The sequence below is a fragment of the Mesorhizobium sp. M0968 genome (assembly GCF_040319065.1).
Classification (GTDB): Bacteria; Pseudomonadota; Alphaproteobacteria; order Rhizobiales; family Rhizobiaceae; genus Mesorhizobium.
This window is the reverse complement of sequence record NZ_JAMYNL010000021.1, coordinates 1-53,263: the sequence shown is the minus strand read 5'-3', so window position 1 is coordinate 53,263 and position 53,263 is coordinate 1. Positions and strand designations below refer to the sequence as shown.

Below are 53,263 nucleotides of genomic sequence, written 5' to 3'. Positions count from 1 at the left end.
GTATTTCTCGCCGATGCCGAGAAATCCACCAAAACCGATCACGGCAAACATGATTCCGTTCGACAGTTTGTCGAGCATGACGTCCTCGATGTCGCCGATATGCGTGCCTTCCGTATTGTAGACCGATGTGCCGATAACCCGCGAAGCGGCGATGGCTTCGGTGTGTCCCGTCTGGGTCGTCATGGTGTGCTCCTCGTCGTCGTTGACATTAGATTTTGACAATGATGGCCGCGGGCTAAGGTTCCAGGCAGGTTCGAAATTCTTCAAAGTTTTCCTGGCGGCGCTGCTGTGGCGCAACTGCTGGTTCAACCCACGCTTTTGGCAATGCGATCGAACGCCATCAGCCGTTCAAGCAATGCGGGAAGATCCTTTAGCGGCACCATGTTGGGACCGTCGGAAGGCGCGTTGTCGGGGTCCTGGTGCGTCTCGATGAAGACGCCGGCGACGCCAACCGCGACGGCCGCGCGCGCCAGCGTCTCGACAAAGCGCCGGTCGCCTCCAGACGAACCGCCCTGCCCACCCGGCTGCTGCACGGAATGGGTGGCATCGAAAATCACCGGCGCGCCGATCTCGGCCATGATCGGCAGCGCCCGCATGTCAGACACCAGGGTATTGTAACCAAAGGATGCGCCGCGCTCGGTGACCAAGACATTGGCATTGCCGGAGCCAATGATTTTGGCGACGACGTTCTTCATGTCCCACGGCGCGAGGAATTGCCCCTTCTTCACATTGACCACCTTGCCGGTTTTTGCCGCAGCAATCAGCAAATCGGTCTGGCGGCTGAGGAAGGCAGGAATCTGCAGGATATCGGCATGAAGCGCGACGATCGCGCATTGTTCCTCAGTGTGGACGTCGGTCAGGATCGGCAAGGCAAAATTCTTGCGCAAGTCGTCGAAGATCGGCATTGCCGCTTCAAGTCCCGCGCCGCGCGTGCCGCCAAGCGAGGTGCGATTGGCCTTGTCGTAGCTGGTCTTGTAGACGAGCCCAATGCCGAGCCTGTCGGTCAATTCCTTTAGCGCACCGGCCATGTCGAAAGCGTGCTGCCGCGATTCCAGCTGGCATGGACCAGTGATCAGCGATAGGGGCGCGCTGTTGCCGAAAATGACTTTGCCGACCGCAACGGAAGAGTTCGGCATCAGTGGATTGAGCTTGTTCATGCGATCTCCCGGAAAATGAAGGCTGCGCCCTGCCCTGGCGCCGGCGGCACGATGGTATCACCGCCGCGCATGTGGTGTTCCACAGAATTGGCTGCAAGCAGCTTGGCGACGGCATCGCCGTGCCTAATCGAAAAGACGATCCCAGCAAAGCGGAGTTCAGATGGTGCGCCGGCAGGAATGCCGAAGCGTGCCGAATAGGCTGCAGGATCCAGAACGGTCACGACGGCATTCGGCAGCTCATAGACAGTGCCGCCGCCCTGCGCCTCGATTCCGGCTGCGATCGAAATCAAACGGCCTTGTTCGAAAGGTTCGCCAGTGACTGCCACGACTTCGACAATGCCGGTTGCGCCATTAGCGTGGGCCTGCAACGCAGTGCGGTCGACGTTCGGCGCATTGATCCGCTCGCAGGCGAAGAGAAAAGCGTCCGCTGTCTTGCCTGTAGCCGCGAAGGCCAGTTTGAACGATGCGGTATCGCTCTTTCCCGCCGCATCGGTGAAGGCGCGCGAAAAGCTTAGCGCGTCTCCCGCCGACAGACCGGCTTCCATGTAGCGCGCGTGGTCCGCGGCGGCGCTTTCGGTGCCCAGCGCCACGGCAGAAAATCCTTCATCGCCGTTTTCTTCGCGATACGTGCGATCACGCACGACAAAGACATTGCGGTTCGCGATCGCCGTTGCCACGGCCTGCCGGTCAGCGACCGCGAGCGGCTCGACATAGGTGCCGTCGGTGAGAAAAACACAGCAGTTTTGCGTTCCGAAAGGGTGGATACCTGTCGGCGCAACGGTAAAGCCGAGCAGGGTCAAGCGCGCCCGCGCAACATCGAGGCTTGCTGTCGGCAGCACCAGGTGATCGAGCGGATGAGGCCTTGCGGGGGTGTTTTCGGTCATGTCCCGCGCGATGTGCCTCATTCCTGAAAATGGTTCAAGGGCTTAGCCGGTGCCTCAGCGGCGATCGCAGGCCTCGGCCGCGAGGAGCCGACTTGCCGCCCGCAAAAATCATCCTAGCTCATTGCCATGGGAAGAGACCTTTTCATCGCCCTAGCCGTTATTGCGATAGCAGTTATCGCCGTGCTGATCTGGAACGCTCCAAAGCGGCCGGGCGTCGATCTGACCGAAACCTCCGCGGCTCAGACGGAGTGAAGCGGGCTACGGCGCGGAGCTCCTCCGCGACGTCAAATCTGCCTTGAGGGCGGTCAACTTGCAACGATGTCGGCCGAATAACGCAATTCGCGTAGCGGTTTGACCCGGCTGGTCGTCTCTGCATAGAGCGGATGCGCCTTGTAGGCGGCGAGCGCCGCTTCGTCCTCGAACTCGGCGTAGACGACCACATCGATCTCATCCGAGAGCGGGTCGACCTTGGTGTTGAGCGTTACCTCGAAATGACGCGAATGAGGTATCTTGCCAAGCGCCAGGAGGCCCGTGCGCACTGCCTCGACATCCGCTTTATGCCGTGCGCTGAAGAAAACGATATGCCGGATCAACCCAGCCTCCTCGACCGTTGGACCGGCGTTCTTTTGTGTCAGCGGCAGCGTGCCGTCAATCGGCAGGTTTGTCGCGTCTGCGAACCATAGCTGCGAAGAGAAACTACACCATGCTCGTTACATAGTGCACGATGCGGGTCACCTCCCTGACCGTCCTGTCGAGGTAGCGGCCTTGGTTGTAAATGCCGTCCCAGATCAGGAAAAAGGTGACAGTCGTGATGACGATGACATAACGCATGACTAAAACTAGCGCATATGGACGGTTGCAACCATAGCGATTCCAACGCTGCTGGGGACCCTTCCCCGAATTTAATGGCCTTTGTGGTCTGTCTGCTGCGATGCTTGCTGGCCAGAATGGCGCTACCGCCACAGGGCGCCTTGGAAAGATAACCCCGCTCGGCTTCGACGACCGCTTCCCGCCTCGATCGACCGACTGCCACACCATTATTCCGGCGGGATTTCGACGGACGCGCTGGATCCGGTCATGCCGCCGTCAAGCGGCGTTTCGCACCACCTGCTTGAAGAGGCCCCCTGTCTCAAACGGATTGGCCGTATCGGGGCAGTATCTTAACGCTGAGACAGTTTCGAGCCGACGTTCAAATCCTCGCCTCAAAGAGTGATGCGGTATTTTGCAAAGCCCGCTTCGCCCTCGCCCGCCGGCTCGATCTTCAGCGACTTCACTTGCGCAATAAACTCCTTCGCCTTGGCGCCGGTCTCGAATACGACGCGGGTTCCCGGCAGTGGCGCAAACGACCAGTTGGCGTCCGCCGACGGGTTGATGGTGCCTTTGCTGACGATATAGCGCACGATCACATCGCGGTTGGTGTCGGGCGCTTCGTAGATGATCTTCGAGGCATTGATCTCCGGGAAATTGCCCCCGCCGCCGGCTCGGTAGTTGTTGGTGGCGACGACGAATTTCCGCTTGGGGTCAATCGGTTTGCCGTCGAACATCAAGTCAATGATGCGGGTCGAGCCAGCATTCACCAGCCCGCCCTTCGAATCATATTTCGGTGGCTGCGACAGATCGATCTTGTATGTGACGCCGTCGATCACGTCGAAATTATAGGATGGGAAGTCAGTGTTGATGAGCGCCTGGTCGGCTTTGCCCGGTTCGATCCGGTTGAAGATGCCGGCCGACATTTCCAGCCATTCTTTCACCTCTGCCCCGGTGATTTCAACGGCGCGCACCGTGTTTGGATAGAGGTAGAGGTCGGCGACGTTCTTGATGGCGATATCGCCCACCGCCACGTCGGTGTAATAGTCGGCGCCGTTGCGCCCGCCCGCCTTGAACGGTGCCGCCGCCGACAACAGCGGCATATCCTTCCACTCTGTGTTCTTCAGGATGTCCTTCAAGTACCAGGTCTGCGCCTGGCTGACGATCTGCACCGATGGATCATCGGCGACCAGCGCAAAATAGGAATAGAGCGGCGCCGAGGTTTTGCCGACCGGCCGGCGCACATAGGCAAGCGTCGCCTCGTGGTCCGGTTTGAGCGCGTCGATGATGCGCTGGTCGTCCGCGACGGTCGGCTTGTTCGTTTTGTCGACCCGCTCAAAGATCGGCCTGGCCTCAGAGGTCGCCGAGACGATTTTCCACGTCGATCCGTCGCGCTCCAGCAACAGATCGATCAGCCCCATGTGCGAGCCCCAGAAGCCGGCCATGACGGCGGGCTTGCCTTGCAACGTGCCTTTCGCCGTATCGACGGCTTCCAGCGACTGAAAGTCCTTCTTGCCGGGGAAGACCAGATGCTGGTGACCGGTGAACACCGCATCGATACCTTCGACACCGGCAACGAAGAAGGAGGCGTTCTCCATCATGTCACTTTGCTTCACGTCGATGCCGGAATGGGAGAGCGCAATGACGATGTCGGCGCCTTCTTCCTTCATTTGCGGCACCCACGCCTTGGCCGCCTCGACGATGTCGCGTGTTTTGACGCTGCCCTCGAGATTTTTCAAGTCCCAGACCATGATCTGCGGCGGCACGAAGCCGATGATGCCGATCCTGATCGGTTGCTCGGCCCCCCACCCGTCTTTGATCTTCCTGTCGAGGATGACGTAAGGCTTGAGATAAAGCCTGTCGTCGCGCGGGTTCGCGGCGAGCTCCGTGCCGCGGATCAAATTCGCGCAGACAAATGGGAAATTGGCACCGGCCAGCACCTTGTCCATGAACGACAGGCCGTAGTTGAACTCGTGGTTGCCGAGCGTCGAGCATTCGTAGCCGAGCAGGTTCATGCCCTTCATGACCGGATGCAGATCGCCATCCTTCATCCCCCTCTCGTAGGCGATGTAGTCGCCCATCGGGTTGCCTTGCAGAAGGTCGCCATTATCGATCAGCATCGCGTTGGTTGCTTCCTTGCGCACGGCTTCAATCAACGATGCCGTTCGCGACAGCCCCATCGTGTCGTTAGCTTTGTCGGCGTAGTAGTCGTAAGGCAGCACATTCACGTGGATGTCGGTCGTCTCCATAATCCTCAGATGCGCCTGATTGGCTTGAGCCCGGGCGGAGAACGGGTGCAGCATGATCAGCGCTCCGCTGGCGGCGACGCCGGCGAGGAAATCGCGGCGTGAGACGAGGTGGCGCAATTGGGACATTCGTTTTCTCTTTCTTCCACGACGTGACAAGTCCTGCCCGAAGCAAAGCTTCGCGCCGAAATCCAGTCGAGTCCAGAAGCCGATTCCATCAAGAGGAGGTGACGCGCCGATGAATGTCCGGCAGCGAACAATCAGCCCTTGTCGTCGTCGCCCTGCGTGATCAGCCGCGCGCTGCGCTGACCGGTGAAGTAGATCCATAGCCAACTCAGGGAAACCGCAAGCCGGTTACGAAAGCCGATCAGGAAGTAGATATGCGCCAAGCCCCATAGCCACCAGGCAAGCCGGCCGGTAAGCTTGATCCAGCCGAAATCGATGGCCGCGGCGCGCTTGCCGATCGTCGCCAGGTCGCCGTCATGCCTGTAGCTGAAAGGACGCGGTGTCGTGTCACCGGTAAGCCTTGCCTTGATCGTGGCGGCGACATGCCGTCCCTGCTGCTTGGCGGCGGGCGCGACGCCCGGCACCAGCCGGCCATCCGGCCGCAGGACGTGCGCTGCGTCACCGATGACGAAAATCTCCGGGTTTCCCGGCACACTCAAGTCGGGCTCGACAAGCACCCTGCCCGCGCGGTCCGCTGCCGCGCCGAGCCATTCGGCGGCCGGCGAAGCGGCGACGCCCGCCGCCCACAGGATTGTCCTGGCCGGCAAATGTGTGTCGCCGAAGACGACACCCTCGGCATCGCAGCGCGTAACCGCCCGGCCGAGTTCGACGGTCACGCCGAGCCGTTCGAGCGCCTTCGTTGCATAATCGGAGAGTTCGGGAGCGAAATTGGAGAGGATGCGGTCACCGGCCTCAATCAGCACCACACGCGTCTGCCGCGTGTCGATGTTGCGGAACTCGCCGCGCAGCGTGTCGTGCGCCAGCTCGGCAATGGTGCCGGCCAGTTCCACGCCGGTCGGCCCGCCGCCGACGATCGCCAGGGTCAGCAATGCCTGGCGCTGGGCGGGATCGGTTTCCCGCTCGGCCTGCTCGAAAGCCAAAAGAATACGCCGTCGAATGGTGGTGGCGTCCTCCAGCGTCTTCAGGCCAGGGGCGAACGGTTCCCATTCGTCATGGCCGAAATAGGCGTGCCGCGCGCCGGTGGCCAGCACCAGCGTGTCGTAAGCGACCGTGCCGCCGTCCTGCAGCAGCACGCGCTTGCCGGTGCGGTCGATGCCGGTAACGGTGGCGAGCAGCGTCGTCACGTCCTTGCGCCTGCGCAGAAGATGGCGGATCGGCCAGGCGACTTCGGAGGTGGCCAGCGCCGTCGTCGCCACCTGGTAGAGCAGCGGCTGAAAAAGGTGATGATTGCGCCTGTCGATCATCGTGATGCGCACCGGCGAACCGGCTAGTGCGCGGGTGAACTCGAGGCCGCCGAAACCGGCACCTACGACGACGACGTGATGGTTGGCTGTGTTCATCTCGCTCATCCCTCTCGCCAAGGCTGATGTAAGTATCGTTGTGCAGTGCAGCAATGCCTGCGCTGCAACTACCTGGGAGTCGTCGCTTGATGTCGTGAATACGCATGCCGCGGACTCGTTCCCGGATATAGCCTGCGTCCAGGATACTACTTGGTTGGAACTGTATATTGCAGGTGAAGCATGGCTAGCGATGAAGACGAAGGCTCAGCGCAGTACGCCTCGCCGCCTTGTTTTATGCACGAGCTCGATCCGGAGTTCCAAGCGCCGCTATCCGACTGGACCGACGTAAGGCGCTGGCGCAAGGCCGAGCGCGAGCGGTTGATCGCATCCCGCCTTGCCGTTTCAGCCGACACGCGCGCAGCTATGTCGCAGCGTATTGCCGAAGGGCTCGACGCGGTGATCGGCGACATCGCCGGCCGTTTGGTCAGCCTCTACTGGCCGTTTCGCGGCGAGCCGGACCTGCGTCCTTGGATGGAAACCGTTAACGCGCGAGGCGGGCGCACGGCGTTGCCCGTCGTCGTCGAGAAAGACCGGCCGCTTGTCTTTCGCGCCTATGCCCACGGAGACCGGCTGGAGAAGGGCGTCTGGAATATCCCGATACCGGCTGACGGTGATCCGGTGTTGCCCGACGTCGTCATTTCGCCGATCGTCGGCATCGATCCCGGGCAGTTCCGCTTGGGTTATGGCGGCGGCTTCTTCGATCGCACGCTTGCCGCGATGCCGTTCAAGCCGCTGGTCATCGGCGTCGGCTACGAGTTGCAGCGCATCACCACCATCTACCCGCAGCCGCACGATATTCCGATGGACCGTGTGGTGACTGAGGCATCCAAGGCCTAGGCGAGTTCGGGGCCTAGGCGAGTTCAGGCTTCATTCCCACGGCTGTGCGATCGACGATTTCGCGCAAGGCAAAGGACGAATTGATCTTCGTCACATGCGGCATTGCCGACAGCCACTCCTTGTGGATACGTTCGTAGTCGACGAGATCCTTTGCCGCTATGCGCAGGATGTAGTCATATTCGCCCGACATCAAATGGCAGGATAAGACGTTCGGGCAGCGCTTTATCGCTGCCTCGAAATCCGACAACGTCTTCTCGAATTGCCCGGACAGCGATATATGCACGATCGCCGTCATCTGGTGCCCAAGTGCAGCGTTGGACAGCCGGGCGTGATAGCCGCGGATGGTTCCGGATTTCTCCAGATTGTCCAGCCGCCGCGAGCAGGCCGACTGGGACAGGCCGACCTTCTCGGCGAGCGCTGCGTTGGGTATCCGCCCATCCTTCTGCAACGTCTCGAGAATGGCGATATCAATCCTGTCGAGCGGCATTTTTGCGGGTTCCTGCGACAATTCTAATGTTTCGCGCAACGATTATCGAACAGTGGCTTCTCAGGCAAGCGCATTCGCAAACACTTACCGAACGATTCGTGGTTCACTATCTCTAGACAGGGAACGAGCCCCAAAGGGCCGGATCAGGAGAAGAACGATGCGCATCGGCTGCCCCCGGGAAATCAAGAATCACGAATATCGCGTCGGCCTGACGCCGGGTTCGGTCCGCGAATATGTCGCGCATGGCCATGAAGTGCTGATCGAGACCGGCGCCGGCGCCGGCATCGGCGCCGACGACAACGCGTATCGTGCCGCCGGCGCCACGATCGCCAAGACGGCAGCCGACGTTTTTGCCAAGTCCGACATGATCGTGAAGGTCAAGGAGCCGCAGCCCAACGAATGGGTTCAGCTCCGCGACGGCCAGATCCTCTATACCTATCTGCATCTTGCCCCGGATCCGGAGCAGACCAAGGGCCTGCTGGCCTCCGGCGTGACCGCGATAGCCTACGAGACCGTCACCGACGAGCGCGGCGGTCTGCCGCTCTTGGCGCCGATGTCGGAAGTTGCCGGCCGCCTGTCGATCCAGGCGGGTGCAACGGCGCTGCAAAAGGCCAATGGCGGCCGCGGCGTGCTGCTTGGCGGCGTGCCCGGCGTGCTCCCCGGCAAGGTAACCGTGCTCGGCGGCGGCGTCGTCGGCCTGCATGCTGCACGGATGGCCGCCGGCCTTGGCGCCGACGTCACCATCATTGACCGCTCGATCCCGCGCCTGCGTCAGCTCGACGACATCTTTGGCGGCCGCGTCCACACCCGCTACTCGACCGTCGAGGCGCTGGAAGAAGAATGTTTTTCGGCTGACATCGTCGTCGGCGCCGTGCTGATCCCGGGGGCAGCAGCGCCCAAGCTGGTGACGCGCGAGATGCTGTCGGGCATGAAGAAAGGCGCCGTGCTGGTCGACGTCGCCATCGACCAGGGCGGCTGCTTCGAGACCTCGCACGCCACCACCCATGCCGAGCCGACCTATGAGGTCGACGGCGTCATCCACTATTGCGTCGCCAACATGCCGGGTGCGGTGCCGGTCACCTCGGCCCACGCGCTCAATAATGCGACGCTGCATTATGGCCTGCAGCTCGCCGACAAGGGCCTCAAGGCGCTGGTAGACGACCACCATCTGCGCAACGGGCTGAACGTCCACAAGGGCAAGATCACGAATCGTGCAGTGGCCGAAGCGCTCGGTTACGAGCTGGTCGAGCCGAAGGCCGTTCTCGCCGCCTGAGCTGTCCGAATCTGCCTCTCCAGTGCCCGTCGGATTCGTCCGACGGGTTTTTCTTATGTCGAAAAACTGAAAAGTGTCGGGCGCGCGGAATAACCGGACAACAAAAAAGCGGAGCCAAAGCCCCGCTTCCTCGGTTGTCGAAAATTCCCGCCGGTTCATCCGCGGTCGGCAAATCGATCGACAGTGTCTTTCTACCGCTTGTATGCGACGGGAGTACGACAGCCCCAAGCCGGTGCAGCCTGTCCGGTTACGCGCGGTCGATCCGGCACTGATAGCAATTGTTGCGCGCCGAGCGGATGTGGACGTAAGCGATGTCGTCGCGTTCGAACAACGTCTCTGCCCGTGCGGCAATGGCGTCGGTCGGAGTGACGCCGCCGCTGCCGTAAACGATGCGGTCGTCCTTGCCGTAGCCGCGCACGATGTAATCGCTGCTTTCGAGGATTTCGGGAGCCACTTCCACCTCGGCGGCGCGTTCGCATTCTACCGCATGCAGGAAGATCGGCCCGGTTTCAGCATAAGGCTGCAGCTCCGGAAAAGGCCGATAGGCCAGAACAAGATAGTCTTCTCCCGCAGCAACGTTCTTCAGGCAGTGACGGCAAGGCACTCCGTCGCCGTCCGAAACCTTCTGCTCTGGTTTCAGGCCATAAGCGTCCGCTCCGCCGCGCTGAAGTGCGCGGACCGCATCGGTCGGCAAGGCTTTGAATTTCACGGTCATGGCGAAATCTCCGGTTCTCCTTGACCGGAAATTATGCTCCCAAAGCCGAGCTTCCCACCCGATTCCTGCCGAAATGGATCAATCCATCAGCGCGTCGAGACCACGAACCAGACCTTTGATCTGCTGTACCCGTCTGATGGCGAGCAGCGTGCCCGCCACGTAAGGCGCTGCGGACGAGCCGGCGTCATGGCGTATGGTCAGCCGCTCGTCTGGCAAACCGAACAGCGCCTCGCAGGACAGGATGTAGGACGGGAGGCGAAGCGCGTGCACTTGCACCCCCTCGCCTGCGCCGACCGCACCACCGCGTGTGGCCGGCACGCCGGAGACCTCGGAGACCGGCTTTGCCGTTGAGGCCTTGCGGATGTCGGCCAGCGCTTCAGCAAGCTCTCGTGCGGTTCCGGAGGGCGCGTCGGGCTTCTTTGCACTAGCATAATCGATGACCTCGACATCCGGCACGTATTTTGCCGCCATAAGTGCAAACCGCTTCATCAGCGTGGCGGTGATGGAAAAGTTGCCAGCGGCAACAACGCCGACGCCATTGGCGCGCGCCGCGGCGTCGATCTCGGCATAGTCGGCAGCTCCCAGTCCCGACGTGCCGATCACCGTGTGCCGTCCGTTGTCGATGGCGAGCAGCACATGGTCTTTCACGACATGCGGCTTGGTGAAGTCGACCAGCACGTCCGACGGCGCCTCCAGCGCCTCGGCCAGCGAGGCCGAAACGGCAATACCATTAGCCGGCATACCAACCAGCAGACCGGAATCCTGCCCCGCGCCGCTGCGTGATACAGCCCCGGCCAGCGCCATGTCGCCCTGCGCCCCGATCGCCGGAACCAGCGCTTTGCCGACCCAGCCGGTCGCGCCGGCCATTACCACGCGTATTGCCATCGTGCGATCCTCCATCACCCATCGGGTTTTTAGACGATAGCGATATGGAAAGAGCCAAGCTCATTCAAGTCGAGCTCGCCTTTGAGTGTTGATCCAGAGACTCTGGGACATTGCAAAGACAAGCTGAAGCGCGGATGAACGGGCCTGAAAATCAGGGCCGCATGACGCTGGCCGCGCGCTCGGCAAAAGACATCGGATGTACGACCTCCTTTTTTTGCGCCACTGGCGTAAAGCCGAGTTTTTGATAGAGCGGCAGTGCTGCTGGGTGATCGAGGGTGCAGGTCTGCACCGTCACCCGCTTTGGCCCGTGCGACCATGCCGCGGCGATTGCCGCACCGAGGAACCAGCGGCCGATGCCTTGCCCGGTCGCGTGCTCCATCATTCCGAAATAAGCGAGTTCCACTTCCTCCGGCAAATGCGGCTTGAGGTCGAAGAAGCCGGCCGGCGCACCATCCAGATAAAGCACCCTGATGTCGCGGTCCTCGCGGTGGATGCCCGCCGCAAGCTCCTCGTCGCTCAGCCTCAGCACATTGACCCAGTGCCATTTGCGGCCCACCCGATCCATCAAATAGCGGTAGAAATGCAGCGGAATGTCTTTGGTCTTGAGCAGCGCGATCTGGCGGTTGTACGGCAGCGGCGGCGAATAGGCAGGTGGCACATGCATTTCGAGAAACGTCACGGTGACGTCGATGTCTTCCAGCGATCCGTCTTCCATCCCCGTCAGTCCTTGCCCGTCACGACGGGCGTGTCGGAAAGCCCGCCCCATTCGGTCCATGAACCGTCATAAAGCCTGTTGTCGGCATGGCCAAGCGTCTCCAAAGCCAGCGTGACAGCTGCCGCGGTGACGCCCGACCCGCAGGAGGTGACGACCGGCTTCGACAGGTCGATGCCGGCTCTTTCGATCACTTTGCGCAGCCTGTCCTTCGGCAACAATTCGCCGTTTTCCGAAAGCGCCGAAAATGGCACGTTGTGCGCGCCCGGCATATGGCCGGAGCGTATGCCGGGGCGCGGCTCCGGCTCGGTGCCGGCAAAACGGCCAGGCGAGCGCGCGTCGGCGATCTGGCTCTCCCCCGTCTCGACGATCCGGCGCATGTCGGCAAGGCTGGCGACGCGGGCGGCATCGAAGTTGGCATAAAACACGCAAGGCGCGATCTTCGTCGGCTCCGCCGTCACCGGCCGTCCGGCGGCTTTCCAACGATCGAACCCGCCGTCGAGTATATAGACCTGGAACACGCCCATGACGCGAAACAACCACCAGGCGCGCGGTGCAGAAAAGAACCCTGGCCCGTCATAGACAACAATCGTGTCATCGGCCGAAATACCCATCGCGCCGACATATTGCGCGAAATGCTGCGGCGACGGCAGCGTGTGCGGCAGAGCCGCGTCGGGGTCCGAAACCGCATCCTGGTCGAGGAAGCGGGCGCCTGGAATATGCGCTGCGTCGTACTCGGCGCGCGCGTCACGCTTTTGCGCCGGCAGATACCAGGACGCGTCGACAATCGTCAGGCCGGGTTCGCCGAGCCGCTTCTGTAACCAATCGGCATCGATGGTGAAAGGACTGTCGTCGGCCATCTTTTCTCTCCTGTCCCGCCCGTCGCAGTCCTATATCAGGCTGGCGGCATAGGACCAAAGCGAATGCGGAAGCGCCGGTTCTCGCGGCCCTTCTTCTCGATCTTGCCGATATGGATCTCGCCGATTTCGCTGGTGCTCTTTACATGGGTGCCGCCGCAAGGCTGGCTGTCGATCGAAGCGTTCTCGCCGATGCAGACCAATCGGATCCTTCCCGTGCCGGCCGGAGGCCGCACATTCTTGGATTTCACCAGGCCCGGATTGGATGCCAGTTCCTCGTCGGAAATGAGCCGGGTGAAGATCGGGTGGTCGGCTCGCACCAGTTCCATCAGTCTGGCCGTCACGCCTTCCTTGGTAAAGCCGGCATCCTGGATGTCGAAATCGATACGGCTGTCGTCCTCGGAAACCGCGGCGCCGGTGATCGGGAACGGACAGACGACGGTAAGCAGGTGGCAGGCAGAATGCATGCGCATCAGCAACTGCCGCCGCGGCCAGTCGATGGCAAGCCTCATGCGCTCGCCCACCTTTGGAACTGCCTGCTCCGGCGCCGGTACATGGATGATCTCGTCCTTGGTTTCGCCGGTGATCGTAGCGGCAATCGCTATGCCGGTGCCGTCGGCGCGTTCGAGGCTGCCGGTGTCGCCCGGCTGCCCGCCCGATGTGGCGTAAAACACCGTCCGGTCCAGAATGATGCCGCCGCGATCATTGACTGCGACGACGGTGGCGTCGGCCGTCCCCAGATAGGCGTCGTCACGAAACAGCGCTTCGGTCTTGTGCGCCATCACGCAACCCTTTCGAACGGTACTGAAATCGTGCTCTGTTGCTCCATCCACCCCGGCACCGGCAGCTTCTTTTCGCGCAGGAATTCAGGATTGAACAGCTTCGACTGGTAGCGCGTGCCGTAGTCGCAAAGCATGGTCACGATAGTGTGGCCGGGGCCTAGCTCGCGCGCCAGGCGAATGGCGCCGGCAATGTTGATGCCCGTCGAACCGCCAACGCAAAGCCCCTCCTCCTGGATCAGGTCGAATACGATCGGCAGCGCGTCCTCGTCGGGGATCTGGAAGGCAAAATCGGGTGTAAAGCCTTGGAGGTTGGCGGTGATCCGCCCCTGCCCGATGCCTTCGGTGATCGAACTGCCCTCGGATTTCAGCTCGCCGCTGGTGTAGAAGGAATAGAGCGCTGCCCCCAGCGGATCGGCCAGCGCGATCTTGACCTGGTTGTTTTTGGCCTTCAGCCCGAAACCGACGCCTGCCAGAGTGCCGCCGGAACCGACCGCCGACACGAAACCATCCACCTTGCCGTCGGTCTGGTTCCAGATTTCTTCGGCCGTGGTGCGGATATGGCCGTCACGGTTGGCGACATTGTCGAACTGGTTGGCCCAGATCGCGCCGTTCGGCTCGCTCTTGGCCATCTGCTCGGCCAGCCGGCCCGACAGCTTCACGTAGTTGTTCGGGTTCTTGTAAGGCACGGCGGGCACTTCGATCAACTCGGCGCCGAGCAGTTTGATGGTATCCTTCTTCTCCTGGCTCTGGGTGTCGGGAATGACGATCACCGTGCGGTAGCCGAGCGCCTTGGCAACCAGTGTCAATCCGATGCCGGTATTTCCGGCCGTCCCCTCGACGATGACTCCGCCGGGCCGCAGCAGCCTGCGCTGCTCCGCGTCGCGGATGATAAACAGGCCGGCGCGGTCCTTTACCGACTGCCCGGGATTCATGAATTCGGCCTTGCCCAGGATCTCGCAGCCGGTTGCTTCCGAGGCCTTGTTGAGGCGGATCAGGGGCGTGTTGCCGATCACGTCGATCACAGAACGGGGCATGGAGATTCCTTTGTGGGTGCGGCGAAACCCTAGAAACCCGAAGCTTCGGTTTCAAGGCAAGAATTTGCCTGGTCCAGTCGCATTTCGCACACTGCAATTGCTGCAGCCAGGAGCGCCCGATCGGTATTCATTTCAACCATGTACCGAAAAGCACTCTTTTCATTCGATTTCTTCACCGGTAGAGCACAGGCTAAGAAGAGCCGGCGGGGCGCAACATGACACTCTATCGGGCCAATCCGAAGCATGGCGTCGCCTGGATTACGGGCGGCAGCAGCGGTATCGGCCGTTCGCTGGCCAAGGATCTTGCCGCTCGGGGCTATGTCGTCGCGGTGACTGCGCCAGATGACCATCCGATCGATACGCTCATCGTCGAAACGGCGCAGATGGCGGGCCGTGTCGCAGCCTTTCCCTGCGACGTGACCGACGAAAAACGCATGGCAAAGACGGTTGCGGCGATCGAGAAAGATCTCGGTCCGATCGTGTTGGCAGTGTTCAACGCGGGAAGCTATATCGCAACGCCGGGCGAGGATCTTGTCGCGCGCAATTTTCGTCGGTCTTTCGAAGTCAATTATTTCGGCATCATCAACGGCCTGCTGCCGGTCATCGAACGCATGCGCGTGCGCTCGCGCGGCCACGTCGTGCTGATCGGTTCGGTCACCGCCTATTTCGGCTGGCCCACCACCGCCGCCTATGGTGGCACCAAGGCGGCGGTCAATATCCTGGCCGAGTCGCTGAAATACGATTTCGACAAGATGAACGTCCGCATCCAGGTGATTAATCCAGGCTTTGTCGACACGCGGCTGACCGAAAAGAACTTCCTGCCGATGCCGGGCTTGATGCCGGTCAATCTGGCCTCGCGCCGCATCGCGCAAGGCATCGAATACGGCGGCTTCGAAGTCACTTTCCCACGCCGCCTGAGTTGGACGCTGAAACTGCTCAGGATGCTGCCGAGGCCGTTCTGCCGATGGGTGATCAGCACGGTCACCCGCTGGAATGCGCGGCCGCTGAATTTCGACCGCAAGCCGCCAGTCGAGTAGGATCGGTGATGGGCGAGCGATCGTGTTTGCGGGTCGCTGGGGCGCCGCACATGAATTGGTACCGGTCGACGATACCGGCGACCCGGACAACCACGCCATTGCCGGCGACGCGCTGTCGCCATCGACCACGGTTTTCCTCGCGCAGCGGATCGTCGTGTGGATCGAGGCGGTGGTAAAGTGAACCAAAGGCCCCCAAAGCAAGAGAGCGACCGAAGCATCGCTCCGGTCGCTCTCTTCAATCGTGTGTGACCAAGCCAGGCTTGGCCGACCGCAACACGGTCAGATTATGCGGCCCGCGCTGCTGGCCGCTTGCCGCCGAAGCGGCGCTTGTTATTGCCCTTGAAGGGCTTGGCGCCTTCCGGCTTGCGCTCGCCCGCAAAGGCCGGCTTGTCGCCGAACCGCTTCTTGCCGAAGCCGTTGTTTGCGCCGCCGGGCCGCCTGCCGTCGCGACGGCCATTGTGGTCGTTGCGATCGTTGGCCGGTTCGAAGCTGCGCTCGTTCTTCTCGGCGGGATTGCGCTGCGGATCGGGGCTGCCGAGATGGTCGGCAACGATCGGCAGCTTGGTGCGGATGATGCGCTCGACCTGACGCAGCTTGCTGTTTTCAGACGGGTCGCAGAGTGTGATGGCGATGCCGTCCATGCCGTTGCGGCCGGTGCGGCCGATGCGGTGGACATAGCTCTCCGCCTCGTCCGGCAGGTCGAAATTCACCACATGGCTGATGCCGGGCACGTCGATGCCGCGTGCCGCAATGTCGGTCGCCACGAGAATGCGCACCGAACCCTCACGGAAATCGTTGAGTGCCTTCTGACGGGCATTCTGCGACTTGTTGCCGTGGATGACGGCGGCCTTGAAGCCGTCGCGCTCGAGATCCTTGGTCACCCTGTCGGCGCCATGCTTGGTGCGCGAGAAGATGATGACGGACTTCATCGCCTCATCGGCAAGCATGTTGGCCAGCACCTGGCGCTTCTGCTTGGTGCGGGCAAAGACGACGCCCTGCACGATCTCGGCGGCCGCGGTGCTGTGAGGAGCGACTTCGACGCGAATCGGGTTCTTCAGCAGGCCTTTCGCCAGTTCGGCGATTTCGGCCGGCATGGTCGCCGAGAACAGCACCGTCTGACGGTCCGGCGCCGTCGCCTTGGCGATGCGCTTCACGTCGTTGATGAAGCCCATGTCGAGCATGCGGTCGCCTTCGTCGAGCACCAGCCATTTGGTGTCGGCAAGCATCAGGTCGCCTTCACGCACAAGGTCGGTCAGCCGACCGGGCGTTGCGATCAGGATGTCGACGCCGGGCGCAACCTTCTTCACCTGGCTGAAGCGCGAGACGCCGCCCAGCACGAGCGCGGTCGAGACATGCGCGCCCTTGGCGAGCAGCTTGATCATCTCCTCGATCTGCACCGCGAGTTCACGTGTCGGCGCCAGGATCAGCGCTCGGGCCGTCTTCGGCCGGCGCTTGGTACCAAGTGCGATGATCTTCGACAGGATCGGCAGCGCGAACGCCGCCGTCTTGCCCGAGCCGGTCTGGGCGATGCCGAAAATGTCGCGGCCTTCGAGCTGCGGCGGGATCGCCTGGGCCTGGATCGGCTTCGGATCGGTAAAGCCGGCGGCATTGGTGGCCTTGAGCAGTGCGCCGGTGATTCCAAGTGCGGCGAAACCGTTCGGTTCCGCAGTGTCCTTACCGGTCAAAGTGTTTTCATTGGTCAAAATATTCTTCTTTCATGCGGCTCCTGGCCGCAAACATCGATGGCGGCAGGGCGCAACCTGCCGTCGAAAATTGTCATGAAACGACAAGGCGGGCGGACGTCATCGTCCGCACGGCTGCGCTGTCGTGCCCGCAGGCTTCATGCCACGGGGCTTTTTCGCCACCTTGCCGATATGTCGGGAAGAGGGAAAACAGACGCAACCAGTCTCATTCATCGAGAAGGCCGGAGTGTCCCGGCCCAAGCGCCTATGCCGCCGCATATGGCCCAGTTCGCATCGAAATGCAAGGGGCCTGATGTTGCAGCGCAGCAAAAGCCATGAGGAAGCGGCGCTTGCGCTCTCTCGCGGGCATGATTACCACAATGCAGCTTTCCGTTTCGGGGACCGGTCATGAAGGACGTGCTGAAGGAACTCGAGCGCCGCCGCGAGATCGCCCGCATGGGCGGCGGCCAGGCCCGCATCGACGCCCAGCACAAGAAGGGCAAGCTGACCGCCCGCGAACGCATAGACGTCTTTCTCGACGAGGGCTCGTTCGAGGAGTTCGACATGTATGTCGAGCACCGCTCGACCGATTTCGGCATGGAGAAAACCAAGATCGCCGGCGACGGCGTCGTTACCGGCTGGGGCACCGTCAACGGTCGCCCGGTCTATCTTTTCGCCAAGGATTTCACCGTGTTCGGCGGCTCGCTGTCCGAGGCCCATGCCGAAAAGGTGGTCAAGGTCCAGGAGATGGCGCTGCGCAATCGCGCGCCGATCATCGGCCTTTACGACGCCGGCGGCGCCCGCATCCAGGAAGGCGTGGCGGCGCTCGGCGGCTATGCCGAGATCTTCCAGCGCAATGTACTGGCCTCTGGCGTCATCCCGCAGATTTCACTGATCATGGGCCCCTGCGCCGGCGGCGATGTCTATTCGCCGGCGATGACTGACTTCATCTTCATGGTTCGCGAAACCTCCTACATGTTCGTCACCGGGCCGGATGTGGTGAAGACCGTAACCAACGAGACGGTCACCGCCGAAAGCCTCGGCGGCGCTTCTATCCACACGACGAAGTCCTCGATCGCCGACGGAGCCTACGACAATGACGTCGAGGCGCTGCTGCAGATGCGCCGGCTGGTCGATCTGCTGCCCGCTTCCAACACGGCGGAAATTCCCGAGATCGAATGCTACCAGTCGGTCACCGATCACGATCTGTCGCTCGACAGGCTGATCCCCGACAATGCCAACAAACCCTACGACATCAAAGAGTTGATCCTTAAAGTTGCCGACGAGGGTGACTTCTTCGAGATCCAGCAGAATTTTGCGAAAAACATCGTCACCGGCTTCGGCCGTATCGAAGGCCGCACCGTCGGCTTCGTCGCCAACCAGCCGATGGTGCTGGCCGGCGTGCTCGATTCGGATGCCAGCCGCAAGGCGGCTCGTTTCGTGCGCTTCTGCGACTGCTTCGCGATCCCGATCGTCACCTTCGTCGACGTGGCGGGGTTCCAGCCCCGCACCGCGCAGGAATATGGCGGGTTGATCAAGCACGGCGCCAAGCTTCTGTTCGCCTATGCCGAAGCGACCGTGCCAAAGATCACCGTCATCACCAGAAAGGCCTATGGCGGCGCCTATGACGTCATGGCGTCAAAGCATTTGCGCGGTGACATGAACTATGCGTGGCCAACGGCGCAGATTGCGGTGATGGGCGCCAGGGGCGCAGTCGAGATCATCTATCGCAAGGATATCGGCGACGCGGAGAAAATTGCAGCGCACACAAAAGCTTACGAGGATCGCTTCCTATCCCCCTTCGTTGCCGCCGAGCGTGGCTATGTCGACGAGGTGATCATGCCGCATTCGACCCGCCGCCGCATCGCCCGCGCGCTCAGGATGCTGCGCAATAAGGATATGCAAAACCCCTGGAAGAAGCACGACAACATTCCGCTGTGAGGCGTTGATGTCGCGCCTGGTCCTCGATGTAGGAGCGCGTTTCGGCAGGTTTGCCATCCTGCTCTTCGCCCTGCCGCTGTTTTGCCCAATACTCCTGTGGTTCTGGTTCCTCGATTGCTATCCGCTCGCTGTCATCGCGACTGGCGTTGTTGCAATCCCAGCCGCGATGCTGGCCATCGTTCTGTTGATCGGGACATTGTTCGCCGGTTTTCGACCCAGCAAGGTGGACGGGATTACTCGGGAATCAGCCGCGAAATTGTGGGCTGTCTGGGAGAGTATTGCCGGCAAACACCGCGCCAGCCGCACGAGCATCATCCTGAGCGACGATCTCAACGCTAGCATCGGTGAAGAGCGGCCGTTTCTGGGCCTGCTTGGTCGCAGGGCAATTCTCACCGTGGGCCTGCCGCTGCTCGCAGCGACCGACCAAAAGGGGTTTGCGGCGATCTTGGCCCATGAGGACGCCCATCTGAAAAATAAAGATACAAATGGCGGGCTCAACCTGGCCGAACTCGAAAAGAGCTTCGATCTAATCTTCGACTTCGCCCCACCGGGAAAAACCGTTTCGGGCAGCCTGTTCTACTGGATGCTTGGCCCGCTGTCGCGCACGCTGGAGCGCGAAGAAATACGGTTGTCGCGGCGGGCGGAAATTGACGCAGATCGTCATGCAGCGATGTCCGGCGATGCATATGAAACGGCGCGCGCCCTGCTGCTGATCGGTGCTGCCAGTGCGTTCTTCGATGACCAAGTGTATATTCCGCTTAAACGTGAACTGCTTGGCACCGTGGTACCGCCTCGTCCACCACTCGAAAGAATTCTGGCGGCCGCCAGTCACCTGTCGAGGCTTCCCATCCTGCAAGAATATGCGCAAAAGGCCTGGGACGCGCCAGATAACGAAAGCGCGGATCATCCGCCCTGGTCCGAACGCTTGACTGCTCTTGGATTTAGCTCGGCTCCAAAGATAGAACCAGTTCTGGTTTCCGCCTTGTCGAGCCTGCTGAGCGATGAGGTCGTCGCCGAACGCGTCCGGCATTTCGACGGTGAATGGACATCGAACATCGCCGACGACCTCGATCGATAGCTGTCCGCCTGGAGCTACTGCGGCCAATGTCAGAGTCGTCGGCCTATTCCGCTTCCGCTGCTCCGAACCCGGCTCCCATCGTCGCGCGGACGGCGCCCGACCACGGCGTGGCGTGATTGTCGATGCGCATCTGGAAGATGAAGTAGGTCGGCGAGCAGAAGCCGATGCCCTTCACTTTGCCGATACCGGGTGTATCCGGCGGCAGCGACTGACACATGTAATCCTCTCGGCAGAAATGGTCGGCCGAGCAGGCAGGACGATTGCCGCGATTGACGGCGCCGCCCAGGCACTGGTCGAAATTATTGGTCGCCACGCAGGTGTCGAATTTCTTGCCGCCAACCAGCCCGCAAATCTCGTTCGGCATCGGCTTGCCCGTCTTGAAGGCGGCAAAGCTGCGATCCCGGTCATCGCAGCCGCGATAGGCGATACCCGCCGGCACACCGATCTTCGGCGGTCGGCAGGTGTAGGCGGCGCGCGAAATGCCCGGCGCGAACGCGGCGAACTGACCGGTGATGGTATACCGGTCATTGAAAGGCTGTGCCGGGTTGCTGGCGATGGATCCCGTTAAACAAGGGTGGCCGGAAAACATATCTTCGCTGTCCTTGGGCAACAGGCATTGCGCCAGCTTGGTGCGCACGCCGGACGCGGTTGTCAACGGCGTGCAGACGGTGCCGCCACCGCATTGCCATGTCGCGCCGAAGCGGGCCGCATCCTGTGGCATCAGGCACGGCATCGCCATTTCGGCCGGCGAATAGGCAATTTCGCCGGCATCGGTCCATGTCGCCGGCGGCGCGAAGGACAGCGGGCGGAAGCGGTTCGGTTCCTTGCCGTCGGCAGTCGCGTGCAGCCAGGCGACGCGGCGCGGGATGTCGGCGTGGAGATGCGGCGAGATGCCGACCTCGATGCGGTTGAGCGGCGAGGTCGTCTTGTCGTCAAGTCCGATGAAATGGAAGCCGGCGGTCGAACCCGCCTGATGGCAGCCCTGGCAGGCGCCGTTGTCCAGCCGCTCGACCAGTGCCTCCGGCGTGCGCACCAGCTTCAGCGCAGAGAAATCGACACCAGCGAAATCCGCGGACTGGAACAGTGGCGTGAACAGGTGGTTGGCCTGCCGCGCACTGCCGAAGGTCGACCAAGAGATGACCTTCCTTGCCAGGAATTCCTCGGGAATCTCGTAGACGCCGAGATCGACCGCCGCGACATTGGTGCGGACATAGTCGGCAAGTCTTGCTTTCAGCGCAGCGTCTTCGGCGAGACGTGCCGTGTCGGGCGTGTTTTCCAGCGGCTTTTCGCTGACAGCCGCTCCGTCGATGCCGAAAATTCGCATGAGATAGGCAGCCTGCCCGCCGAATTCGGTCTCCTGGCCGGAGGGGAAGCGCACCACTTGCGCATTGAGCTCGAGCTGCTTGAAGGTGAGCGCCGTCCTTTCCAGCGGCCCACCGGTCAGCCAGCCGGCATCGACGCTCTCGTCGAGTTGTGGTGCCCAGCGTCCGGCGACGCCGACACAACCGCCGTCGGCATCCGGCGCGGCATCGTAGACGGCACTGAAATTGAACGGCAGGCGCGAGGCCAAAACCTTGCCGTTCTTCTTGAAGCTGTAGGCGAGGCGATAGATGAAGCGCACTTCGCCGCAACTCGTGTCGCCTTGCAACGCGGCGAAGTCGCGCCGGTCGAGCCGGTTGACCACGCCGACAAGGCGGAAGCGTGCGGCCTCGGTCCTCAGCCAGCGCATGTCCATGACGCGGCCAACATTGCCGTCGGTCACTTCGTAAAGCGGCCGGCCGCCGGCCTTCATCTCGGCCCGCAATGCCGCGACGTCGCTTGCAATCGTTTCGACGATCGCGTGATAGGCCGGAGCCTTGTCATAAAGCGTCTTCAAATCGCCGTTGTCATTGACGCCGAAAATGCCGGCGAGGCCAAAGCCCTTGCTGTCAAGCTGGGCGAGAACGGCCGGGTCGTCGATGATGGTCAGCGGAGTTCCGGCGTTCGCGGCCTGCGCCATGGATATGGCACTAATGATCGCAACGAGCAGCGCAATCAGGCGGTTCATTCGGCAGCCTTCCCGCGGCTTTCAACGAGCTCGCGCAGGACCGGCACCAGCGCCAGCGACAGGTCCTCGGCGATCAGCCCCGGTCCGAAACGGCTGCCGGCCCCGGCATGGATCCAGACTGCCGCACAGGCCGCTTCAAAGGCCGGCATGCCCTGCGCCAGCAGCGCGGCGATGATACCCGACAGCACGTCGCCCGAACCGGCGGTGGCCAACCAAGGCGCGCCATTGCCGTTGATCGCTGCCCGGCCATCGGGGGCCGCAATCACAGTGTCGGCACCCTTGTAGACGAGAGTGGCGTTGGCCCGTTCGGCTGCGGCGCGTGCCTTGGCGAGTTTGGACAGGTCCTTGTCCTCGGCGATATCTGAAAAAAGCCTGGCGAATTCGCCGTCATGCGGCGTCATCACCAGAGCCGGCGCGCTCGGCCGGCTGGCGGCTTCGAACAGGGCATCCGTCGCGTCGCGAAACGAGGTGACGCCGTCGGCGTCGAGCACCAGTCCGTCGATCCCACCGTCTTGCCCACGAGCGCCATTCAGCACGGCCAGGGCGAATTCGCGCGTCTTCTCACCAATGCCAAATCCTGGGCCGAGCACGAAGGCCGATGGCCGGCGGCTGCCGACGAATTCGTCCACATCCGCGACAGTGTCTAGCTTGCGCAGCATGATCGAGGTCAGATGCGCCGCGTTCACATGGATGGCGTTCGCCGGCGACAGCAAGGTGACGGCCCCTGCCCCGCTCCTGGCCGCGGCAAGCGCTGACAGCCGCGCAGCACCCGTCGCCGACGGCCCGCCGGAAAAGACGCCGACATGGCCGCGTTTATACTTATGGGCGTCGACGGCCGGAACCGGAAAGCGGCCAAGCCAGAGCGCCGGAATGTTCTCGAATGTTCGTGGTTCAAGCTGCGCAACAACACTGTCGCTTATGCCGATATCAGCGAGCACGATTTCGCCGCACAGCTCGCGCCCCGGCAACAAAAGATGGCCTGGCTTTTTTCGCGCGAAGGTCACGGTGATTCGGGCGTGGAAAGCCTGACCGAGGACATTGCCGCTCTCGCCTGAAACGCCCGACGGCAGGTCGACCGCGACGACCGGCAAGTTCAATTCCGCCGCAATGTCGATCACCTTGGTGGCGTCGCCGGACAGCGGCTTGGACAGCCCCGCCCCATAGACCGCGTCAACCACGACCGAGCCCATCTCGGCAACGAAATCCGACAGCGGCCGAGCTTTAGCCGGGCATTCCGACGCAGCGAGTGCCGCATCACCTTTGGGCGATCCGGACGCCCACACAGAGACATCGACGGCGCTCTCCCGAAGGAGGCGCGCAACGACATAGCCGTCGCCGCCATTGTTGCCGGGGCCGCAAAGCACGTGGACGCGCGTTGCGTTCGGGTAGCGCTTGAGCACCACGGCAGCAACCGCAGCGCCGGCATTGCGCATCAGGCCAATGCCGTCGAATGGACCAGCGGCAATCGCCAGCCGGTCGGCCTCGGCCATTTCGGACGGAGAAAGAAGTTCGTGGCTCATGCGGGCGACATGCACATCATCTGCCGAAGCATTGTCCAGTTTTTGATCCGACGCAAACTACGAAGGTTATGAAACACACCGGCAATGCCCGGAGCGACGAGTCGGAGGTCCACAGCTGCCCATGAAATACCCGATCTGCCCATTTTTTGTGCGGACGACGGGACCGGCGGTGTGTAGGCTCGCGGCGTTCCTGGCGCATCCGACGCAGGGAATGACGCGAATGTACATTCCCGCGTAGCATGGTATCCAAATCATGTGAGCCCACCCGGCACCCCATCAATTGGCACAGTTCGTGCTTGATTGAGGCGCAAGCGGGGCTCACAACCCGTCTTTTTTGGCAGTGGAGGCCACTTTTTACATGAAAAAGATCGAAGCGATCATCAAGCCGTTCAAGCTAGACGAAGTGAAGGAAGCGCTTCAGGAGGCCGGTCTGCAAGGTATCACCGTTACCGAGGCCAAAGGGTTTGGCCGCCAGAAGGGCCATACCGAGCTTTATCGCGGCGCCGAATATGTCGTCGACTTCCTGCCGAAGGTGAAAATCGAAGTCGTGCTCGGCGACGATGCGGTCGAAGCAGCGATCGAAGCCATCCGCAAGGCGGCCCAGACTGGCCGTATCGGCGACGGCAAGATCTTCGTCTCCAACATCGAGGAAGTGGTGCGCATCCGCACCGGGGAAACCGGCATGGACGCCGTCTGAATTTTCCCGTTAAAAGGCCATGTTCAAAACGTCATCACATAGGGAAGCAGGGACATGACGACAGCCAAAGACATCATGAAGCAGATCAAGGACAACGACGTTAAGTTCGTCGATCTGCGCTTCACCGATCCGAAGGGCAAACTGCAGCACGTTACGATGGATGTCGTCGAGGTCGAGGAAGACATGTTTGCCGATGGCGTCATGTTCGATGGTTCCTCGATCGCTGGCTGGAAGGCGATCAACGAGTCCGACATGGTGCTGATGCCGGATTCCGATACGGTGCATATGGACCCGTTCTTCGCGCAGTCGACCATGGTCATCCTGTGCGACATCCTCGATCCGATCTCCGGGGAGTCCTACAATCGCGACCCGCGCGGCACCGCTAAAAAAGCCGAGGCCTACATGAAGGCCGAAGGCATCGGCGACCAAATCTTCGTCGGTCCTGAAGCCGAGTTCTTCGTGTTCGACGACGTCAAGTACAAGGCCGATCCTTACAACACCGGTTTCAGGCTGGATTCGACCGAACTGCCGTCCAATGACGACACCGACTACGAGACCGGCAACCTCGGTCATCGGCCGCGCATCAAGGGCGGCTATTTCCCGGTGCCGCCGGTCGATTCGGCGCAGGACATGCGCTCGGAAATGCTCACCGTGCTCGCCGAGATGGGCGTGCGCGTTGAAAAGCACCATCACGAAGTGGCCGCCGCCCAGCACGAGCTCGGCATCAAGTTCGACACGCTGGTCCGCAACGCCGACAAGATGCTGATCTATAAATATGTCGTGCACCAGGTCGCCAACGCCTACGGCAAGACGGCCACTTTCATGCCGAAGCCGGTGTTCGGCGACAATGGCTCGGGCATGCATGTCCACCAGTCGATCTGGAAGGAAGGCAAGCCGACCTTCGCCGGCAACGAATATGCCGGCCTGTCCGAGAGCTGCCTGTTCTATATCGGCGGCATCATCAAGCATGCCAAGGCGATCAACGCCTTTACCAACCCGCTGACCAACTCCTACAAGCGCCTGGTGCCGGGTTATGAAGCGCCGGTGCTGCTCGCCTATTCGGCACGCAACCGCTCGGCCTCGTGCCGCATTCCGTTCGGCTCGTCGCCGAAGGCCAAGCGCGTCGAGGTCCGCTTCCCCGATCCGGGCGCGAACCCCTATCTTGCCTTCGCCGCCATGCTGATGGCCGGCCTTGACGGCATCAAGAACAAGATCCACCCGGGACAGCCGATGGACAAGGATCTCTACGACCTGCCGCCGAAGGAATTGAAGAAAATCCCGACCGTCTGCGGCTCGCTGCGCGAGGCTTTGCAGAGCCTCGACAAGGACCGCGGCTTCCTGAAGGCCGGCGGCGTATTCGACGACGACCAGATCGACAGCTATATCGAGCTCAAGATGGCCGAGGTAATGCGCTTCGAAATGACCCCGCATCCGGTCGAATACGATATGTATTATTCGGTGTGATCCGGATCGTTGCAGCCAATAGAAAAAACCCCGGCAGGGACGCCGGGGTTTTTTATTGTGGTGCGATTGGAGAGAAAGTCACAGCGCAGACCTGAGGTCCACGCCATGACGAATGCTCAAGCCGCTGCCGAAACCTCGGCGCTGGTCGGGACGGAGGCGATCGTCTTCAATATCTGCGAGGCGATCTGGTAGGGGTCGCCCTGCGAGTTCGGCCGGCGATCTTCGAGATAGCCCTTGTAGCCGTTGTTGATGAAGGAGTGCGGCACGCGGATCGAGGCGCCGCGGTCGGCGATGCCGTAGCTGAACCTGTTCCACGGCGCGGTCTCGTGCTTGCCGGTCAAACGCTTGTCGTTGTCCGGCCCGTAGACGGCGATGTGATCCATCAGGTTCTTGTCGAAAGCCGCCATCAGCGCTTCGAAATACGCCTTGCCGCCGACTTCGCGCATATAGGCTGTCGAGAAGTTGGCATGCATGCCCGAGCCGTTCCAGTCGGTGTCGCCGAGCGGCTTGCAGTGATATTCGATGTCGATGCCGTATTTCTCGGTCAGGCGCTGCATCAAATAGCGTGCCATCCACATCTGGTCGGCGGCCTTCTTGGAGCCCTTGCCGAAGATCTGGAATTCCCACTGGCCTTTGGCCACTTCGGCGTTGATGCCTTCATGGTTGATGCCGGCGGCAAGGCAAAGGTCGAGATGCTCCTCGACGATCTGCCTGGCGACGGAGCCGACATTGCTGTAGCCGACGCCGGTGTAGTACGGGCCTTGCGGCGCCGGATAGCCACTCTCGGGGAAGCCGAGCGGACGGCCGTCCTTGTAGAAGAAATATTCCTGCTCGAAGCCGAACCAGGCGCCCTCGTCGTCGAGAATGGTGGCGCGCTTGTTGGACGCATGCGGCGTCACGCCATCGGGCATCATGACCTCGCACATAACGAGCGCGCCATTGGTGCGGGCCGGATCGGGATACACGGCGACCGGCTTCAAAACGCAGTCGGAGCTGTGGCCCTCGGCCTGCATGGTCGAAGAACCGTCGAAGCCCCACAGCGGAAGCTGGTCGAGCGTCGGAAACTCGGCATAGTCCTTGACCTGCGTCTTTCCGCGAAGATTGGGAACCGGGGTGTATCCATCGAGCCAAATGTACTCGAGCTTGTATTTCGTCATTCTAGCCTCTCGTTGCTTGATCACCGAACCCTGGATGGCGCCGGGGCGAGCCGGCCTATCCAGCAGCCGACCTGCCGGATTACTAAAATGCAATTCGTGTGCCATTCTCGCCGGCGATGGATGCGGCAAAAGTGAGGTTGTATCCGCCCAAAATCGCTGGTCCGCCGTCATGCTGCGTTCGGATCATCCACAAGCACATTTTGCACAAATAATATGCAAGTACTGATCTTTTCGTAATCATATTGCCTATTTCGATTGCTGAACCTATGTTGGGGAAAGGTTGAATCGGCAAGGTTCTGTCGAAGAAAGGAAACCGACAATGGAAATCACTTCCACTCGTCAGTCGGCCAAAATCCTGATGTTCCCCGTGGCAGCGCGCGCTTCTGCCTCAAATTTAAGCGGAAAGGCTAAGTTCGCGGCAGAACTTGCTTCGTTGCGCAACCGCACGGATTTCGGAAGTGCCTGGTATCATGAGGCAGCGATCGAGGAAGCGAACCAGGATCGGAAGAGCTAAGCCCTGCGCTCGATAAATTGAAAAAGCCCGGCGCGATCGCTCGCGCCGGGCTTTGCTTTGAACCGGGCAGGCCGGCTACTGTTTGGTGTGCAGGTCCGTTCCGAGCGTATCCCTGACAAAGATCATGCCGATGATCAGCGACATCGCCGCGATCACCACCGGGTACCAGAGTCCGTAGTAGATATCGCCCTTGTAGGCGCTGAGCGCGAACACCGTCGCCGGCAGCAGCCCGCCGAACCAGCCATTGCCGATATGGTAGGGCAGCGACATGCCGGTGTAGCGGATGCGGGTCGGGAACATCTCGACCAGGATCGCGGCGATCGGCCCGTAGACCATCGTGACGAAGATCACGAGGATGAGCAGGATACCGATCGTCATCGGCCAGTTGACCGCCGCCGGGTCGGCGAACATGGCGAAGGGACCGCCGCCCGGTACGGTGTAGACGGTGACCTCGGGAGCTCCCGCAGCCTCATCGGCAGTCAGCAGCTTGTCCTTGACCGCCTGGTCGGTCGGAACCATCGCCTTCTCGCCGGCGCGGATCGCGGCCGCATCGAGCTTCAGTTCGGGATTGGCCGCGATGAAGGCTTCGAGCTTCTGATCCGGCACCTTCGCCGCTGCCCGTTTCAGCGGATAGCCGCCGTCCTGAAGCGCCGTGTTTACCGCCTTGGCGAAAACAGCGTCCTTGGCCTTGGCTTGATCGCCGGCTGCGGTAGCGTCATACGACTCAACCGTCTCGTTGCCGATTTTGACCGACGCAGCAGTGCCGGGCGCTGCCGTGGCCACTACGTCATAAGGCACCGAGTTCTTGGTCAGAAACGAGGTGGCGATATCGCAGGACGTGGTGAACTTCGCCGTGCCCACCGGGTTGAACTGGAACTTGCAGTCTCCCGGTGCCGCGGTCACCGTCGCACGGGTGTTCTGCTGCGCTGTGGCGAGCGCCGGGTTGGCTGCCCAGGTCAGCGCCTTGAACAACGGGAAGGTGCAGACGATCGCCAGTGCAAGGCCGGCCATGATAATCGGCTTGCGGCCGATCTTGTCGGAGAGCCAGCCGAACACGACGAAGAAGATCGAGCCAACAGCCAGAGCAATCGCGATCATGATGTTGACCGATTGCGGATCGACCTTGAGCACGTTCTGCAAGAAGAACAGCGCGTAGAACTGGCCATTGTACCAAACTACGGCCTGACCGGCCGTGAGGCCGAGCAGCGCCAGCAGCGCGATCTTGGCGTTCTTCCACTGACCGAAGGCTTCTGACAGCGGCGCCTTGGAGCCTTTGCCTTCGTCCTTCATGCGCTGGAAGGTCGGCGATTCAGAAAGCGACAGCCGGATCCAGATCGAAATGCCGAGGAGGAGGAAGGAAACGATGAACGGAATGCGCCAGCCCCAGGCGGCGTAGGTTTCCTTGGTCATCGACCCCTGGACGATCAGGATGACGATCAGCGACAGGAACAGGCCGAGCGTTGCCGTCGTCTGTATCCACGACGTGTAGTAGCCGCGGCGATCGTCGGGTGCATGCTCGGCAACATAGGTGGCGGCACCGCCATACTCGCCACCGAGCGCCAGGCCTTGCAACATGCGCAAGATGATCAGGATCACGGGAGCGGCGATGCCCAAAGTCGCATAGCCAGGCAGCAAGCCGACCAGGAAGGTCGACAGCCCCATGATCGTCATGGTGACAAGGAAAGTGTATTTACGGCCGACAAGGTCGCCGATGCGGCCGAACAGCAGTGCGCCGAACGGGCGCACGAGGAAGCCAGCGGCAAACGCCAGCAGCGCGAAAATATTGCGCGTCGCTTCCGGAATGGTTGGACTGAAAAAAGTCGAACCAATGAACACTGCCAGCGAGCCGTAGAGATAAAAATCGTACCATTCGAAAACGGTGCCGAGCGAGGAAGCGAAGATGACCTTCTTCTCCTCGCGCGTCATGCCGCGGCTTGTTTTGCCGGCGGTCGATGCCATTGCCATGAGCGTATCCTCCCGTGTGATTCCGTCAGTCCTCGATGCTGCGCGTCATCGTCCGCGTTTCCTCGGAACGCAGACTCAGTGCAGCCACCAGTACAAAAAATGACAGAAAGCGCCGTCCAGAGGCAGACCGTCTTTGGGATTATGACTTTGGTCTAATGTGCAGTGCGAAATAGAAACGACGGTGCGGTCAGCCTTTGAGAGCTTCGAGCAGCGTGACTGCCGCCATCATGTCGCGCTTGCGGGCCGCGCGGTGCGCGACGGCCTCGGCATCATGGCCCCATTGCTCGGCCTGCCAGTCCTCGTCGACATGACCGGCAGCCCAGGCCGCCTCGCCGTCGAGCTCGCCGAAGTCGACGGCCAGCGCCAGCAGCGCCGATCCGGTCAGCGACGTCATGACGTGGATGGCGGCAAGGCGCAGCGGATCGGCACGTTGGGCAAGATGCTGGCCAAGCAGCGCGATACTCTCGCGCGGCTGTTCGACATGGATCACGCCTTCGGCAAGATGGAACCGGGCGCCGAGCGCGCTGCGCACCCAGTCGATGACCGGATCCCAATGCTCGTTCTGCCGGTCGACGAGTCCTTTGGGCGCATCGGCGCGGTAGCAGAGCAGATCGGACGAGGCAAAGCGCAGGATGTCCTCCAGCACGGCCTGGGGATCACTGGCGACGCCATCGATTGCCGTATTGACCAGACGCATCACCGGCATCGTCACCGGGTTGATGGTCTCCTCCTGTGCGGCGAATTCCTCGGCGACGAGAGCAGCCGCCTTTTCGGTCGGCAGCTCCAGCAGCGCCTTGGCCGGCGTGCGGACGGGCTTGCCATCGAGATGGACGGCAAAACCGTCTTCGACCGGTGCTACCGCGACGGTCTTGTAGAAGCGCTTCGGCAGCGGCGTCTTCATCTGGATCTGGGCGCGACGCACCGGGTCCGGATCAGAGAGCAGCTTTCCAGCTTCGAGATCGTTCAATATATCGCGCATGCTCATCCGGGACTTTGTTTTCGGGCCGGCCGGTTGACGATGATGAGTCCGGCGGCGATCAGGGCGAGTGCCAGGAAGATACGAACGGTCAGCGGCTCGTTCAAGAACACGGCGCCGCACAGCACACCAAATACCGGCGACAGGAAAGTGAAGCTCGACAGTCCAGATGCAGGGTAGCGCCGCAGCAGCCAGAACCACAGCACATAGGTGAAGGCGACGACATAGACGGCCTGGAACAGCAGAGCCAAGGTCGGCAGAAGAGTAAAGTTGCGGACGGGCGGCCCGGCAAAGGGCATCACCAAAATGCCGACGACAGCGGCTCCGGCCAGCTGATAGAGCAGCAGCTTTTCGGCGCTGGCCGTCACCAGCTTCGACCGCTTGATGACGATATTGGTCACGGCCCACAGAATGCCGGCACCGAGACTGAGCAAATCGCCACCCAATGTTGCGCCGCCATTGGCGCTCAGTTTATCCGAAAACACCGCGATCAATCCAGCGAAAGCGAGCAGAAGACCAACGAGCTTGCGTGCCGTGATGCTTTCGCCCAGCAGGAAATGACCGCCGACCAACATCCAGAACGGCATGGTGTTGACCAGCAAAGTGTTGCGCACGACAGTGGTATGCTCGAGCCCGACATAGAGAAACAGGAACTCGAGACCGAAAAGCGCGCCTGCCAGAATGCCGGCGACGAGGGTCTTGTCGGGCGTGAACAGCGCAATGCCGCGCCAGCGGCACCAGCCGAAAACACACAAGCCGCCGATCACCGAGCGGGCGATCGACAGGAAAACGGGATCGTAGCCGGCATAGGAGATCTTGGCGGCGACGTAGTTCAGCCCCCAGGAAAAAGTCAGCCCAAACATGATGGCGGCTGCCGCCAGATCGACCGCGTCACGGCGGTCGAGGGTTTCTGTGGCGACGCCCACCAGCGCTAGTCCTCGGCACTCTGCTCGTCGAAACCGAGCAGGTTCCAGCTCTGGCGCATATGCGGCGGCATCGGTGCGGTGACGTCGACAAAGCCCTTGTCGGGATGCGGGATAACGATGCGGCGCGCGTGCAGATGCAGCCGGTTCTGCATGCCGCCTGGAAAATCCCAATTGGTGTCGGCCTCGAAATATTTGGGGTCGCCGATGATCGGGCAACCGATATGGGCGGCATGGACGCGAAGCTGGTGGGTGCGCCCGGTATAGGGTTCCATTTCCAGCCAGGACAGCGTCTGCGCCGCCTGCTCGACTATGCGGTAATAGGAGACGGCGTGATCGGCGCCCTTTTCGCCATGCTTGGCGATACGCACACGATCGCCGTCGGGCGTCGGTTCCTTGATCAGCCAGGTCGAGATCTTGTCCTCGCGCTTCGGCGGCACGCCCTTGACCAGTGCCCAGTAGGTTTTCTTCGTCTCACGCGCCCGGAACGCTTCGGCGAGCTTCATGGCGGCGAGCCTTGTACGAGCGACAACCAGCACACCCGACGTATCGCGGTCGAGCCGGTGCACCAGGCGCGGCTTCTCGCCCTTCTGGTTGCGCCAGGCTTCCAGCATGTCGTCGACATTGCGGGTGACGCCCGAGCCGCCCTGCACTGCCAGGCCGGCCGGCTTGTTGAAGACGAAGACCTTCGGGTCCTCATGGATCAGCATCTTTGCCAAAACGTCGGCGTCGCCCTGGTTGCGGATCGAATGACCGGTGAGCGGGCTTTCGCCTTTCTTGTCAACTTCGAGCGGCGGCACACGCACCGTCTGGCCGGCTTCGACGCGGGTATCGGCCTTCACCCTGCCGCCGTCGACGCGGATCTGGCCGGAACGCAGCAGCTTCTGCAGATGACCGAAACCGAGACCGGGGAAATGGCTCTTGAACCAGCGATCGAGCCGCATGCCCGCCTCGCCGGCGTCCACTGTGATCTGTTCAACGCCTGCCATGATTCCAATCGCCGTTTTGCAGGCATGCAACGGCATTCGCCGGTACCCGCAATCTCACTCGCTTATTCGTTGTCGGTTCCATATTGCAGAACCTGAACTTTCTCCAGCGTAATCAAACCACTTGTCATGATTGTTTCAAGCACGGGCAGGAAAGCGGCCAATTTTTCCTCGTCATCGACGATCTCGATGACGAGTGGCAGATCCTCCGATAGGCGGAGGATCTTCGTGGTGTGAAGCCGGCTGGAATGGCCGAACCCCATCGCGCCGCGCAGGACGGTCGCGCCGGCTATCTGCATTTCGCGGGCCCTCAGCACAATAACCTCATACAGCGGACGGCCATCTGCCCTGTCGTTTTCGCCGATAAAGATGCGCAGCAATTGTGCCTGTGTTGGTATCTTCATTGCCTGGACCCTCTCAGCCGGTTGAGCCGAACTGCAAAGATGTGGCCAAGCCAGACGGCGGCAAGCCAGGCCACCACGGAGATCGCGATATTGAGTCCCGCCGCCACAAACCTCCCGCCTTGCGCGAGGATGAGTGTTTCAAGGCTGAAAGCGGAGAAGGTCGTCAGGCCGCCGCAGAAGCCGGCCATGAAGAATTGACGTTGCAGCGGACCGGCGAAGACGCGACCATCCGGTCCCGTCAATGTCGCGTAGAAGCCGATGAGGAACGAGCCAACAATATTGACGAGGAGCGTGCCGAAGGGAAATCCAGCGCCCCACAGGGCAGTGCTCGTCGATGAGGCAAGCGCCCGCAACACACCGCCGATCATGCTGCCTGCGGCCACGGTCGCATAGAGCCGAACCGTTTCGTTGGTTCTGCGACGGCCAATGAGGCGCGCCGCCTGCCCTGCCGCGGCAGCGTCCGTCCCGTCGTGGCGGAGCTTCCGCGGGCCGCTCACCGCGCCCCGCTGCCAATCAGAAGACTTCCGGCGGCAAAGCCCAGCGTCACGCCGCCGAGGCTTAGAAAAACCGAAAGCAGCACATTTCCGCCGGCGCGCCGCCATTCGCCCTCGCGCGCCAGCGCCAGCGTCTGCAGGCTGAAGGAAGAAACCGTGGTATAGCAGCCGAGGCCGCCGGTAACGGTAAAGGCCCAGATGGCGGGCATGCCGTCGCGCGCCACCGCATGCGCAACGACGCCGATTGCAAACGCTCCCGAGACATTGACGGCCATAGTGCCCCAGGGAAAGGTCTCGCCGACCCGGCGGGCGACGAAGCCGGACAGGAAGAAGCGGGCCATTGCACCGATCGCGCCACCAAGGCAGACAAGCAACAGATGATACATCGTGCTCCCTCGCGCCGGTCACACCATGGTGTCAGGCGGCTCCGGCCTTCTTCGGCTTGCTGGAGCCGATCATCTTCCAGTTCTTGTAGAACATGGCATTGATGCGCTCGACGCTGACCGAAACGATGGCGAGAAGAGCGGCAATCATGCCGGGAAATGGCGATGGCCGGATGATGTCCATGAACACGCAGTAGCGGCGCCCATCATATTCGTTGACCGATCGGTGCAGCAGCGTGTCGTCGAAAATATAGAGCGGATTGTCGTGCCAGTAGTTCCTGGCGTTGTTGCACTCGACGAAAACCTCGGCCTTCACCGGGAGAAGATTGTAGAGAATGCGCAGGCTGAGCCGCAGCGGTCCGAAATGCCAGGAGGTCGATTCCCTGCCCCTAAACACCGACACGGCGATGGTCTTGATGTATTTGAAATCCTTGTTGAATTCGGCAACGTTGTCGATTTTGTGCTTGCCATACCACTGGTAGACATACATGCCGCGCCGGCCGCTGCCGAAATTGGCGTCGATATCGGCGATGATCTCGTCCTTGCGCGCTTTGAAGACGTCCAGAACCTCGTTGACCTCACGCTGATAGTCCGGAGGAAACTGGTCCAGTTTCCAGACACCGCGGTTTCTGTAGCACAGCAGATCGACCAGCAGATTGAAGGGCGAAAGCAGCCAGGTGAAGATGCCGTTGCCGAGGAAATAACCACTGAACAGGGCCCAGTTCTTGTTGTCGTTGCGCAACACGTCGATCAGGCCGAGGACAATGAAAATTGTCGTCAGGATGGGAATGAAATAGAAGCCGAGCGCCAGCAGCGGGATCGCTATGGCGAACTTCCGGAGGGTCTTGCGAGTTCTTTTTGTCATTTTTCCACGCGCCAGGCGCGATTCCGTTCTGAATATCGTCGGTACGTTTCTGGCCTGTCCGCCGGCCGAAGGCGCACCTTGATAGGGTTTTTTATCCCGCCAGACAACGGCGATCACACCAGTGTGCGACTGGCAGCTACTTTTCCCGCTCGCTGCGCAGCTTCGCCCAATAATCCAGCCGCTTCCTGATATCGCGCTCGAAGCCGCGCTCGGGCGGGTCGTAGAATGTCTGCCTTCCCATCTTCTCCGGAAAATAGTCCTGGCCGGAAAAAGCGTCGGGCTCGTCGTGGTCGTAGCGATAGCCGGCGCCGTAATCTTCCTGTTTCATCAGCTTGGTCGGAGCATTGAGAATGTGCTTGGGCGGCAGCAGCGAACCGAATTCCTTCGCTGCCTGTGTGGCAGCCTTGAACGCGGTATAAACTGCATTGGATTTCGGCGCGGTGGCGAGATAGACGGTCGCCTCGGCGAAGGCCAGTTCGCCCTCGGGCGAGCCCAGATAGTCGTAGGCGTCCTTGGCGGCGTTAGCGACGACGAGCGCCTGCGGGTCGGCCAGCCCGATATCCTCCATCGCCATGCGCACCAACCGGCGCCCGAGATAAAGCGGATCTTCGCCGGCGTCGAACATGCGGGCGAGATAGTAGAGTGCCGCGTCGGGGTCGGAGCCGCGCACCGATTTGTGCAAGGCGGAGATCAAATTGTAGTGGCCGTCCTGTCCCTTGTCGTAGATCGGCGCGCGGCGCTGGACGATGCGCTGCAGAGCTTCGGCGCCGAACACCTCCTTTGATTTCGCTGCGCGCCAGACCTCTTCGGCGAGCGTCAGCGCCGCGCGGCCGTCGCCGTCGCTCATGCGGATGAGCATCGCCCGCGCGTCTTCATCGAGCGGCAGCGGCCTGCCCTCTGCCTGTTCGGCCCGCGCCAGCAGCTTGGCAATACTGTCCTCGCCGAGTGAGTGAAAGACCAGCACGCGCGCGCGCGACAAAAGCGCGGCGTTAAGCTCGAAGGACGGATTCTCCGTGGTGGCGCCGACCAGCACGACGGTGCCGTCTTCCATCACGGGCAGAAAACTGTCCTGCTGGGCGCGGTTGAATCGATGGATCTCGTCGACGAACAGCAGCGTCTGGCGGCCGTTCGAGCGGCGCAGCTTCGCTGCCTCGAACACTTTCTTCAGGTCGGCAACGCCGGAAAACACCGCCGATATCTGTTCGAAGGCGAGGCTTGTCTCGCCGGCAAGCAGCCGTGCGACCGTGGTCTTGCCAGTGCCGGGCGGGCCCCAGAAAATCATCGAGCCGAGCGAGCCGGAACCGATCAGCCGCGTCAGCGCGCCGTCGGGTCCGGTCAGATGCTCCTGGCCGACGACCTCGCCAAGGTTCTTCGGGCGCAGACGGTCCGCCAGCGGCCTGCCGGGCGGCGTCTTTTCCGGTTCGTCGACACTGAACAGATCGGCCATGCAACTTCTTCTGCCTGGAGCCCGATCATGCTGACGGTCGGGCTCAGTAACGCAACACCTGGCGCAGTATCTGCCCGCCCCGCTCGACGGTAAAGCGCCACCAGCGCGTATCCTGCTGGGCTACCTGCTCCAAGGTCGCCGCCTTGTCGATCGTCAGGCCATTGACCTCACGCACGATGTCCCCTGGCTGGAAGCCAAAATCGGCAGCGGGCGAATCGCGGTTGATGTCGACCACGGTGACGCCTTTGACATCGGTGCGCAGACCGAGCCGTTGGGCAAGCCGTGGCGACAGTTCAGCGACTTTGGCACCCGAAAACGGGCTACGCCCGCGCAATGTGAGCTCCGCAGCCTTGGCGCCTTCGGGCGGTCGTTCCAGGGCGATGTCCATCGTCGCCTGCTGACCCTTGCTCAGGACGCCGAAGCTGGCATTCGTACCAATCGACAGCGTCGCCATGCGGTAGTCCAGCGCCCCGACGCTCTCGACCGGCTTGCCGTTGAGCGACAGCACCACGTCGCCAGGCTTGAGCCCTGCCTTGGCCGCGGGTCCCGCCTCTTCGACCGAAGAAACCAGCGCACCGGTCGGTTTGTCAATGCCGAGCGATTCGGCAATCTGCGGCGTCACCGCCTCGAACTCGGCACCGGCATACGGCCGCTCGAAGAAGTCGAGCCCGGCCTTAGCCGCGTCGGCGAAGGCGCGAACCATGTTCGAAGGGATGGCAAAGCCGATGCCGATCGAGCCGCCGCTACGGCTATAGATCGCCGTGTTGATGCCGATCAGCTGCCCTCCCATGTTGACCAGCGCGCCACCGGAATTGCCGGGGTTGATGGCGGCGTCGGTCTGGATGAAGAAGCTGGAATCGGAGACGCCGATATGGCTGCGCGCCACCGCCGAAATGATGCCGCTGGTGGTGGTCTGGCCGACACCGAACGGATTGCCGATCGCCAGCACCAGATCACCGACCTCGAGCGCGTCGGAATCGCCGATAGCGATCACCGGGAACGGCTTGTCAGAAGAAATCTTGAGCACGGCGAGGTCGAGCGTCTCATCCTTGAGCAGCACCTTGCTGTCGAATTCGCGCCCGTCGGCGGTCGCTACCTTGACCTGGTCAGCGTTCTTGACGACGTGGAAATTGGTGACCACGACGCCGGTGGGATCGACCAGCACCCCCGAACCGAGCGAAGACTGCGCGCGCGGCTGCGAACGGCCGAAGAACTCCTCGAAGAACGGATCGCCGTCGAAGGGCGACGTCACCTTGGCGGTTTGCGAGGCGTAGACATTGACCACGGCCGGCGCTGTCTGCTTGACCAGCGGCGCGAAGGACAGTTGCACCTCCTCGCGGCCGAACGGCACGCGCTTGTCGGGGCCGGAAGTGGCGTTTTCGCCTTCGACGCCATGCAATAGATCCGTCAGCACGTCGGACAAACCGGGGTCTGGCTTGTTCTCCTCCGCTAGCGCGTGCCTGGCCGCCGGCACGATGGCCAGCGCCATCAAGGCGCAGATCAGAACAAGGGACAGCCGTTTAACGCGCATTCCGAATCCTCCAAGTCGGGCGCCATTGTCCTGACGATTGTGCAAAATGAAAGGCTAAGCCGCTGAAATCCGATTATTTTGGGCGGCAAAGCGGTTATAGGTCGAGGTGAAACCGGAAAGCCGTGTCGGCAAATGAAAAAACAGCTCGTTTCATTCCGTGATTTTTTGGTGACCGGCACTTTGGGGCCTGTGTACCCCGGCATGAAGATGATCGAAATTGCCAAGGTTCTTGGTGCGCCGGACGGCTGGCTGACCGAGTATGCGGAGGCGGTGCCCGAGTACTGGTTTTACGGAACGCTTGAGGCCTCGTTCGACAAAGACCCGCCACATGTGCTGAATTGGTTTCAGATCGAACATGTGTATGAAATTCGCGGCAAGAGCAAACGAATAACAGACGAATTTGCTCTTTCAATGGATGGGTTCGACAGCAGAACAAAGCCATCGGAATTCCTGGACGCGGGCCTGTGGACACCAGAAGAGGCTATGGTGTTCTACGTCGCATCGATGAATGATATCGACCTGAATATCTGCGCGGGTCCCATTCAGATTTATTTCCGCGTTGATACTGACTTCATCAAAGATCGGGACGCCGAAAAATATCTGAACGGCGTGACTGTGTCCCAATTGATACGCGATATCGATCATCGAACGGAGGTCGACAGCATTTATTCTTATTCATTTCCGGCAATCAAGAGGATAACAAATGCGATTGATTGGAAGTCAATAGGCGGAAGAGACTACCTCAACGTTGCGAGGTAAGAGGTCGCAAATCAACGAAAAAGGGGCCCTCGGGCCCCTTAAACTCTCTCGGGAAAAACCAAGCCTTATGCGGCTGCGGCTTCCTCTTCGGTGCCTTCGGCCTCGATGCGGGCACGGTCGCCGGCGCCCTTGGCCGAGGTGTCGCGGTCGACGAATTCGATGACCGCCATTGCGGCATTGTCACCGTGGCGGAAGCCGGCCTTCATGATGCGCAGATAGCCGCCGTTGCGGGTGGCGTAACGCGGCGCGATGGTATCGAACAGGCGCTTGACGACGCCTTCATTGCCGATCTGGGCAATAACCTGGCGGCGGGCGTGCAGGTCGCCGCGCTTGCCGAGCGTCACCAGCTTTTCGACGATCGGACGCAAATCCTTCGCCTTCGGCAGCGTGGTGAGGATCTGCTCGTGCTCGATAAGCGACACGGCAAGGTTGGCAAACATCGACTTGCGATGGCTTATGCTGCGGGCGAACCGGCGGCCTTTAAAACCGTGGCGCATGGCTCTTCTCCTTCATTGCGGTTTCAAGAGGCCTGAGCCTCAGTTGGTTAGCCGCATGATCTTGTCCGAAAAGTCTGCAACTTTTTGCTGCGCTGACCTTCGGTTCGGGATCATGCTTAATATTGATCTTCGTAACGCTTGGCGAGGTCTTCGATGTTTTCCGGCGGCCAGTCCGGCACTTCCATGCCGAGATGAAGGCCCATCGCCGCCAGGACTTCCTTGATCTCGTTCAGCGATTTGCGGCCGAAGTTCGGGGTGCGCAGCATCTCGGCTTCGGTCTTCTGGATCAGATCGCCGATATAGACGATGTTATCGTTCTTCAGGCAGTTGGCCGAACGCACCGAAAGCTCGAGTTCGTCGACCTTCTTGAGCAGCGCCGGGTTGAAGGCAAGCTCGGTAACCTGTTCGGCAGCGACTTCCTTCTGCGGCTCGTCGAAATTGACGAACAGGCCGAGCTGGTCCTGCAGGATGCGAGCGGCGAAGGCCACCGCGTCCTCGCCCGAAATCGAACCGTCGGTCTCGATGGTCATGGTCAGCTTGTCATAGTCGAGAACCTGGCCCTCGCGGGTGTTCTCGACCTTGTAGGAGACCTTCTTGACCGGCGAATACAGGCTGTCGACGGGGATCAGCCCGATCGGCGCGTCCTCGGCGCGGTTACGGTCGGCCGGCACATAGCCCTTGCCGGTATCGACGGTGAATTCCATGCGGATTTCAGCGCCTTCGTCCAGCGTGCAGATGACGTGGTCGGGATTGAGGATCTCGACGTCGCCGACCGTCTGGATGTCGCCGGCGAGAACCGCGCCCGGTCCCTGCTTGCGGACGACCATGCGCTTGGGGCCGTCGCCTTCCATGCGGATGGCGATTTCCTTGATGTTCAAAACGATGTCGGTCACGTCCTCGCGGACGCCGGCGATGGACGAGAATTCATGCAGAACGCCGTCGATCTGCACAGCGGTTACAGCCGCGCCACGCAGCGAAGACAGAAGCACGCGGCGCAGCGCGTTGCCTAGGGTGAGGCCGAAGCCGCGCTCGAGCGGCTCGGCGACCAGCGTGGTCAGCGTCTTCTTCTTCGACGAGAACTCGATCTTGTTCGGCTTGATCAGTTCTTGCCAATTTTTCTGGATCATAGTGCTTTCCTTCCGTTGTCCCGCCACCATCCAATCGTGGCGGGCGACCTGGAATGCCGTGGAGGAGCGCCCTTGAGGCGCTCGCGCGGCGTTCGGTAAATTCTTTAGACGCGGCGCTTCTTGCGCGGGCGGCAGCCATTATGGGGGATCGGCGTCACATCACGGATCGAGGTGATGGTGAAGCCTGCTGCCTGCAGTGCGCGCAGCGCCGATTCACGACCGGAGCCGGGTCCACAGACCTCGACCTCGAGCATGCGCATGCCGTGTTCCTGAGCCTTCTTGGCAACATCTTCGGCAGCCATTTGGGCAGCGAAAGGGGTCGACTTGCGCGATCCCTTGAAGCCCTGGGCTCCGGCCGACGACCAGGCAATCGAATTGCCCTGTGCGTCGGTGATGGTGATCATCGTGTTGTTGAAGGTCGAATTGACGTGGGCAACGCCCGACGAGATATTCTTGCGTTCGCGACGGCGAACACGAGCGGCTTCCTTGGCCATGATAGTCCTTTCAGTTGATCTCTACACCGCCGTAATGCCAGCGGCTCCACCAGGGAGAAGGCAGTAGGGGAATATGGCAGTAGGGCAGTATGTCTGCCGTCCCTATTGCCTTACTGCCCTACCCCCCTTACTGCCCTAAATTACTTCTTCTTTCCGGCAATCGACTTGGCCGGGCCCTTACGGGTGCGCGCATTGGTGTGCGTGCGCTGGCCACGAACCGGCAGCGAGCGACGGTGACGCAGGCCGCGGTAGCAGCCGAGGTCCATGAGCCGCTTGATGTTCATCGACACTTCGCGGCGCAGGTCGCCCTCGACCTGGTAGTCGCGGTCGATGGTCTCGCGGATCTGCAGCACTTCCGCGTCGGTCAGTTGGTTGACGCGGCGCTCGGCCGGGATGCCGACCTTGTCGACGATCTCCTGGGCGAACTTCTTGCCAATGCCATGAATGTATTGAAGCGCAATGACAACGCGCTTGTTGGTCGGAATGTTCACGCCGGCTATACGAGCCATGTTCTTCTCTTCTCCATATAGGCCGGGCGAGCCGGCGCTTCAAGTTGCCCCGCGTCCGGTGGAGGCCGGCCCTTGCGGGAGTTTCCAGTTCAAAGCGGCCTGCCTTGCCCTTGCGGACAAGCAAGCCTCATGCCTGATAGGAAGACGGGCCGCCATACCCCAGCGGACCGCTCCAGTCAAGCGCAATCGTTCGATTCTCTAGCCGGCCGCCTGGCCAACTGTCTGGGTCGTTGCCCTGAGCACCGCCTCGATCTGCTGCGTCACCGCATCGATGTCGGCCATGCCATCGACGCCCCTGAGTTTGCCCTTGGCGTAGTAGTAACCGATCAGCGGCGAGGTTTTCTTGTAATATTCCCTCAAGCGTTCTTCGAACACCGCTGGACTGTCGTCCTTGCGCACCGGCAGGCCTGCGGCCTTGGCTTCTTCGGCGCGCTTGACGATTCGGCCAACCAGCGCCTTGTCATCGACGACAAATTCGATGACCGCATCTAGCTCCAGTCCGCGATCCGACAGCATTTCCTCAACGGCGTCCGCTTGCACCAGAGTTCGGGGATACCCGTCAAGGATGAAGCCGTTTGCGCAATCAGCTTGATCGATGCGCTCGGCCACAATGGCGTTGACGATAGCGTCGGACACCAGTTCGCCAGCGTCCATCACCGCTTTGGCGCGCTTGCCGACTTCGGTGCCGGCCTGGACAGCAGCACGCAGCATGTCCCCCGTGGAAAGCTGTGGGATGCCGTGTCGTTCTACCAGTCTCAGTGCTTGTGTCCCCTTGCCCGCCCCCGGCGGTCCAAGCAATATCAACCTCATCTGGCCTTTTTCCCCCCGCGCAGCTTCGACTTCTTGATCAGGCCCTCATACTGGTGCGCGATCAGGTGACCCTGAATCTGCGCCACCGTATCGAGCGTTACACTGACCACGATCAGGAGCGAAGTGCCACCAAGGTAGAACGGTACGCCAGTCGCTGAAATCAGGAACTCGGGCAGCAGACACACCAGCACCAGATAGATGGCGCCGACGACGGTGATGCGGGTGAGCACATAGTCAATATAGTCCGCGGTGCGCTCGCCCGGGCGATAGCCCGGGATGAAGCCCGAATGCTTCTTCAATTGGTCCGCGGTGTCCTTTGGGTTGAAGACGATCGCCGTGTAGAAGAAGGCGAAGAACACGATCATCGCCGCGTAGAAGGCCATGTAGAGCGGCTGGCCATGACCGAGCGACGCCAGGATGGTGCTGGCCCAAGCGGGCATGTTCGTCGTCTGCGAGAAACCGGCGACGGTCGCCGGCAGCAGCAATAGCGACGAAGCGAAGATCGGCGGAATGACGCCGGATGTGTTGAGCTTCAGCGGCAAATGCGAGGTATCGCCCTGGAACATGCGATTGCCGACCTGGCGCTTGGGGTACTGAATCAGCAGGCGGCGCTGGGCGCGCTCGAAAAAGACGATCAGGCCGATAACGATAATGGCGAGCACGATGATCGCCAGGATCAGGCCGGTCGACAGCGCTCCGGTGCGGCCTAGCTCCAAGGTACCGGAGATGGCGCGCGGCAGGCCGGCGACAATGCCGGAGAAGATGATCAGCGAAATGCCGTTGCCGATGCCGCGGGCGGTGATCTGCTCGCCGAGCCACATCAGGAACATGGTGCCGCCGACCAGCGTGACGACGGTCGAGATGCGGAAAAAGATGCCGGGATCGTTGACGATGCCGTTTCCGCCCTCGAGCCCGACCGAAATGCCGTAGGCCTGGACCAGCGCCAGAAGCACGGTCCCGTAGCGCGTATACTGGTTGATAATCTTGCGGCCCTGCTCGCCTTCCTTCTTCAGCGCTTCCAGCGACGGAATGACCGAGGTCATAAGCTGCATGATGATGGAGGCGGAGATATAGGGCATGATGCCGAGGGCAAAGATCGCCATGCGCTGCACGGCACCGCCTGCAAACATATTGAACATGCCAAGCACGCCCTTGCTCTGCGACGAGAAGGCGTGGGCAAAGGCGTCCGGATTGATGCCGGGCAGCGGGATATAGGTGCCAAGACGGTAGACGAGCAGCGCGCCGATGGTGAACCAGATGCGCTTCTTCAGATCCTCGGCTTTGGCGAAGGCCGAAAAATTCAGATTCGAGGCTAGTTGTTCAGCAGCCGAAGCCATGCCTGATTCTCCGCTTGGTCACGCTCGATGCCCGCAGCTCAGGCGGCGCGTGTCACCGAAACTCACGAGATAAGCTCCGGACTGCAAACATGCAAGCGGCCGCGTTGATGCGGCCGTCACATCTGTCGGATCAAAGCACAACCGCAGGCAAAACCGAATTCCACCTTTGCCGGCCGTGCTTCAAATTGCCGTTACTCGGCGGCTGCCTTCTCAGGCAGCTTCACCGAGCCGCCGGCCTTTTCGATCTTCTCGATCGCGGCCTTGGAGGCTCCGGCCACGTCGAAGGCAAGCTTGGCCTTGATGTCGCCGTCTGAAAGGATGCGCACGCCGTCCTTGACGCGACGGATGACGCCAGCCGCAACCAGCGCCTCGGCCGTTACAACTGTCTTGGCGTCGAGCTTCTTGGCATCGAGCGCCGCCTGGATGCGGGCCAGCGACACGACGGTGAAGCTCTTGGCGAAGATATTGTTGAAGCCGCGCTTCGGCAGGCGGCGGTAGAGCGGCATCTGGCCACCCTCGAAGCCGTTGACGGCGACGCCGGAGCGCGCCTTCTGGCCCTTGACGCCGCGACCGGCGGTCTTGCCCGAACCGGAGCCGATGCCACGGCCGAGACGCTTCTTGGAGTGCGTCGCGCCGTCCTTGTCACGCAGATCATTGAGTTTCATCTGGGTTCTCCTGCGCTCTGGTTCAGCCCTCGTCCACGACGCGGACGAGATGCTGGACGGCAGCGATCATGCCGCGCACCGAGGGCGTATCCTCCAGCGTGCGCTGCTTGTGCATCTTGTTGAGGCCGAGGCCGACCAGCGTTGCGCGCTGCTCCTTCGGCCGGCGGATCGGCGAACCGATCTGCTCGACGGTGATGGTCTTGGTTGCTTTCTTGGCCATGGTCAAATCCCTGGTCAGCGTCGACTATTCTTCAGCCGCAACGGCGGTGCCGCGGCGGGCCTGAAGGGTCGAATACTTGATGCCGCGCGCGGCAGCCACATCCTTCGGATGCATCTGGCTCTTCAGCGCGTCGAACGTGGCACGAACCATGTTGTAGGGGTTCGAAGAACCCATCGACTTGGCGACCACGTCATGCATGCCGAGCGTTTCGAAAACGGCGCGCATCGGGCCGCCGGCGATGATGCCGGTACCTTGCTTGGCGGCGCGCAGCAGAACGCGTCCCGCACCCCAGCGTCCCTCGACGTCGTGGTGCAGCGTGCGGCCTGAGCGCAGCGGCACGAAGATCATGTCGCGCTTGGCCGATTCGGTCGCCTTGCGGATCGCCTCCGGCACTTCGCGCGCCTTGCCGTGGCCGAAGCCGACGCGGCCCTTCTGGTCGCCGACGACAACAAGTGCCGCAAAGCCGAAGCGCCGGCCGCCCTTGACGACTTTGGCGACACGGTTGATGTGGACGAGCTTGTCGACCATGCCGTCGTCGCGCTCTTCGCGATCACGGCCGCGGCCGCCATCCCTACGTTCCTGTGCCATATCCTGTTCCTTGTTTTTTTCCGGAAGCACGGTTGATGATGATATCCGGCGCCTCTGTGGGTGGCCGGGGGCGAATTTCGTTTTTAGAAGCTCAGACCACCTTCACGGGCAGCCTCGGCAAGCGCCTTGACACGGCCGTGGTAGATGTAGGCGCCGCGGTCGAAGACGACTTCCTTGACGCCGGCCTTCGAGGCACGCTCGGCGATCAGCTTGCCGATGGCAGCGGCGGCCGCGGTGTCGGCGCCGGTCTTGAGCGAGCCCTTGAGCTCCTTCTCGAGCGTCGAAGCAGCCGCGATCGTGTGGCCCTTGGCGTCATCGATCACCTGGACGTAGATGTTCTTCGATGTGCGATGGACCGACAAGCGCGGACGATCGCCGGCAACCTTCTTGATCTGGCGGCGGACGCGCTGGGCGCGGCGTTGGGTGGATTCTTTCGAGCCCATGATATCAGTTCCTTGCCTTCAAAAAACGGGGGCAACCATATGCGGTAGGACAAGCCTCCCGCGACCGCTCCCCGCGGCGTTAAAATTACTTCTTCTTGCCTTCCTTGCGGACGATCTTCTCGCCGGCATAGCGGACACCCTTGCCCTTGTAGGGCTCGGGGCTGCGATACTCGCGGATCTCGGCGGCAACCTGGCCGACCTGCTGCTTGTCGATGCCGGTCACCATGATTTCCGTCGGCTTCGGCACCGAAATCGTCACGCCCTGCGGCGTCTCGTAGACGACGTCATGGCTGAAGCCGAGCGCCAGCTGCAGGTTCTTGCCCTGCATGGCGGCACGATAGCCGACGCCGGTGATCTCGAGCTTCTTTTCGAAGCCGTCCTTGACGCCCTGCAGGATGTTGACGATCTGCGTGCGTGACATGCCCCACTTGGAACGGGCAGTCTTGGTCTGGTCGCGCGGCTGGACAGCGATCTCGCTGCCTTCCATCTTGACCAGCACTTCGTCGTTCACCACGAACTTCAGCTCGCCCTTCGGACCCTTCGCCGTCACGGTCTGGCCGTTGACGGTCGCGGTCACGCCCTGCGGCAGCGAAACGGGTTTCTTTCCAATACGAGACATTTTGTTGTCCTCGTCACTTCTCTTGTTTCAGGTCTCGGCTTTCGGGACTAGATCCCGAAAACCTGTTTCCAACCGGGTCACATACCAGATCAGAAGATCTGGCAGAGGATTTCCCCGCCGACATTCTGTTCACGCGCTTCGTGGTCGGCCATCACGCCCTTCGGCGTCGAAAGGATGGCGATGCCGAGGCCGTTGGCGACGTGCGGTATCGACTTGGCCGAAACGTAGACGCGGCGGCCGGGCTTCGAGACCCGAGCGATTTCGCGCACCACCGGCGCACCATCGAAATACTTCAGCTCGATCTCGATTTCGGACTTGCCGTTGTCGAAGTCGGTCTGGCTGTAGTCGCGGATATAGCCTTCCGCCTTCAGCACGTCGAGGACGCGGGTACGCAGGCGCGAGGCCGGCGTCGAAACGCTCGACTTCTTGCGGCCATACGCGTTGCGGATGCGGGTCAGCATATCGCCGAGAGGATCGCTCAATGACATGTTATGTCCTCCTTACCAGCTCGACTTGACCAGGCCCGGGATCTGGCCGTTATTGCCGAGATCACGAAGCGCGATACGCGATACTTTGAGCTTGCGATAATAGGCACGCGGACGTCCGGTGACTTCGCAGCGGTTGCGGATGCGGGTCTTGGCCGAGTTGCGCGGCAGCGCCGAAAGCTTCAGCTGGGCGCGGAAGCGCTCTTCCATCGGCTTGGACTGATCCATGATGATCGCCTTGAGCACCTCGCGCTTGGCAGCGAACTGGTCCGCAAGCTTGCGGCGCCTGTTGTTCTTCTCGACTGAGCTGGTCTTTGCCATTTCAGATTTTTCCTTTTCTCGCTGCCGTTACTGGCGGAAGGGGAAGTTGAAGGCCTTGAGCAATGCCCTGGCTTCGTCGTCCGTCTTCGCAGTCGTACAAACGATGACGTCCATGCCCCAGATCTGATCAACCTTGTCGTAGTTGATCTCCGGAAACACGATGTGTTCCTTGATGCCCATGGCATAGTTGCCACGGCCATCGAAGCTCTTCGGATTAAGTCCGCGGAAGTCGCGGACGCGCGGCAGTGCGATGTTCACGAGGCGGTCGAGGAACTCGTACATGCGTTCCTTGCGCAGCGTGACCTTGGCGCCGATCGGCATCTTCTCGCGGACCTTGAAGCCGGCGATCGAGTTGCGGGCGCGGGTGACGACGGCCTTCTGGCCGGCGATCATCGCAAGGTCTTCCGCCGCGATCGAAGGCTTCTTCGAATCGCCGGTCGCCTCGCCGACGCCCATGTTCAGCACGATCTTGTCGATGCGCGGAACCTGCATCTCGTTCTCGTAGCCGAACTGCTCCTGCAGCGCCTTGCGGATGGTCTCGTTGTAGACCTGCTTGAGGCGCGGCGTGTTCTGGGCAGTTGCCTGCTTGGTTTGAGCCTTAGCCATTGATGACTTCTCCCGAGCGCTTGGCGACGCGCACCTTCTTGCCGTCCTTCTGGAAGATGAAGCCGACGCGGGTCGGCTTGCCATCCTTAGGGTCGGCCAGCGCGATGTTCGACAGCTGGATCGGCGCTTCCTTGGTGATGATCCCGCCCTCTTGGGACTGGGACTGCTTCTGGTGACGACGGATCAGGTTGACGCCGCGCACCAGCGCGGTGTCGTCCTTCGGCTGTACCGAGAGGACTTCGCCCGAACGGCCCTTGTCCTTGCCGGCCAGCACGACGACCTTGTCGCCTTTTCTAATCTTCTGCATTGGTCCGGCTCCTTACAGCACTTCAGGCGCGAGCGAGATGATCTTCATGTGGTTCTTGGCGCGGAGTTCGCGCGGAACCGGTCCGAAGATACGCGTGCCGATCGGCTCTTTCTTGTTGTCGACGAGAACGGCTGCGTTCTTGTCGAAACGGATCACGCTGCCGTCCGGGCGGCGGATGTCCTTGGCCGTGCGAACCACGACCGCCTTCATCACATCGCCCTTCTTGACGCGGCCGCGCGGGATGGCTTCCTTGATCGACACCACGATGATGTCGCCCACGGAAGCGTATTTCCGCTTCGAGCCGCCCAGCACCTTGATGCACATGACACGACGGGCGCCGGAATTATCCGCGACGTCGAGGTTTGTTTGCATCTGAATCATGACTGGCCGCCTTCTTCTTTTCTAACGGGACGGGTTTCTCACCCCTCCCCGGTCTGTCCAAAATTCGTTTCGTTGGCCCTGATCAGGCCTGGTCCGAAGACACCACGACCCAGCGCTTGTCCTTGGAAATCGGCTTCGATTCCTGGATGAACACCTGATCGCCGACCTTGTGGGCGTTGTTCTCGTCGTGCGCCTTGTACTTCTTGGTCATGCGCACGGTCTTCTTCATCACGGGATGCGTGAAGCGCCGTTCGACCTTGACGACAACCGTCTTCTCGTTCTTGTCGCTGACGACGGTGCCCTGCAGAATGCGCTTTGGCATGGTTTTCGTCCTTAAGCCTTCTTGGCCGCGGACTTTTCCGCAGCGATGGTCTTGATACGCGCAATGTCCTTGCGGACCTGCCTCACGCGCGCGGTCTTCTCAAGCTGGCCGGTGGCCTTCTGAAAGCGCAGGTTGAACTGCTCCTTCTTCAGGCTGGCCAGGTCGTCGGTCAGCTGGTCCTGGGTCTTGGTCCGGATGTCTTCGGCTTTCATGATCAGCCCGTCCTTATTCTGCGATGCGCTGTACGAAGCGCGTCCTGACCGAGAGCTTGGCCGCGCCGAGACGCAGCGCCTCACGGGCGGTTTCCTCGTTGACGCCGTCGATCTCGAACATGATGCGGCCCGGCTTGACGCGTGCCGCCCAGTAGTCGACCGCGCCCTTGCCCTTACCCATACGGACTTCGGTCGGCTTCGACGTCACCGGCACGTCCGGGAAGATACGGATCCACACGCGGCCGGCACGCTTCATCTCGCGGGTGATCGCGCGGCGGGCCGCCTCGATCTCACGCGCGGTGACGCGGTTCGGCTCAAGCGCCTTCAGCCCGAAACCACCGAAATCCAGGTTGGTGCCGCCCTTGGCGGTACCGTGGATGCGGCCCTTGAACTGCTTGCGGAACTTTGTGCGCTTTGGCTGCAGCATCGTTCTAACTCCAAATTCCTAAATGTCTTACGCGTTTTCGCGACGGCGACCGCGTTCGCGCTCACCACCACCGCCATGCGCATGATCGCCCTCGGTGGCGCGGCGCTCCGAAGCCATCGGGTCGTGCTCGAGGATTTCGCCCTTGAACACCCAGACCTTGACGCCGCAGATGCCGTAGGCCGTATTCGCCTCGGCCGTGCCGTAGTCGACGTCGGCACGCAGCGTATGCAGCGGCACGCGGCCTTCGCGATACCATTCCATGCGCGCGATCTCGGCGCCGCCGAGACGGCCGGCGCAGTTGATGCGGATGCCTTCGGCACCGAGGCGCATCGCCGACTGCACGGCACGCTTCATGGCGCGGCGGAACGCGATGCGGCGCTCGAGCTGCTGGGCGATCGACTGGGCGACCAAGGTCGCGTCGATCTCCGGCTTGCGCACTTCGACGATGTTCAGATGCGTCTCGGACTTGGTCATCTCCATTAGCTTCTTGCGAAGCTTCTCGATGTCGGCGCCCTTCTTGCCGATGATCAGGCCCGGACGCGCCGCATGGATGGTGACGCGGCACTTCTTGTGCGGACGCTCGATCACGACTTTCGAGATCGCAGCCTGCTTGAGTTCCTTCTCAAGATATTTGCGGATCTTGATGTCCTCGTGCAGCAGCTTGCCGTACTCGCCGGTGTTCGCGAACCAGCGCGAATCCCAGGTGCGGTTGATGCCGAGACGCAGACCGATCGGATTGACTTTCTGGCCCATTATGCGGCCTCCCCTTTTTCTTCGACTTCACGAACGACGATCGTGAGGTGCGAGAACGGCTTCTCGATACGGCTGGCGCGCCCACGGCCACGGGCATGGAACCGCTTCATGACGATCGACTTGCCGACATAGGCTTCCGCCACGATCAGCGCATCGACGTCGAGGTCGTGGTTGTTTTCCGCGTTGGCGATCGCCGATTCCAGCGTCTTCTTGACCGTGCCGGAAATCCGCTTGGCCGAGAATTCGAGGTCGGAAAGCGCTGTCGCGACCTTCTTGCCGCGGATCAGCGCGGCAACCAGGTTCAGCTTCTGCGGGCTGATACGGATCGTGCGCAACACGGCGCGCGCTTCGTTGTCAGCAAGCCTGCGCGGAGCTTTGGCCTTGCCCATGATTATTTCCTCTTCGCCTTCTTATCCGCGCCGTGACCGTAATAGGTCCGGGTCGGAGCGAATTCACCGAACTTGTGACCGACCATGTCCTCGTTCACCGAGACGGGAACGTGCTTCTGGCCGTTGTAGACACCGAAGGTGAAGCCGACGAACTGCGGCAGGATGGTGGAGCGGCGGCTCCACATCTTGATCACCTCATTGCGACCACCTTCACGAACCTTGTCCACCTTCTTCAGAAGGTAGCCGTCGATGAAGGGGCCTTTCCAAATCGAACGAGTCACTTGGCGTTACCTCTTCTTAGCTCTTGCGCTGATGGCGCGAGCGCAGGATGAACTTGTCGGTCGCCTTGTTGGACCGCGTCTTCTTGCCCTTGGTCGGCTTGCCCCAGGGCGAAACCGGATGGCGGCCACCCGACGTGCGGCCTTCGCCGCCGCCATGTGGATGGTCGACCGGGTTCATGGTCACGCCGCGATTGTGCGGACGTTTGCCGCGCCACACGGTGCGGCCTGCCTTGCCGTCATTGATGTTGCCGTGGTCCGGGTTGGACACGGCGCCGACAGTGGCCATGCAGGAGCCGTGGACGACACGCTGCTCGCCCGAATTGAGGCGCAGGATCGCCATGCCCTGGTCGCGGCCGACGAGCTGGCCATAACCGCCGGCCGAACGGGCGACCTGAGCGCCCTTGCCGGGCTTCAGCTCGATATTGTGGACGATCGTGCCGACCGGCATCGAGGCCAGCGGCATCGCGTTGCCCGGCTTCACGTCGACCGATTCACCGGCCACGATCTTGTCGCCGGGAGCCAGACGCTGCGGGGCGATGATGTAGGACAGCTCGCCATCGTCATACTTGATCAGCGCGATGAAGGCGGTGCGGTTCGGATCGTACTCGATGCGCTCGACCGTGCCGACGACGTCGAACTTGCGGCGCTTGAAGTCGATGATGCGGTAGGTGCGCTTGTGACCGCCGCCGATGAAGCGGGCTGTGATGCGGCCGTAATTGTTGCGGCCGCCCGACTTGGTCAGGCCTTCGGTCAGGCCCTTGACGGGCTTGCCCTTGTAGAGGCCCGACCGATCGACGATGACCAGCTGACGGGTGCTCGGCGTTACCGGGTTGAATTTTTTCAGTGCCATTGTTCTGTCCTCGCGACCTTGCTCAGAGACCCGTCGCGACGTCGATCGACTGGCCTTCGGCCAGCGTCACAACCGCCTTCTTGACGTCGCTCTGGCGGCCGATCGTGCCGCGGAAGCGCTTGATCTTGCCCTTGCGGACAAGCGTGTTCACGGCCATCACCTTGACGCCGAACAGCGCTTCGACGGCGGCCTTGATTTCCGGCTTCGACGCCTTCTTGGCGACGTTGAAGACGACCTGGTTCTGCTCGGAAGCCATGGTCGACTTTTCGGTGATCGCCGGCGAGACGATCACGTCGTAATGACGAAGGTCGGTCATTTGAAGCGCTCCTCGAGAGCCTTGACGGCGGCCTTGGAAAGGACCAGCGTGCCGCGGCGCAGAATGTCGTAGACGTTGATGCCCTGGATGGGCAGCACGTCGATGTTCGGGATGTTGGTCGCTGCCAGCTTGAAGTTCTTGTCAAGCTCGGCGCCGCCAATCACCAGGGCGTTGCTCAGGCCCAGCGTCGCGAAATTCGCGATCAGCGCCTTGGTCTTGGCCTCGGTCAGCTTCAGCTCGTCGATGATGATGATCGACGCGCTCTTGGCCTTGGCCGAAAGCGCATGCTTCAGGCCGAGCGCACGCACCTTCTTAGGCAGATCGTGCTCGTGGCTGCGCACGACCGGGCCATGGGCCTTGCCACCGCCGCGGAACTGCGGAGCGCGAGCCGAATGGTGACGGGCGCGGCCCGTACCCTTCTGCTTGTACATCTTGGCGCCGGTGCGGGCGATTTCCGCGCGACCCTTGGCCTTGTGCGTGCCCTGCTGCTTCTTGGCAAGCTGCCAGCGCACGACGCGCTGCAGGATGTCCTCACGCGGATCGAGGCCGAAAATCTCTTCGGAGAGCTTCAGCTTGCCGGCGTCCTTGCCGCCAAGCGTTGTAATCTTGAGGTCCATTATTCCGCTCCCTCTGTGGCCGGGGCCTCGTTCGTGGCGGCACCGTCAGTCGCAAGGGCGCGGATCGCGGCGGGCTTCGGCGCATTGGCCGGAAGCGCCACCTTGGCCGCGTCGCGGACCAGGATCCATGCACCCTTCGAACCCGGGACCGCACCGCGGATCAGGATCAGGCCGCGATCGGCGTCGGTCGAGACGACCTCGACATTCTGCGTGGTGACGCGGGTGTCGCCCATGTGGCCGGCCATATGCTTGCCCTTGAACACCTTGCCCGGATCCTGGCGCTGGCCGGTCGAGCCGTGTGTACGGTGCGACACCGAGTTGCCGTGCGTTGCGCGGCCGCCACCCATGTGGTGCCGCTTGATGACGCCCTGGAAGCCCTTGCCGATCGTGGTGCCCGTCACATCGACCTTCTGGCCGACGACGAAGTGCTCGACGGTGATCTCGGCGCCAACATCGATCATGTTGTCGGCAGAGACGCGAAACTCGGCAACCTTGGCCTTGGGCTCGACGGAAGCGGTCGCGAAATGGCCGCGCATCGCCTTCGACGTGTTCTTCACCTTGGCAAGGCCAACGCCGAGCTGGACGGCGGTATAGCCGTTCTTCTCCTGCGTGCGCTGCGCCACGACCTGGCAGTTCTCCATCTGGAGAACAGTGACGGGAACATGTTCCCCGGCATCGTTGTAGATGCGGGTCATTCCCACCTTCTTTGCAATCACACCTGAACGCATCGGTTCAATTCCTTTAGAGTTCCCTGTCGGGGCTGTCGCCCCTCCACGCCTCTTGTTCCTTCAGAGTTCCGGGTCGCCCCGCTGACCTCTGGTTCCTTACAGCTTGATCTCGACGTCGACACCGGCGGCCAGGTCGAGCTTCATCAAAGCATCGACCGTCTGCGGGGTCGGGTCGACGATGTCGAGCAGACGCTTGTGCGTGCGCATCTCGAACTGCTCGCGGCTCTTCTTGTCGACGTGAGGCGACCGGTTGACCGTGAACTTTTCGATCCGCGTCGGCAGCGGAATGGGGCCGCGGACGTTGGCGCCGGTGCGCTTGGCGGTCGACACGATTTCCCGTGTCGAGGCGTCGAGCACCCGGTGATCAAACGCCTTCAGGCGGATGCGGATATTCTGTCCGTTCATGCGTCACTTCCTTGTTCTGGCGCGGCGCGGGCAGCGCCCGCGACAGATCGGTTTAAGTCCAAATTACTCTGTGATGGTGACGACGATGCCGGCACCGACGGTGCGGCCGCCTTCACGGATGGCGAAGCGCAGCTTCTCTTCCATGGCGATCGGCACGATCAGCTCGACATCGACGGTGATGTTGTCGCCCGGCATCACCATCTCGGTGCCTTCCGGCAGCGACACGATGCCGGTCACGTCCGTCGTGCGGAAATAGAACTGCGGACGGTAGTTGGTGAAGAACGGCGTGTGGCGGCCGCCCTCGTCCTTGGTCAGGATGTAGGCTTCGGCAACGAACTTCTTGTGCGGCTTGACGGTGCCGGGCTTGGCCAGGACCTGGCCGCGCTCGACGCCTTCACGGTCGACACCGCGCAGCAGCGCGCCGATGTTGTCGCCGGCCTGGCCCTGGTCGAGCAGCTTGCGGAACATCTCGACGCCCGTGC

The 53,263-nt window shown here is 61.6% G+C and carries 66 protein-coding genes (1 of these 66 cut by a window edge); 10 read left to right on the top strand and 56 right to left on the bottom strand.

The features are described from left to right. The 7 genes from NKH67_RS26350 to NKH67_RS26320 form a co-directional block, all read right to left on the bottom strand. Positions 1-183: the start of a PRC-barrel domain-containing protein gene (locus NKH67_RS26350; protein ID WP_023675091.1), read on the bottom strand. 183 nt of this gene lie to the left of the window's left edge; only the first 183 of its 366 coding nucleotides appear in the window; its start codon is at positions 181-183; the stop codon falls past the left edge of the window. A 122-nt stretch (positions 184-305) separates the two neighbouring features. Continuing rightward, positions 306-1,157: a 3-deoxy-8-phosphooctulonate synthase gene (kdsA, locus tag NKH67_RS26345; RefSeq protein ID WP_352502936.1), complete on the bottom strand. Its 852-nt coding sequence runs from the start codon at positions 1,155-1,157 to the stop codon at positions 306-308. Next, positions 1,154-2,041: a VOC family protein gene (locus tag NKH67_RS26340; RefSeq protein ID WP_352502937.1), complete on the bottom strand. Its 888-nt coding sequence runs from the start codon at positions 2,039-2,041 to the stop codon at positions 1,154-1,156. Before NKH67_RS26340 ends, kdsA begins: the two co-directional genes overlap by 4 nt. 305 nt (positions 2,042-2,346) lie before the next feature. Next, positions 2,347-2,634 carry a Dabb family protein gene (locus NKH67_RS26335; RefSeq protein WP_254817185.1) on the bottom strand — a complete coding sequence of 96 codons (288 nt, stop codon included), beginning with the start codon at positions 2,632-2,634 and terminating at the stop codon, positions 2,347-2,349. A 103-nt stretch (positions 2,635-2,737) separates the two neighbouring features. Continuing rightward, positions 2,738-2,872, bottom strand: a complete 135-nt coding sequence (locus NKH67_RS26330) for a hypothetical protein (RefSeq protein ID WP_292655342.1) — start codon at positions 2,870-2,872, stop codon at positions 2,738-2,740. Positions 2,873-3,243: 371 nt separating this feature from the next. Continuing rightward, positions 3,244-5,223, bottom strand: coding sequence for a bifunctional 2',3'-cyclic-nucleotide 2'-phosphodiesterase/3'-nucleotidase (locus tag NKH67_RS26325; protein WP_352502938.1), 1,980 nt, complete (start codon positions 5,221-5,223; stop codon positions 3,244-3,246). Between the two features lie 131 nt (positions 5,224-5,354). Next, positions 5,355-6,620, bottom strand: a complete 1,266-nt coding sequence (locus NKH67_RS26320; RefSeq protein WP_352502939.1) for an NAD(P)/FAD-dependent oxidoreductase — start codon at positions 6,618-6,620, stop codon at positions 5,355-5,357. A gap of 180 nt (positions 6,621-6,800) precedes the next feature. Between NKH67_RS26320 and NKH67_RS26315 the strand changes: the two genes are divergently transcribed. Continuing rightward, positions 6,801-7,457: a 5-formyltetrahydrofolate cyclo-ligase gene (locus NKH67_RS26315; RefSeq protein WP_352471829.1), complete on the top strand. Its 657-nt coding sequence runs from the start codon at positions 6,801-6,803 to the stop codon at positions 7,455-7,457. 13 nt (positions 7,458-7,470) lie between these two features. On the opposite strand, the gene NKH67_RS26310 is transcribed toward NKH67_RS26315, so the two are convergent. Further along, positions 7,471-7,944, bottom strand: a complete 474-nt coding sequence (locus NKH67_RS26310) for an Lrp/AsnC family transcriptional regulator (RefSeq protein WP_023675099.1) — start codon at positions 7,942-7,944, stop codon at positions 7,471-7,473. A 157-nt stretch (positions 7,945-8,101) separates the two neighbouring features. Between NKH67_RS26310 and ald the strand changes: the two genes are divergently transcribed. Next, entirely contained in the window at positions 8,102-9,217 is a 1,116-nt protein-coding gene (ald, locus tag NKH67_RS26305) for an alanine dehydrogenase (protein WP_352502940.1), read from the top strand. 247 nt (positions 9,218-9,464) lie between these two features. Here the strand turns inward: ald and NKH67_RS26300 are convergent, their stop codons facing one another. From NKH67_RS26300 to NKH67_RS26275, 6 genes are all read right to left on the bottom strand, one after another. Next, entirely contained in the window at positions 9,465-9,932 is a 468-nt protein-coding gene (locus tag NKH67_RS26300; protein ID WP_352502941.1) for a DUF1203 domain-containing protein, read from the bottom strand. 78 nt (positions 9,933-10,010) lie between these two features. Next, positions 10,011-10,817 carry a 4-hydroxy-tetrahydrodipicolinate reductase gene (gene dapB, locus NKH67_RS26295; RefSeq protein WP_352448952.1) on the bottom strand — a complete coding sequence of 269 codons (807 nt, stop codon included), beginning with the start codon at positions 10,815-10,817 and terminating at the stop codon, positions 10,011-10,013. Positions 10,818-10,968: 151 nt separating this feature from the next. Then, positions 10,969-11,532, bottom strand: coding sequence for a GNAT family N-acetyltransferase (locus NKH67_RS26290; protein ID WP_352448953.1), 564 nt, complete (start codon positions 11,530-11,532; stop codon positions 10,969-10,971). Between the two features lie 5 nt (positions 11,533-11,537). Continuing rightward, on the bottom strand, positions 11,538-12,389 hold the full coding sequence (sseA, locus tag NKH67_RS26285; protein WP_352502942.1) for a 3-mercaptopyruvate sulfurtransferase: 852 nt from the start codon (positions 12,387-12,389) through the stop codon (positions 11,538-11,540). A 35-nt stretch (positions 12,390-12,424) separates the two neighbouring features. Then, positions 12,425-13,168, bottom strand: coding sequence for an alanyl-tRNA editing protein (locus tag NKH67_RS26280; RefSeq protein WP_352502943.1), 744 nt, complete (start codon positions 13,166-13,168; stop codon positions 12,425-12,427). Next, the gene (locus NKH67_RS26275; RefSeq protein WP_352457507.1) at positions 13,168-14,202 is read right to left on the bottom strand and encodes a cysteine synthase A; all 1,035 of its coding nucleotides are present in this window, start codon (positions 14,200-14,202) and stop codon (positions 13,168-13,170) included. Before NKH67_RS26275 ends, NKH67_RS26280 begins: the two co-directional genes overlap by 1 nt. Before the next feature lie 215 nt (positions 14,203-14,417). Between NKH67_RS26275 and NKH67_RS26270 the strand changes: the two genes are divergently transcribed. Then, positions 14,418-15,239, top strand: coding sequence for an SDR family oxidoreductase (locus tag NKH67_RS26270; RefSeq protein ID WP_352502944.1), 822 nt, complete (start codon positions 14,418-14,420; stop codon positions 15,237-15,239). A gap of 22 nt (positions 15,240-15,261) precedes the next feature. Continuing rightward, positions 15,262-15,420, top strand: coding sequence for a hypothetical protein (locus NKH67_RS26265; protein ID WP_502893806.1), 159 nt, complete (start codon positions 15,262-15,264; stop codon positions 15,418-15,420). Positions 15,421-15,523: 103 nt separating this feature from the next. Here NKH67_RS26265 and NKH67_RS26260 read toward each other — a convergent pair whose 3' ends face one another. Next, complete coding sequence (locus NKH67_RS26260) at positions 15,524-16,942, bottom strand: DEAD/DEAH box helicase (protein ID WP_352502945.1); 1,419 nt, start codon at positions 16,940-16,942, stop codon at positions 15,524-15,526. A 387-nt stretch (positions 16,943-17,329) separates the two neighbouring features. Between NKH67_RS26260 and NKH67_RS26255 the strand changes: the two genes are divergently transcribed. Continuing rightward, complete coding sequence (locus NKH67_RS26255) at positions 17,330-18,862, top strand: acyl-CoA carboxylase subunit beta (RefSeq protein ID WP_353032027.1); 1,533 nt, start codon at positions 17,330-17,332, stop codon at positions 18,860-18,862. A gap of 7 nt (positions 18,863-18,869) precedes the next feature. Beyond that, a complete protein-coding gene (locus NKH67_RS26250; RefSeq protein WP_352502947.1) occupies positions 18,870-19,940 on the top strand; it encodes a M48 family metallopeptidase in 1,071 nt (356 codons plus the stop codon). Positions 19,941-19,983: 43 nt separating this feature from the next. On the opposite strand, the gene NKH67_RS26245 is transcribed toward NKH67_RS26250, so the two are convergent. Both NKH67_RS26245 and NKH67_RS26240 read right to left on the bottom strand, forming a co-directional pair. Continuing rightward, on the bottom strand, positions 19,984-21,987 hold the full coding sequence (locus NKH67_RS26245) for a hypothetical protein (protein WP_352502948.1): 2,004 nt from the start codon (positions 21,985-21,987) through the stop codon (positions 19,984-19,986). Continuing rightward, the gene (locus tag NKH67_RS26240; RefSeq protein ID WP_352502949.1) at positions 21,984-23,507 is read right to left on the bottom strand and encodes an NAD(P)H-hydrate dehydratase; all 1,524 of its coding nucleotides are present in this window, start codon (positions 23,505-23,507) and stop codon (positions 21,984-21,986) included. The genes NKH67_RS26245 and NKH67_RS26240 overlap by 4 nt, the downstream gene beginning before the upstream one ends. Positions 23,508-23,865: 358 nt before the next feature. Here NKH67_RS26240 and NKH67_RS26235 point away from each other — a divergent pair, with 358 nt between their 5' ends. Both NKH67_RS26235 and glnA read left to right on the top strand, forming a co-directional pair. Beyond that, positions 23,866-24,204 (top strand): P-II family nitrogen regulator, encoded by a 339-nt coding sequence (locus tag NKH67_RS26235; RefSeq protein ID WP_019857988.1) that lies wholly within the window; start codon positions 23,866-23,868, stop codon positions 24,202-24,204. Between the two features lie 54 nt (positions 24,205-24,258). Further along, positions 24,259-25,668, top strand: a complete 1,410-nt coding sequence (glnA, locus tag NKH67_RS26230; protein ID WP_023675115.1) for a type I glutamate--ammonia ligase — start codon at positions 24,259-24,261, stop codon at positions 25,666-25,668. A 116-nt stretch (positions 25,669-25,784) separates the two neighbouring features. Here glnA and NKH67_RS26225 read toward each other — a convergent pair whose 3' ends face one another. Continuing rightward, on the bottom strand, positions 25,785-26,825 hold the full coding sequence (locus tag NKH67_RS26225; RefSeq protein ID WP_023717535.1) for a glutamine synthetase beta-grasp domain-containing protein: 1,041 nt from the start codon (positions 26,823-26,825) through the stop codon (positions 25,785-25,787). Between the two features lie 319 nt (positions 26,826-27,144). On the opposite strand from NKH67_RS26225, the gene NKH67_RS26220 reads away from it, so the two are divergent. Next, positions 27,145-27,339, top strand: a complete 195-nt coding sequence (locus NKH67_RS26220; RefSeq protein WP_352451032.1) for a DUF2735 domain-containing protein — start codon at positions 27,145-27,147, stop codon at positions 27,337-27,339. A 75-nt stretch (positions 27,340-27,414) separates the two neighbouring features. Here the strand turns inward: NKH67_RS26220 and NKH67_RS26215 are convergent, their stop codons facing one another. The 10 genes from NKH67_RS26215 to NKH67_RS26170 form a co-directional block, all read right to left on the bottom strand. Continuing rightward, positions 27,415-29,304 (bottom strand): MFS transporter, encoded by a 1,890-nt coding sequence (locus NKH67_RS26215; protein ID WP_352502951.1) that lies wholly within the window; start codon positions 29,302-29,304, stop codon positions 27,415-27,417. Positions 29,305-29,491: 187 nt separating this feature from the next. Beyond that, positions 29,492-30,283, bottom strand: coding sequence for an ATP12 family chaperone protein (locus NKH67_RS26210; RefSeq protein ID WP_352451034.1), 792 nt, complete (start codon positions 30,281-30,283; stop codon positions 29,492-29,494). 2 nt (positions 30,284-30,285) lie between these two features. Next, positions 30,286-31,143, bottom strand: a complete 858-nt coding sequence (locus NKH67_RS26205; protein ID WP_502893808.1) for a DMT family transporter — start codon at positions 31,141-31,143, stop codon at positions 30,286-30,288. Between the two features lie 68 nt (positions 31,144-31,211). Beyond that, on the bottom strand, positions 31,212-32,192 hold the full coding sequence (locus NKH67_RS26200) for an RluA family pseudouridine synthase (protein WP_352451037.1): 981 nt from the start codon (positions 32,190-32,192) through the stop codon (positions 31,212-31,214). A gap of 62 nt (positions 32,193-32,254) precedes the next feature. Next, complete coding sequence (locus NKH67_RS26195) at positions 32,255-32,593, bottom strand: DUF190 domain-containing protein (protein ID WP_352451038.1); 339 nt, start codon at positions 32,591-32,593, stop codon at positions 32,255-32,257. Then, complete coding sequence (locus NKH67_RS26190) at positions 32,590-32,961, bottom strand: CrcB family protein (RefSeq protein WP_352451039.1); 372 nt, start codon at positions 32,959-32,961, stop codon at positions 32,590-32,592. The genes NKH67_RS26195 and NKH67_RS26190 overlap by 4 nt, the downstream gene beginning before the upstream one ends. 125 nt (positions 32,962-33,086) lie before the next feature. Next, positions 33,087-33,473, bottom strand: a complete 387-nt coding sequence (crcB, locus tag NKH67_RS26185) for a fluoride efflux transporter CrcB (protein WP_352451040.1) — start codon at positions 33,471-33,473, stop codon at positions 33,087-33,089. Positions 33,474-33,504: 31 nt separating this feature from the next. Then, positions 33,505-34,335, bottom strand: a complete 831-nt coding sequence (locus NKH67_RS26180; RefSeq protein WP_352451041.1) for an aspartyl/asparaginyl beta-hydroxylase domain-containing protein — start codon at positions 34,333-34,335, stop codon at positions 33,505-33,507. 136 nt (positions 34,336-34,471) lie between these two features. After that, positions 34,472-35,782 carry a replication-associated recombination protein A gene (locus NKH67_RS26175; protein WP_352502953.1) on the bottom strand — a complete coding sequence of 437 codons (1,311 nt, stop codon included), beginning with the start codon at positions 35,780-35,782 and terminating at the stop codon, positions 34,472-34,474. Positions 35,783-35,825: 43 nt separating this feature from the next. Next, a complete protein-coding gene (locus tag NKH67_RS26170; RefSeq protein WP_352502954.1) occupies positions 35,826-37,313 on the bottom strand; it encodes a DegQ family serine endoprotease in 1,488 nt (495 codons plus the stop codon). A gap of 132 nt (positions 37,314-37,445) precedes the next feature. Between NKH67_RS26170 and NKH67_RS26165 the strand changes: the two genes are divergently transcribed. Continuing rightward, positions 37,446-38,072: a hypothetical protein gene (locus NKH67_RS26165; RefSeq protein ID WP_352502955.1), complete on the top strand. Its 627-nt coding sequence runs from the start codon at positions 37,446-37,448 to the stop codon at positions 38,070-38,072. A gap of 65 nt (positions 38,073-38,137) precedes the next feature. Here NKH67_RS26165 and rplQ read toward each other — a convergent pair whose 3' ends face one another. From rplQ to NKH67_RS26025, 28 genes are all read right to left on the bottom strand, one after another. Further along, positions 38,138-38,569, bottom strand: a complete 432-nt coding sequence (gene rplQ / locus NKH67_RS26160; protein WP_023675127.1) for a 50S ribosomal protein L17 — start codon at positions 38,567-38,569, stop codon at positions 38,138-38,140. Between the two features lie 116 nt (positions 38,570-38,685). Next, positions 38,686-39,696, bottom strand: coding sequence for a DNA-directed RNA polymerase subunit alpha (locus tag NKH67_RS26155; protein WP_023675128.1), 1,011 nt, complete (start codon positions 39,694-39,696; stop codon positions 38,686-38,688). A gap of 104 nt (positions 39,697-39,800) precedes the next feature. After that, a complete protein-coding gene (gene rpsK / locus NKH67_RS26150; RefSeq protein WP_006205444.1) occupies positions 39,801-40,190 on the bottom strand; it encodes a 30S ribosomal protein S11 in 390 nt (129 codons plus the stop codon). 140 nt (positions 40,191-40,330) lie between these two features. Next, positions 40,331-40,699 (bottom strand): 30S ribosomal protein S13, encoded by a 369-nt coding sequence (gene rpsM / locus NKH67_RS26145; protein WP_006205445.1) that lies wholly within the window; start codon positions 40,697-40,699, stop codon positions 40,331-40,333. A 198-nt stretch (positions 40,700-40,897) separates the two neighbouring features. Further along, complete coding sequence (locus NKH67_RS26140) at positions 40,898-41,509, bottom strand: adenylate kinase (protein ID WP_352502956.1); 612 nt, start codon at positions 41,507-41,509, stop codon at positions 40,898-40,900. After that, a complete protein-coding gene (gene secY, locus NKH67_RS26135; protein WP_352471807.1) occupies positions 41,506-42,846 on the bottom strand; it encodes a preprotein translocase subunit SecY in 1,341 nt (446 codons plus the stop codon). The genes NKH67_RS26140 and secY overlap by 4 nt, the downstream gene beginning before the upstream one ends. A 191-nt stretch (positions 42,847-43,037) precedes the next feature. Then, positions 43,038-43,511 (bottom strand): 50S ribosomal protein L15, encoded by a 474-nt coding sequence (rplO, locus tag NKH67_RS26130; protein WP_292660428.1) that lies wholly within the window; start codon positions 43,509-43,511, stop codon positions 43,038-43,040. A gap of 22 nt (positions 43,512-43,533) precedes the next feature. Then, positions 43,534-43,731 (bottom strand): 50S ribosomal protein L30, encoded by a 198-nt coding sequence (gene rpmD / locus NKH67_RS26125; protein WP_006205449.1) that lies wholly within the window; start codon positions 43,729-43,731, stop codon positions 43,534-43,536. A 24-nt stretch (positions 43,732-43,755) separates the two neighbouring features. Next, a complete protein-coding gene (rpsE, locus tag NKH67_RS26120; protein WP_006333394.1) occupies positions 43,756-44,319 on the bottom strand; it encodes a 30S ribosomal protein S5 in 564 nt (187 codons plus the stop codon). Between the two features lie 83 nt (positions 44,320-44,402). Then, positions 44,403-44,762, bottom strand: a complete 360-nt coding sequence (gene rplR, locus NKH67_RS26115) for a 50S ribosomal protein L18 (RefSeq protein ID WP_023675132.1) — start codon at positions 44,760-44,762, stop codon at positions 44,403-44,405. Positions 44,763-44,847: 85 nt separating this feature from the next. After that, positions 44,848-45,381 (bottom strand): 50S ribosomal protein L6, encoded by a 534-nt coding sequence (rplF, locus tag NKH67_RS26110; RefSeq protein ID WP_352502957.1) that lies wholly within the window; start codon positions 45,379-45,381, stop codon positions 44,848-44,850. Between the two features lie 89 nt (positions 45,382-45,470). After that, positions 45,471-45,869, bottom strand: a complete 399-nt coding sequence (gene rpsH, locus NKH67_RS26105; protein ID WP_006205453.1) for a 30S ribosomal protein S8 — start codon at positions 45,867-45,869, stop codon at positions 45,471-45,473. Positions 45,870-45,881: 12 nt separating this feature from the next. Next, on the bottom strand, positions 45,882-46,187 hold the full coding sequence (gene rpsN / locus NKH67_RS26100; protein ID WP_352451046.1) for a 30S ribosomal protein S14: 306 nt from the start codon (positions 46,185-46,187) through the stop codon (positions 45,882-45,884). Between the two features lie 27 nt (positions 46,188-46,214). Then, positions 46,215-46,793 (bottom strand): 50S ribosomal protein L5, encoded by a 579-nt coding sequence (gene rplE, locus NKH67_RS26095; RefSeq protein WP_008875670.1) that lies wholly within the window; start codon positions 46,791-46,793, stop codon positions 46,215-46,217. Further along, positions 46,786-47,100: a 50S ribosomal protein L24 gene (gene rplX, locus NKH67_RS26090; RefSeq protein WP_254817150.1), complete on the bottom strand. Its 315-nt coding sequence runs from the start codon at positions 47,098-47,100 to the stop codon at positions 46,786-46,788. The genes rplE and rplX overlap by 8 nt, the downstream gene beginning before the upstream one ends. Positions 47,101-47,112: 12 nt before the next feature. Continuing rightward, positions 47,113-47,481: a 50S ribosomal protein L14 gene (gene rplN, locus NKH67_RS26085; protein WP_006205457.1), complete on the bottom strand. Its 369-nt coding sequence runs from the start codon at positions 47,479-47,481 to the stop codon at positions 47,113-47,115. An 82-nt stretch (positions 47,482-47,563) separates the two neighbouring features. Then, a complete protein-coding gene (rpsQ, locus tag NKH67_RS26080) occupies positions 47,564-47,803 on the bottom strand; it encodes a 30S ribosomal protein S17 (RefSeq protein ID WP_023675136.1) in 240 nt (79 codons plus the stop codon). A gap of 11 nt (positions 47,804-47,814) precedes the next feature. After that, a complete protein-coding gene (gene rpmC / locus NKH67_RS26075) occupies positions 47,815-48,015 on the bottom strand; it encodes a 50S ribosomal protein L29 (RefSeq protein ID WP_006205459.1) in 201 nt (66 codons plus the stop codon). A gap of 13 nt (positions 48,016-48,028) precedes the next feature. Next, positions 48,029-48,442, bottom strand: a complete 414-nt coding sequence (rplP, locus tag NKH67_RS26070; protein WP_006205460.1) for a 50S ribosomal protein L16 — start codon at positions 48,440-48,442, stop codon at positions 48,029-48,031. Positions 48,443-48,469: 27 nt separating this feature from the next. Then, positions 48,470-49,195: a 30S ribosomal protein S3 gene (gene rpsC, locus NKH67_RS26065; RefSeq protein ID WP_023675137.1), complete on the bottom strand. Its 726-nt coding sequence runs from the start codon at positions 49,193-49,195 to the stop codon at positions 48,470-48,472. Then, positions 49,195-49,584, bottom strand: a complete 390-nt coding sequence (gene rplV, locus NKH67_RS26060; protein WP_006205462.1) for a 50S ribosomal protein L22 — start codon at positions 49,582-49,584, stop codon at positions 49,195-49,197. Before rplV ends, rpsC begins: the two co-directional genes overlap by 1 nt. Before the next feature lie 2 nt (positions 49,585-49,586). After that, positions 49,587-49,865 carry a 30S ribosomal protein S19 gene (gene rpsS / locus NKH67_RS26055; RefSeq protein ID WP_006205463.1) on the bottom strand — a complete coding sequence of 93 codons (279 nt, stop codon included), beginning with the start codon at positions 49,863-49,865 and terminating at the stop codon, positions 49,587-49,589. Between the two features lie 16 nt (positions 49,866-49,881). Beyond that, positions 49,882-50,715, bottom strand: a complete 834-nt coding sequence (rplB, locus tag NKH67_RS26050) for a 50S ribosomal protein L2 (protein WP_023675138.1) — start codon at positions 50,713-50,715, stop codon at positions 49,882-49,884. A gap of 22 nt (positions 50,716-50,737) precedes the next feature. Further along, positions 50,738-51,031 (bottom strand): 50S ribosomal protein L23, encoded by a 294-nt coding sequence (locus NKH67_RS26045; RefSeq protein WP_023675139.1) that lies wholly within the window; start codon positions 51,029-51,031, stop codon positions 50,738-50,740. Next, positions 51,028-51,648, bottom strand: coding sequence for a 50S ribosomal protein L4 (gene rplD / locus NKH67_RS26040; protein ID WP_352502958.1), 621 nt, complete (start codon positions 51,646-51,648; stop codon positions 51,028-51,030). The genes NKH67_RS26045 and rplD overlap by 4 nt, the downstream gene beginning before the upstream one ends. Then, entirely contained in the window at positions 51,648-52,376 is a 729-nt protein-coding gene (rplC, locus tag NKH67_RS26035) for a 50S ribosomal protein L3 (RefSeq protein ID WP_352451050.1), read from the bottom strand. Before rplC ends, rplD begins: the two co-directional genes overlap by 1 nt. Positions 52,377-52,472: 96 nt before the next feature. Next, positions 52,473-52,781, bottom strand: a complete 309-nt coding sequence (gene rpsJ / locus NKH67_RS26030) for a 30S ribosomal protein S10 (RefSeq protein WP_006205468.1) — start codon at positions 52,779-52,781, stop codon at positions 52,473-52,475. A gap of 63 nt (positions 52,782-52,844) precedes the next feature. Then, the coding region (locus NKH67_RS26025; RefSeq protein ID WP_502893805.1) for an EF-Tu C-terminal domain-related protein at positions 52,845-53,263 on the bottom strand (419 nt) is incomplete at its 5' end.

Bases quoted from the DNA above. Each gene is read 5' to 3' on its own strand.
- NKH67_RS26225 (WP_023717535.1), bottom strand. From the start codon at position 26,825: ATGACGAAATACAAGCTCGAGTACATTTGGCTCGATGGATACACCCCG.
- glnA (WP_023675115.1), top strand. From the start codon at position 24,259: ATGACGACAGCCAAAGACATCATGAAGCAGATCAAGGACAACGACGTT.
- NKH67_RS26320 (WP_352502939.1), bottom strand. From the start codon at position 6,620: ATGAACACAGCCAACCATCACGTCGTCGTCGTAGGTGCCGGTTTCGGC.
- NKH67_RS26330 (WP_292655342.1), bottom strand. From the start codon at position 2,872: ATGCGTTATGTCATCGTCATCACGACTGTCACCTTTTTCCTGATCTGG.
- rplB (WP_023675138.1), bottom strand. From the start codon at position 50,715: ATGGCACTGAAAAAATTCAACCCGGTAACGCCGAGCACCCGTCAGCTG.
- rplF (WP_352502957.1), bottom strand. From the start codon at position 45,381: ATGTCTCGTATTGGAAAGAAACCCGTTTCGCTGCCGCAGGGCGTGACC.
- NKH67_RS26255 (WP_353032027.1), top strand. From the start codon at position 17,330: ATGAAGGACGTGCTGAAGGAACTCGAGCGCCGCCGCGAGATCGCCCGC.
- NKH67_RS26310 (WP_023675099.1), bottom strand. From the start codon at position 7,944: ATGCCGCTCGACAGGATTGATATCGCCATTCTCGAGACGTTGCAGAAG.
- NKH67_RS26195 (WP_352451038.1), bottom strand. From the start codon at position 32,593: ATGAAGATACCAACACAGGCACAATTGCTGCGCATCTTTATCGGCGAA.
- NKH67_RS26270 (WP_352502944.1), top strand. From the start codon at position 14,418: ATGACACTCTATCGGGCCAATCCGAAGCATGGCGTCGCCTGGATTACG.
- NKH67_RS26325 (WP_352502938.1), bottom strand. From the start codon at position 5,223: ATGTCCCAATTGCGCCACCTCGTCTCACGCCGCGATTTCCTCGCCGGC.
- rpmC (WP_006205459.1), bottom strand. From the start codon at position 48,015: ATGAAAGCCGAAGACATCCGGACCAAGACCCAGGACCAGCTGACCGAC.
- rpsJ (WP_006205468.1), bottom strand. From the start codon at position 52,781: ATGAACGGACAGAATATCCGCATCCGCCTGAAGGCGTTTGATCACCGG.
- rplO (WP_292660428.1), bottom strand. From the start codon at position 43,511: ATGAAACTCAATGATCTGCGTGACAAGGACGGCGCGACGCACTCCAAG.
- NKH67_RS26240 (WP_352502949.1), bottom strand. From the start codon at position 23,507: ATGAGCCACGAACTTCTTTCTCCGTCCGAAATGGCCGAGGCCGACCGG.
- rplD (WP_352502958.1), bottom strand. From the start codon at position 51,648: ATGGACCTCAAGATTACAACGCTTGGCGGCAAGGACGCCGGCAAGCTG.
- NKH67_RS26250 (WP_352502947.1), top strand. From the start codon at position 18,870: ATGTCGCGCCTGGTCCTCGATGTAGGAGCGCGTTTCGGCAGGTTTGCC.
- rplE (WP_008875670.1), bottom strand. From the start codon at position 46,793: ATGGCTAAGGCTCAAACCAAGCAGGCAACTGCCCAGAACACGCCGCGC.
- NKH67_RS26315 (WP_352471829.1), top strand. From the start codon at position 6,801: ATGGCTAGCGATGAAGACGAAGGCTCAGCGCAGTACGCCTCGCCGCCT.
- NKH67_RS26175 (WP_352502953.1), bottom strand. From the start codon at position 35,782: ATGGCCGATCTGTTCAGTGTCGACGAACCGGAAAAGACGCCGCCCGGC.
- rpmD (WP_006205449.1), bottom strand. From the start codon at position 43,731: ATGGCCAAGAAAGCAACCAAGACCATCACCGTCGAGCAGATCGGTTCG.
- crcB (WP_352451040.1), bottom strand. From the start codon at position 33,473: ATGTATCATCTGTTGCTTGTCTGCCTTGGTGGCGCGATCGGTGCAATG.
- NKH67_RS26245 (WP_352502948.1), bottom strand. From the start codon at position 21,987: ATGAACCGCCTGATTGCGCTGCTCGTTGCGATCATTAGTGCCATATCC.
- NKH67_RS26290 (WP_352448953.1), bottom strand. From the start codon at position 11,532: ATGGAAGACGGATCGCTGGAAGACATCGACGTCACCGTGACGTTTCTC.
- NKH67_RS26220 (WP_352451032.1), top strand. From the start codon at position 27,145: ATGGAAATCACTTCCACTCGTCAGTCGGCCAAAATCCTGATGTTCCCC.
- NKH67_RS26205 (WP_502893808.1), bottom strand. From the start codon at position 31,143: ATGTTTGGGCTGACTTTTTCCTGGGGGCTGAACTACGTCGCCGCCAAG.
- NKH67_RS26180 (WP_352451041.1), bottom strand. From the start codon at position 34,335: ATGACAAAAAGAACTCGCAAGACCCTCCGGAAGTTCGCCATAGCGATC.
- kdsA (WP_352502936.1), bottom strand. From the start codon at position 1,157: ATGAACAAGCTCAATCCACTGATGCCGAACTCTTCCGTTGCGGTCGGC.
- NKH67_RS26165 (WP_352502955.1), top strand. From the start codon at position 37,446: ATGAAAAAACAGCTCGTTTCATTCCGTGATTTTTTGGTGACCGGCACT.
- secY (WP_352471807.1), bottom strand. From the start codon at position 42,846: ATGGCTTCGGCTGCTGAACAACTAGCCTCGAATCTGAATTTTTCGGCC.
- NKH67_RS26140 (WP_352502956.1), bottom strand. From the start codon at position 41,509: ATGAGGTTGATATTGCTTGGACCGCCGGGGGCGGGCAAGGGGACACAA.
- rplC (WP_352451050.1), bottom strand. From the start codon at position 52,376: ATGCGTTCAGGTGTGATTGCAAAGAAGGTGGGAATGACCCGCATCTAC.
- rplP (WP_006205460.1), bottom strand. From the start codon at position 48,442: ATGCTGCAGCCAAAGCGCACAAAGTTCCGCAAGCAGTTCAAGGGCCGC.
- NKH67_RS26280 (WP_352502943.1), bottom strand. From the start codon at position 13,168: ATGGCGCACAAGACCGAAGCGCTGTTTCGTGACGACGCCTATCTGGGG.
- NKH67_RS26215 (WP_352502951.1), bottom strand. From the start codon at position 29,304: ATGGCAATGGCATCGACCGCCGGCAAAACAAGCCGCGGCATGACGCGC.
- NKH67_RS26235 (WP_019857988.1), top strand. From the start codon at position 23,866: ATGAAAAAGATCGAAGCGATCATCAAGCCGTTCAAGCTAGACGAAGTG.
- rpsN (WP_352451046.1), bottom strand. From the start codon at position 46,187: ATGGCAAAGACCAGCTCAGTCGAGAAGAACAACAGGCGCCGCAAGCTT.
- NKH67_RS26210 (WP_352451034.1), bottom strand. From the start codon at position 30,283: ATGCGCGATATATTGAACGATCTCGAAGCTGGAAAGCTGCTCTCTGAT.
- rplV (WP_006205462.1), bottom strand. From the start codon at position 49,584: ATGGGCAAGGCCAAAGCTCCGCGCAGGCTTGCTGACAACGAAGCGCGC.
- rpsK (WP_006205444.1), bottom strand. From the start codon at position 40,190: ATGGCCAAGGAAGCCGCTCGTGTTCGCCGTCGCGAACGCAAGAATATC.
- NKH67_RS26170 (WP_352502954.1), bottom strand. From the start codon at position 37,313: ATGCGCGTTAAACGGCTGTCCCTTGTTCTGATCTGCGCCTTGATGGCG.
- NKH67_RS26300 (WP_352502941.1), bottom strand. From the start codon at position 9,932: ATGACCGTGAAATTCAAAGCCTTGCCGACCGATGCGGTCCGCGCACTT.
- rplQ (WP_023675127.1), bottom strand. From the start codon at position 38,569: ATGCGCCACGGTTTTAAAGGCCGCCGGTTCGCCCGCAGCATAAGCCAT.
- NKH67_RS26340 (WP_352502937.1), bottom strand. From the start codon at position 2,041: ATGACCGAAAACACCCCCGCAAGGCCTCATCCGCTCGATCACCTGGTG.
- ald (WP_352502940.1), top strand. From the start codon at position 8,102: ATGCGCATCGGCTGCCCCCGGGAAATCAAGAATCACGAATATCGCGTC.
- rpsH (WP_006205453.1), bottom strand. From the start codon at position 45,869: ATGTCATTGAGCGATCCTCTCGGCGATATGCTGACCCGCATCCGCAAC.
- NKH67_RS26155 (WP_023675128.1), bottom strand. From the start codon at position 39,696: ATGATCCAGAAAAATTGGCAAGAACTGATCAAGCCGAACAAGATCGAG.
- rplR (WP_023675132.1), bottom strand. From the start codon at position 44,762: ATGGGCTCGAAAGAATCCACCCAACGCCGCGCCCAGCGCGTCCGCCGC.
- rpsC (WP_023675137.1), bottom strand. From the start codon at position 49,195: ATGGGCCAGAAAGTCAATCCGATCGGTCTGCGTCTCGGCATCAACCGC.
- NKH67_RS26200 (WP_352451037.1), bottom strand. From the start codon at position 32,192: ATGGCAGGCGTTGAACAGATCACAGTGGACGCCGGCGAGGCGGGCATG.
- rplN (WP_006205457.1), bottom strand. From the start codon at position 47,481: ATGATTCAGATGCAAACAAACCTCGACGTCGCGGATAATTCCGGCGCC.
- rpsE (WP_006333394.1), bottom strand. From the start codon at position 44,319: ATGGCACAGGAACGTAGGGATGGCGGCCGCGGCCGTGATCGCGAAGAG.
- sseA (WP_352502942.1), bottom strand. From the start codon at position 12,389: ATGGCCGACGACAGTCCTTTCACCATCGATGCCGATTGGTTACAGAAG.
- rplX (WP_254817150.1), bottom strand. From the start codon at position 47,100: ATGCAGAAGATTAGAAAAGGCGACAAGGTCGTCGTGCTGGCCGGCAAG.
- NKH67_RS26190 (WP_352451039.1), bottom strand. From the start codon at position 32,961: ATGATCGGCGGTGTGTTGCGGGCGCTTGCCTCATCGACGAGCACTGCC.
- rpsQ (WP_023675136.1), bottom strand. From the start codon at position 47,803: ATGCCAAAGCGCATTCTGCAGGGCACCGTCGTCAGCGACAAGAACGAG.
- rpsM (WP_006205445.1), bottom strand. From the start codon at position 40,699: ATGGCTCGTATAGCCGGCGTGAACATTCCGACCAACAAGCGCGTTGTC.
- dapB (WP_352448952.1), bottom strand. From the start codon at position 10,817: ATGGCAATACGCGTGGTAATGGCCGGCGCGACCGGCTGGGTCGGCAAA.
- NKH67_RS26045 (WP_023675139.1), bottom strand. From the start codon at position 51,031: ATGACCGACCTTCGTCATTACGACGTGATCGTCTCGCCGGCGATCACC.
- NKH67_RS26275 (WP_352457507.1), bottom strand. From the start codon at position 14,202: ATGCCCCGTTCTGTGATCGACGTGATCGGCAACACGCCCCTGATCCGC.